This is a genomic window from Bacillus sp. CGMCC 1.16607 (assembly GCF_042683745.1).
Classification (GTDB): domain Bacteria; phylum Bacillota; class Bacilli; order Bacillales; family Cytobacillaceae; genus Pseudoneobacillus.
In genome coordinates this window covers 1-57671 of the sequence record NZ_JBHUJX010000004.1, presented here as the reverse complement: position 1 = coordinate 57671, position 57671 = coordinate 1, and the positions used below count along the sequence as shown (strand labels likewise).

The following is a 57671-nucleotide window of genomic DNA, read 5'->3' as shown; positions in this document are numbered from 1 at the left end:
GCAGCCATTAGAGGGAGTAAAATAATGAAGAAACCTTTTTTTATTTCTTTTGATGGTCCAAAGGGAGTAGGTAAATCAACCTTACTCGAGGGGGTATATCAGCATCTCTCTAAGGAATATACTGTAACTAAATTAATAGAAAAGGAGCTTGACCCCTTTCGTGACCAAGTAAAAGATATACTATTGGGAAAGAACGAATTAAATCTACAATTAGAACTTGAAGTTATTGATTTACTAGCAAAAGGAAGGGCTTGGATTACACAGGAATACATTCAAAAGGCGAATACCGATTTTATTTTAATCGATCGATGGTATCCTTCAGATGCTGCTTTTAGAAAGCTACATTCATTCGATACGTGTCTTGAAATAAACTTAAATTATGGTGTTGCAGTTCCTAATCTGATTATTGCAACTACTTGCAATCCGGAAGTGTCAATGCATAGAGCGACATCAAGAGAAGATGGTTTAAGGAGTATTGTTATTCATGATATGAAGGATCATATCGAGTCAACCACAAGATTTGAGATTGCATTAAATAAACATAACTGGTATCTAACCCCAACGGATAAAAGTAAAGAAGAAGTAGTTGAAAATGTGATAACCGGGATAATGAATAGAATATTAAAGTAAAATACACCCGATTTATATTTATATGTATCCTAAAAAATTTTTTTGTGAAATTAAATAGGTAAATAAGGTTAGTTTGAATTGGTGAACTAGTTTTTGATTATTTAAAAAGGAGATATCTTTTGAAAAATACCACTACACCATTCTATCTGTGATCCATCAAAGGAAAATGGTTATTTCTCGTTAAATTTTGTGCACAGTTCATTAAATATATTACACACTCTCATCTTAGGGGGGGCATGATATGATAGCTGCTCGACCCTTTGATATATATAAGGGTTTATAATTGTTTAGCAAAAGAAGAATGGATTGAACTTCCACCTGATCTCATCAAGGAATATTTGGATCAGAAAAGCAGAACAAACAGGGAGGGTGGACCAGAAAGGAATTTTCCTAAAAAAACAGTGATTTGTATCTAATAAAATAGTTGATACCAAAAAAGAAGATACCCACAATAAAAATGGGTATCTTCTTTTATTATACTTCCTTTTCAAGGTTTGCTTGTTTGATTATGTCCATCATCTTTTCAATTTGTTCATTACTAAATGTTTGCCCTTCTCCTAATTTGAAAAGTACTGGGCTAATAAAAGCACATAATGCCCCAATTCCTCCAACTATTAATCCTCCAAGTTGATAACCGTTCATTAAATTCCCTCCGTTTTCATTTTATACAACGTTTGTGATATAATGTTGTCATATGATGTTAGATATATATTAACATTAATTATTTTTGTTTTCAACAACACTTAATAAAATAAATTGTCAAAATTGATAACGAAAGGGGAGGTGTGGAGTAAAATGGAAACGAGTTTATATGCCTCATTGTTAAAGGAATATATTTCCAATTCAGGGCTAAGTTTAAGTGAAATAGAAGAAAAAATGAGAGAAAGAGGTTTTAATAAGAATAAAGCTTATTTAAGTCATCTCCAAAATGGAAAGAAAAAGTCACCTTCTAATGATATAAGTATTGCATTAGCTGAAATAACAGGTGGAAACCCAATAAGGCTTATTACAACTGCATTAATTGAAGAAATCCCATCTTTTGAAACCTATTCAATCATAGAAACAATAAGTACTTTTATTGCAACGGTTCTTTCTATTAATAAAGAAGCATTTAGTAAATTCTTCAGTCAATTCTTAAGGGATACAGTAGATGAGAGCGTAACAGAAGAAGACATACTTGAATTATCTACATATTCAGACCTAAAAACTATTTTTGATTTGGTTGTTAAAGAATATAAACAAACTCAGATGCGAGCTATTATGGATGTAATTAAATTAACCAGTTCAGAAAAAAGTGGCGGAACCAATATCCTACATTTACTGAACGACATAAAACAAGATGAAGAAGTGTATTTAATTGAATGCCTAAATGTTTATAGGAAGCTTAGATTAGAACCATCAAAGCTTTTAGAAAAAGAATAAACGAATTGAAATATAAATCCGTTTTTTATTTATGAAAGTGATGTCATGACCTAACAAAAGGAGTGGGATGAAGGAGGTCGATGATTGACTTTTGTTTAAACCCTTCCAGTATGTGCTACAATTAAATGTAATTAACATATTGTTTTTTAAAGGAGTAGTACTTTAATGACAAATGAAGAAAATCTGCTAGGAATAACACAAATACTAGAAAAGCAATTCTCTTATAATAATTACAATGGATTCGATAATTCAGTTCTACCATATAGCCTAAAATTAGGTAAGCATAACATACTGATTTCAGCTCCCCATGCTGTTAATCATATTAGAGAAAATAGAGTAAAGAAAGCAGATATATATACCGGTACAATAGCTTCAATAGTTCAATTACATACTAATGCATTTTGTATATATAGCAATAGAATTTCTGAGGAGGATCCAAATTATATAACTGGAGGACAATATAAAGAAGCAATTAAAGGAATCTGTAATCAATTTGGAATAGATCTTATTTTGGATATACATGGAGCTGATCTTAATCGGGAATTTGATATTGACCTTGGTACAATTTATGGAAAATCAATTAGTAATGGTAAAGTTGATTCCATAAAAAACATCTTTAATAACAATGGAATAAATAATGTGAAAGTTAATGAAGTTTTCTCAGCATCTCACCCTGGTACAATTACTTATTTTTCAAAAAACTCTTTAAATGTCAGTGCAATCCAAATAGAGATTAATCGTTTTTTTCGTGATCCCAATTCTAACTTGGGTGCTTATACATCTTTGATAAATTCATTAATAGATATAGTTAATCATTTTAAGAAGGAATGATAGGTATGGAACCTGAACTCAAATTCCGTTTACTAACTGAATGTTCATATGTAGCTAGGTTACAAATTGAATTAAATCCGGTTGACTTAGAAAAGAATAATTTAAAGGAGTATCTTTATGTAAATATCATTAGTGATACTAATGATGAATTAATTAGATGTCTAGTACTTTCAAATGATAAAGTAGAAGTTCGAAGTGCAAAGCTTTCAAAAAGGTGTCTTAATTTAATAGGTAAAAATAAGGAATTCATTTATGTTCAGCAAATTCCTTTTGAGTTTGTAAATAGGAGTATACCTAAAATAGAAAATATTAACAGGAAGGAGGTATTTGCTTCAAGGGAATTAATTGAAAAGTATACCAGCCGAGTTGAATTGGTAAACTTTACAAATGGGTATAGAATGATTGTTAAATTGAAAAGCTCTGATTCTAGTCAACACAGTAACAAAGTTTTTATAAATAGGTATCACTTATTACTACTTGGATTAGATAAAGATGTTAATGGAAAATTAGTCATAATTAGTGGACAGGCTAAAAATAATTTCAACCTCTTCAAGAGGCTTATTTTATGGATAAAGTTATTCCTCATAAGAACTATTAGAAAGGTTGGGTATTTTTTTATAGGATATCGTGAGTTAGATTTGAGAGTTGGATATATATATCCGTTTGATGAAAATCATAAGGTTGCAAGGATGCACCCTAACATAAGAAAATTTTTAGGTTTAGAAGAAAATGATAGATTGGTAGTATCTTATGATAATAAAAGATGTAGTTTGCCTGTTCTAGATTTGGATACTGATCATGTAAAGGAAGTATTTAAAATTGAAAATGAATTTATAGATAGTCATTTATATATTGGTATTCCAGCAACAACTAGAAATCAGTTAGCTGTACCTAATATAGGATCAGTAATAAAAGTAAGAAGAAGTATGAAATTTTTGTTGAAAAAACATATAAACAACCTTATCTTACCATTATTAGGACTTATTTTTGCTATTGTGAGTACTATTAAGGCAGAGAATTTAAGTCAAATAGTGACCAATATTGTTTTAGTTTTAATAATTTCACCTGTTGTAATATTTGCATCATTATCAGAAGAGAGAGCAAAAGTTAAATAGTATTGCTTGTGTTTATTTAGTGTTAAGAAAAAAATATGAATTTTTTAGGATAAGGATTTAAGTGCTATCTATCGAAAGAATAAATTAAGTAAATAAAATTAATGAACTGTAGGTGAGTAATTTGATTTTTACAATGAAGGAAGCTGAAGATATTGTTTATAAATCATACCTTAGAGCAATTACTAATATTAGTGAAACACATGATTCAAAAGTAAAAAGACCAGATCTTACAAGAAAACTACTTGATTTATTAGGTTCTCCAGATAAAGGTAAAAAGTTCATTTTAGTAACTGGAAGTAAGGGAAAGGGTTCAACTTCTAGATTTATTTCATCATTATTAGGTCATTTAGGGTTAAAAGTTGGTTTATTTACTTCTCCTCATTTGGTTAATTTTAATGAGAGAATAAGAATCAATGGCAAATCGATTTCAGATGAAGATTTCATCAGAATAAGTAACAAGGTTGTAAAGCCATTGGACACCATTGAATCAGAACTTGAACCACATGTATATCAGGGTCCTGTTGGTGTTGCATTAGCTATAGCAACACTCTATTTTAAAGAAAATAACACAGATATTAATGTAATTGAATGTGGTAGAGGTGGAAGGTATGATGATACAAATATTCTTGAAAATGATTGGGCGGTAATAACCCCAATTATGGAAGAGCATATACTTAATCTCGGCCCAACTATAGATGATATTATCATTCATAAGTTAGGGATTATTAAACCTTCTACTAAATATGTATGTATTAGCGAGCAATATGAGGACCTTCAGAAATTTAAAAAAAGTATAAACGAAAATACTCTAGAAAATTGTTCTTATTATGGAGAGGATTTTTTCTCATACAATATTTCTCTAAGTCAAGAGGGTACAAGATTTGATGTAAAGACTAAAAACAATATTTTTGACAATATTAAAATTCCACTTCTAGGAAGTTTTCAAGCAGTAAATGTAGCCACTGCAATAAAAGTTTGTGAAGATGTTGTTAACGATATAAGTTACAATACTGTAAAAAACTGTTTTGGTTCAATTCAATGGCCTGGAAGATGTGAGATAATTGATAGTAATCCAACTGTCATTGTGGATGGAGCTATAAATGAAAAGTCCGCAGAATATGTACAACAAGTTCTAGAGAACATTAAAGGTGAGAATATAGTATCTATAGTAGGAGTGCCAGTTGATAAAGATTACAAAGGTGTTTTAAGGGTAGTAAGTCAATTTTCAAAAAAAGTAATAATAACAAAACCTGATATTTCCCATTTGGTTTTTCCAACTAATGCTAAAGAATATGCCTTATCATTTAATAGCAACATTGCTGAAACAAGTTTACTTCATGAAGCTGTAGAATTAGCCAAAAATGAAAAAAATATTGATTTAATATTAATTATAGGCACACAAACTCTTATTGCAAATGCAAAGAGAATGTGGAATCAAAGTTTATTGGACATTGGTTTATAGCATAAAGGCTTTTATTTACCAGTCAGAGGATGATGATATGAAATCATTTATTAATGAAGCTGCTGAAAATTGTGGTTGGAAAGCAGAAAAAATCATTGAAAAAGGTGATTATCTTACTAAATACTCCAAAAATGGTTATTATTTTTACTCTGATGGAATATCTACTATACCTATTAACAATCAGAGTCCAAATATAGCAGTTAATAAAGTACATACATCAGTGATACTTGAAAATGAGAATATTCCATGTATAAAAACTAGAGAAATTAATTTTGAAGAAATAGAACATGTTCGAGGTTTATATTATCATTTCGCGAATGAATCAAATCCACGAATAGTATTAAAGCCGATTGATGGAAATAAAAGTGAGGGGTTATTATATTATGATTCTTTAAAGGAATTAGAGGATTTCTCGATAATAGCACCAAAAAATAAAAGATATTGTATTTCTAGCTATTTTGCCCATTTATGTGAAATTAGATTTATACTGTTTCGTAATAGCGTAGAATTCTATTATCTTAAACCAAATAATGAGTCAAATCATTTAAGACCTATAATAGATAAAACAATAAACCTACATGAAGATACAATAAGTAAGTTGCGAAATTTGGCTGAGAAAGCTTCGGTAAGCTTAGGTTTCGATTATTTATCCATTGATTTTTTAATTGGTAATAAAGATGAGAAGATTATAGAGGTAAATTTAAATCCAAATTTATACTCTTTGATTAGAAACCATCCTGAATTCTATCAGAGATGTGTGGAATTGTTTGAAAAAATGTTTAATTATAAAGAACAGTTGTTACTAGAACGGATTAAAAAAAGTTATAAACAAGAGAAATAATTTAAAAAGCTATTTTAGGTAAACATCACTACACCATTATCTATCTGCATTCAACACCCTGTCCAACTTGAGTGTGTGAACAATAGAGTCAAAAAATCTCTTTAAATTGCTAACATTTTGCTAACGCAATCCAGTGAAAAACGATTAAATCTTGTTAAAGATGTTACAGACAAAAATTAACAAAACCTTGATTTACCGCACTTTTAACACATAGAATGTAAGATATTACACCCTCTCACCATAGGGGCGGCATGATGTAATAGTTGCTCAATCCCTTGATATATAGGGTTTTGAAGATGTTTACTGACAAGAAGCTAACATAATATAAAAATTCAAAGAGGCTTTTCATTAGTTATCCCAACTTTTGAGAAGCCTCTTTATTTATTTATTTAACAACGTGTTCCACTGTAAGTTAAATAACTTCAAATGGGTGCTTTTCCAAAATAACTGGAAGGCATTTTTTTTGCGTTACAAAAAAACTAACTTGTTTTACGATTTACCGCAAGATTTGGAAAGTTTCTTTACACTTGTGATGGTATCCTTCTTATTAAAGTAACAAGTTTATTAACATATATAGGTAGTTAGACACTAATCAATGTCGTCACTGGAGAGTTTTTTGATTGGTACGAAAATATGATAGGAAGAATTAAGGTTATGAATATTTTCAAACACTTGAATAAGTTCAATATCGGATTCCTCTGTTTCTTGTTTCGAAATTTTTAAAAATCTTGCAAAGTCAGTAATAAAGACATCTCCTATATCTAGTAGGTCACCAGAATATTTAAACTTAGCACAAAAAAATTGTTGAACTTCTACTGTGAAATAATTTGGTTTATTGATTTTTAGATTTTGTGGAATCCCGATTAGAGCCTTGAATTTAGTTGAGTTTGGCTGGCAATTGGAATAGATGATATAACACGAACTACTGATTGTTTCATCAATGCTGTTTACGAGCATTCTCGAAAAGAAACGAATCTTATCTTTAAAATCACTTTTTGCTAAATCAACTTCAAATGCTATCCCACTTATTCGAGTTGTTTTAAAATTTGTTAGTGTAAAATCGGCAACGATATCCCCATTGATGTTTTTTATCGGCCTTTTAATTACTGAAGGAATGTCTTCTAGAGCTATGGTCTTTCCATTTTTTCTTAGAGAGCTTGGGGAGATACCATATTGGCTTTTAAAAGCGCGGGTGAAGGACGATGGAGTTCCAAAGTTTAGTTGATACGCAATTTCTGTTAATGATAAGTTATCGTTTTGAATGTATTGAACAGATGCATTTAATCTTCTTGATAAAGTGTATTGGTTTAATGAGCAGCCCATTATTGCAGAAAAAAGTCTATGAAAATAATATTTAGACATATTCAAGGAATTTGAAACAGACTCCAATGATAATGGTTGTTGCAAGTTGTTTTCAATATACAATAAAGATTTTTCAATTACTTCATAATGTTCCACCTTGTCACCTAATTTCAAATATTTATTCAATTCTTGCATATCTAACTTACTATAAGAAGTTTGATTCTGCAATAACTAGGGTCGTTTATAAAATTTGTATTTACTTTAAGAGTAAAAATATTATTGGAGGGAATCACATGAATAATAAAAATGAAAAAAAACTAAGAATTACGGGAAAGAGTTTAATGCGATGGGCAGGTCTTTTTGCAATACTAGCAGGGGTTTTATATATATGTATTCAGTTTATTCACCCAGAGGATCATATATCTTCTGTTAGCACAAGCTTATGGGTCGTCATTGCATGTAGTACCAGCATTATGTCTCTTTTCAGTCTGATAGGAATTACAGGAATCTATACGAGACAAGCGGAAAAGGCAGACTGGCTTGGGCTAATTGGTTTTATTTTTTTTAGTATATTTTGGTTAATTTCTATGAATTTTAGTTTTAACGAGGCTTTTGTTTTGCCGTTACTTACAACTGATGCTCCGAAGTTTGTAGAGGGAATAGTAGGGATATTTGGTGGAACCACCAGCACAGTGAATCTTGGTATTTTCCCAATATTAGCACCAATTGCGGCGATTCTGTATTCGCTTGGTGGACTCTTGTTTGGAATCGCAACTTTTCGTGCGAGAATCTTCCCACGCATGGCAGGTGCTTTGCTTTCCTTCGCAGCCGTTGCCACCTTTGCTACTGCCGTAATTCCTCATCCATTCGATAGGATATTGGCAATTCCGATGGGATTAGCTCTTATTTGGTTGGGGTATGCTCTTTGGTCAGATCGTAGAAGAATCAGTCCTGATTGATTTTTATATCTTAACCTATTTTATTATTACAAAAAATATAAATTTAGTTATAAAGACGACTATTAAAGTAACGGATTTTAGTTGAACAAGAACTTTCATTTTAAACAGGATCATTTGCTACGCAGTACAAATATATCATTCTTTAGAAAATGATATTCTATAATCGGATAGATTGCCAAAGATCAAAAGCCTAATTCCTCGGTAAAAATAAGGAGGATTAGGCTGTTACACTTCCAATCTTTGAATTTTTATCTATTTAGTAAGCAGTTAACAGCAAGTGGTAAATTACGCGGCAACTGCTGGTGAAGAAGAGAGGGTATGGTGCGTTTTTTGTGGCTGTAATTATGATCGCAAATGCAAACATTTTGCTAACACAATCTAGTGAAAAACGGTTAAATATCGTTAAAGGTGTTACAATACTGTTTTGTCAAATAACTTGATTTACCGCACTTTTTAATCTCATCGTTAACGATATTACACACTCCCACCTTAGAGGCGGCATGATGTAATCTCCCAACAACCCTTTATATTCTAGTGTTTAAATGAAACCCGAAAGATTTATTATCGAGGCTTCTCATAAGTTAAACAAACTTTTGAGAAGCCTCTTTTTTCATGTCATCGATGTATGAAGAAATGCATTTCTATTCGTATCATCATAAGAGTGAAGTATTCAAAAATGTCAATATTAATTTTAAAATCAACTATACGATTACAAGTAACCCACATTTTTCGTTGAGTACCGTTACTCGCCAGGTTTTAAGGTACCTGCATCAGCACAAAATGACCAAGCTGATTCGATCATCCTGACGTTTGGATAAGCTCATAATGACCTATAGAGATACCCTTGTTGACCCAAGCAATACCATAGATTTCATCATTAAAGTATTTCAAAGATTACCTCAAAAAATAAAATAATGTCCTCCTATTCGATTTCCATCAAGCAACAATATTTATAAGAACCTGTCCTTTTACCGATTTTATTTCTATATAACCTGTGAAGGGGCTTATACCAATCGGTGGGCTGCTCGCGTCTTACGACCGTGTCTTGGTTTCTTCTTAAAACTCATTAAAGGAGAGGTTCAGCTTGAGTAGGTTATTAATCAATGAAAGTCCGGTAATGATTATTCCTAGTTTGGCAATTAAGATTGGTTTAAATGAGGCAGTGATATTGCAGCAAATACATTATTGGCTTGGAATCAGCAAGCATAAAATTGAGGGGAGAACGTGGGTTTATAATACATATGAAGAGTGGCAGAAGCAGCTGCCATTTTGGTCAGTGAGTACGATTAAGCGGACGATTCGCTCGTTAGAGATGCTAGGATTACTACTATCTGAAAATTGGAATCGGATGAAAATGGATAAGACAAAATGGTACAGCATTGATTATGAAAAATTACAGGAGTTTGAAGATAGCTTGCCCGAGAGTCAAGCAACTCCTATCGAGGAAATAACACCTGAGAAAGATTCGGTGGAGATGGAGGAATCCGAAGTCAATTCTACCGTGAAAAAGGTGATTCCATATGGTGAAATTATTGGCTATTTGAATGAGAAGACGGGAAAGAATTTTAAACTAGTTTCTATTAAAACGAGGGAACTGATTCATGCCAGATATGGTGAAGGTTTTACAGTTGAAGATTTTAATAGAGTGATTGATTTAAAGTCAGCTGAATGGCTGTCTGACCCTGCGTGGAATAAGTTCCTGCGACCTGAGACATTGTTTGGGACAAAATTTGAATCTTATCTTAATCAACAGGAAGGGAAAAAGAGACTAACTGAGGAGGATTTCAACCTTGATGAATAAGAAAGAGCTTTATAAGTTGATGGATTTTATACAAGACTATTATGACAAGTTTCAATTTGATCAAAAGAAGCTGGATGCCTGGCATTTGGTCCTGCAAAAATATTCGTATGACAGTGTACATGAGAATCTATTGAAATTTGTAGTAGATTCGCCGCATCCTCCAAAGATTAGTGATTTGGTCCAAAATTTATCAGGGGGACGCCATATCCCTGATGATTTTGTACTCGATTTAACTGCAGGGGAAGACTGGTAGGGAGTAAGACAGTCCCTGTCACTTCTTGAATATTTCTGTTCCCTATCAATACAAGAGTTTATTCGATAAAAAATTTTTAGAAAACAGGTAGGTGCATCTGAAACTACGAGTGCCAGGAACCATCCAGAAATTTGGAAGGGCCTGGCAATTGTCCTTTTGATCAGGTATTGTGTCCGAGGTGAAAAAGAGGTTAAGCAGCTTGAAGCGGATCTGGGGCTTCCCCAAGAAAAACGACAAACCAAGGAGGAAAAAATTATATTTAATTTGTATTATTTTTCCATAAAAAAAGCATTTCTAAATGAAATGCAAATCAACAAAATAATTTTCTAATTGCTGGAATCAATTCATTAAAATTTGGCTTAATGATAAAATCTTTTGCTCCAGATTGTATGGCTTCTAATATAAATCTTTTTTGTCCCATTGCTGAACAAATAATTACTTTTGCTTCTGGATCAAATTCTATAATTCTTTTTAAGGCATCAATACCATTTAAATTAGGCATTGTTAAGTCTAATAGAACAATGTCTGGGTTTCTTTCTTTATATAAAGAGACAGCATATGCGCCATCAGAGGCTTCTATGAATAATTCGTAGCCTTCTTTAAATAAGATATTTTTTATCAAATTTCTAAGGAACCTTGAATCATCAGCAATTAGAACAGTTTTGCTCATTTACAACACCTTTCACTAAATATTAAGGCAAATTAGGAAAGGGAATATTCTAGATGTAGTTTTGAAAATTATGCAACCCGGCTACCATAACAGCAATAGTTTTAGGCCCGTGGCTTTGCGTCTTTTACTTTCGTAAAATTTGCCCTTATTAGATGTTATCATACATTTGTCGTAAAAAGGGAGTATTTGTCGAATAAATAAATTGAAAGAGCACAAGATTGAATGTGACAAATAAAAAAAACTCCTATGAGGAGTACATTTCAATTATTAAGCTAATTCAGATTTTTTCCAAACGTCACATATATATCTTGCATCAGATGTAAGCCATTGTTGTGCATCAGATTTTTCAATGAGCTCTTGATGTTCACGAAATATTCGCTTAGCAAAATTAAAATTAGAATCACGGATATATTGATTAATAAGATTAAGTACTTTTTTATCAGTATTAGTTAATGCGTTAGAAGAACCATTTTCTTTTTCTTCATGAATGATTTTAACAAACTGTTGAGCACTATCATTAAGTTGCATCAAATTCTTATATTCTGTGATTCTATCCCATTCTTTATTTATATAGCTACGAGCTTTATCAAGTTTATTGTCATTACACAGTGAATTTATAAGTCTAATTACACTCTCTACTTTCACATTCTCAATCCTTTTTCATTAAATTTGAGCAATAATACCTAAATTGTATATATGACAAAAGGATTAGTCAATGTGAGTGTGAGTTTAATGAAACAAAAGAGTAAAAATGTTTCGAGCAAGGTATTGTACATCGCTAGTTGTCTAAGGGGGATAAATACCTTGCTCGGATTAATATTATTTTCAAAAAGGATTGATGCAATACATTAAGAAAACGTCCCGTCTTACAGATTGATTTGTTTCTTACAGTAATTTGAGTTCTTGTAACCATGACATAATAAGTATAAAAAGTATTAATAAACCCGCAATAAAAAAGAATAACCTTCCTACTAGGTTAGGTGTTATATAAAGTATAAATTCTAGCAGTCCTTGTGAAGATTCACTTATGAACTTACTTTTATCATACTTAAAAGAAAAAATAATAGATAAGATGCCAAGTGGTAAAAGAATCATCGTAGCTATTAACATAAGCACCCTCACTCGTTTTAGGTTTATTATCATATACGGAAAAATTCTAATTCGCTCAATAAGCATTATTTGAAATAGAACTGTGTTGTGCAATAAAGGTCCAAATAAATTTAATTAATTATCGGAGGCTCATGAGCCCATTTCATTTCAATTATGGAGTCTCTATGAACATTCCAAATAGTTTCATGTATTTCATCGTTTTCATCTTTGGTGAAATCTTGAAAAGTAATACATTCTTTTCTGTAAGGATCTTTTTCATTACCCAACCAGTAACAATAATCAAGATAACCAAACATATAAGTATTGTCTTTCAAATATACCCATATCTCTGGGTCGAATTCTGGGAAATCATCATAAGGAAAATAAAAAAATCTTTCTATCTCTTTACGTTCCATTTTATATACCCCATTTATTAGAAATTTATTTAATTATTGTTTCCAATAAATGAAGCAAAACTTTAGGCATTTATGAAGCAATTAACTCGATGTAATTATGAAACTGGATGATAGATCAGTTGATTAGGTGTAGAAAAATAAATAAGATGAGAAGAATAACTCACCTTAAGTCTTTGTATATTTGTTCATTAAATTCGGTAATGTCACCTAGATCTATAGTGTCTAAATCAATATAAAGGCGTATTAAGATTAATGACTATGGAATAATAGCACCTGATTGTTGAATTAAGATATGGACCTTGGTACCGAATAGCTTTAATATTTGTTTATGATACGGTTCACCTTGTAATATATAAATGAGGTTTTTATTATATTAATTTACTAATATAAAATCTCTATCTCTCCAAAGTTTACACGTTGCTATCCTCATATCCTAAAATAGCTATATTCTGATTTTGCAGTACAAATCGATTATCCAACCATCTTAAAGTATTCAAAACATACCCTAGCGAATCTGCATTATACCTTCCTGCAATTTTTTGATACCCCAAAAGCTCATAAACCTTATTTGAATCAAAATCTACAGGATATAAGCCACTTAAAGGATTAACAAAACCATTAATAGGATTTTTCAGTTTACCATTTTCATCATATATTTCATTTAAATACTGAGCACCTTTTGTTGATATGTCTATGATGTACTTTTTATTATTAATGTTGCTGACAACTTCCACTTTGAAATTATCAAGGTAAGTAACCTCATATTGGTACTGCTCATTATATACATTAAAATTGAATATCAATTGTGCTGTATTATCCAAAAAGGAATAAATATAATGGTACATGATTCCGCCACTACCACCAGTATCAATACTTATTAAAATATCATCTACTCCATCCCCGGTAAAATCGCCCAAGAATATAGTAGGATTGTAGCCTGCATTATCACGAAACAGCACACTTTTCACCACTCCAGTTCTTCCATCTTGAACATGCAGGATGATATTTTGAGTAAAAGGACTAGATGGGGTCTTTACTCCGGTCAAATAGACATTATCAGGTACTCTATCCCCAGTTACATCACCACGTACAAACGATACAATACTTTGCTGATTAGTCAAAGAATAATGATTATACATAACATACTCCTTTTCATTCCGAATGTTATCATCATTTTCTAATAGCCTAATAGAATTATTGTGCTTATTTAATTGCATGGATAATGTAATATCTAATTGCCATCATCATAATATTTATAAGGCCAACTGAAATTACATTCAGACATTTTATCCTTCAAGGCTTTTGAGGATTAATTTTCATTCATTATTAATCATTAAGGAGGGGGAAAATGAAAAAATTCAGTTCTTTTCTGGTACGGTTACGATGATTCAAGATCATTTAATAAGTTCTGGAGAGGGAAAAGTTTTAAATTAATGTCCCTTTTAAGAGAGGATGGTACAATAGTAAATTTCATTATTAGTCCAACAATCTATTTTCTAGATCATGGAATGGTTTCAATTGGAGACCGAGTAACTGGTTTTTATGATGTTAATGTACCTGTACTCTTATAAAATCATTGTAATTTGTTAGTCACTTTTAGAAGAATTAAGGGGCGTAAAGCCTCTTTCTTATTGATAGTTGAAAATTATCATTACTGTTTCGTATTTACTCTAAACTATTATCAAAAACCACTTGTGCCACATGCGATCGTTTTCAAAACATTCAAGTCTGTTTGCTTCCCAGATCCTGCAGCTAGTGTTCCCCTAAATCCCCGTGGTGAATCACCAATGTTTTCCCGTCCTTACAGACTATGACGAGTTAGCTCCAAAAGAGTCTGTACGAATAATTCCTTAAAAATTGGGACATAGGTCCAATCATTATATACAATAGGGTGTACTCTAAAGGGACAAAATTGAAAACCTCCACACAAAACGGAGGTTTTATACCACTATTCAACAGCGCATAAAAATACCATCTGTTTTTCTTGAAGCTTTAAAAAGGGGTCTAAAATAAAAGATCAATCACAAGCTCAATAAATTTTATTCCAATTCACCTTGGATTTTACCCCAGTTTTTAACTCTTTAAAGTTATCAACATACTATATTGGGTAATTATCTAATAAGGGAGTGAATATATATGGCATTTTTTCCACCTCAAGGTTCAACGAGACAACAACCACAATCTCCTCCACCGCCATACGTTCCACCAAAACCGTTTCCTTCACACTATTTAGTCGATTGTTTAAATAACTACACCTATGTTTGGCTAGTAAATGGGGAGGGATTCTGGTTTTATCCTACGTACCTCCAATATGGCGAAGTTGCAGGATATAGGTGGAATGGTACATTTTGGACGTTCTATGGTTTTGATGAAAGATTAATTGAAACGGTTGCCTGTTATCCAATCCCTACTTTGTACTAAAAACAAAAACTCCTAGTGGAAATTAACCCACAAGGCTCTTTTACCCTTTTAAGTTAGCTTTAGAAATATCCGGGCAGAGGCATGATTTTAGCAGTTGTTGCCCTGGTGATAACAATTTTTACACCACTGAAAAAAAACTATGCCACTTGAAAAGCAGAAGATCTGAAATAATAATACTTGACGAATCTGACTTAAAGGGAACTATTCCTTAATGCTAACTTTGAGTTAAACGATTTGAATAATCACTAAAAATATTTCGGCCAGCCAACATTTTACATAGGTTAAAATGTTGGCTTTTTATTTATAGCAAAATCTTTTAAAAAAATCATTCAAATAAATCATTCAAATAAATGTTTGACCATAAGAAAGTTTCTACATATACTAATAATCAAATAAGTATTTGAATAAGTGATGGTGAAAGAATTGAAGCATGATGATGTTTGTGAAATAACCTGTTTTGACGAAGAGAAAGTAAATAGAGTCAAAGAAACAGTTTTCCAACTCAATACTTTGGCTGTATCGCAAATATTTAAAGCATTAGCCGATGATACTAGGGTAAAGATTGCTTTTGCTTTAAATGAGGAAGATGAATTATGTGTGTGTGATGTGGCTAATATTGTAGGCTGTACGACAGCTACCGCGTCTCATCATTTACGATTGCTCCGTAATTTAGGGTTAGCAAAATATCGAAAAGAAGGCAAATTAGTTTTTTATTCATTGGATGACGATCATGTTAAACAATTGATACAAATTGCCTTTATGCATCAACAGGAGGGGAAAGCAAATGGATAAGGCGTTAGAGCAATCACAGGCAAAAACGGTTTACCGAATTCAAGGATTCTCATGAGCTGGCTGTGCCACTAAGTTCGAAAAGAACGTAAAACACCTGGATGGTGTTTCAGATGCTAGTGTCAATTTTGGGGCTTCCAAACTTACCGTATATGGGGATACAACCATTGAAGAACTTGAAAAAGCAGGCGCTTTTGAAAAATTGAAAGTGATACCTGAAAAACAACGATTTGAAGAAGTGAAAGAACCATTTTGGAAGAAGCATTCAACTGTTATTGCATCTCTAGTTTTCTTACTAATGGGGTGGGTATCAGGAGAATTAAACGGTGAGGAGAGTATGACATCGGTTATCGCTTATACAGCTTCCATTATCATTGGTGGTTATCGTTTGTTTGGAACAGGACTTAAAAATTTAGTCCGTTTACAGTTTGATATGAGAACATTAATGACAATTGCTATTATAGGAGCTGCATTTATCGGGGAATGGGGAGAAGGCGCAACGGTTGTGATTTTGTTCGCCATCAGTGAAGCACTTGAATCCTATTCAATGGATAAGGCACGACAATCCATACGTTCCTTGATGGATATTGCACCAAAAGAAGCCTTGATTCGGAGAGGTAATCAAGAATTGATGGTTGAGGTCGATGATATCCGTATTGGAGACATCATGGTTGTTAAGCCAGGCCAAAAAATTGCGATGGATGGAACCATAGTAAAAGGCCTTTCGTCCGTCAATCAAGCCGCCATCACAGGTGAATCAGTTCCGGTTTCCAAAACAGTGGATGATGAAGTTTTTGCGGGAACTTTAAATGAGGAAGGGATTCTCGAAGTTAAGGTAACCAAACATGTGGACGATACCACAATTGCCAAGATTATTCATTTAGTTGAGGAAGCTCAAGCAGAACGAGCGCCTTCTCAAGCATTTGTTGATCGTTTTGCTAAATACTACACACCGATTATTATCTTAATTGCAATAGGAGTTGCCATTTTTCCGCCGCTGCTATTTGATGCCGATTGGAGTAAGTGGATTTATCAAGGATTAGCTGTGCTAGTGGTAGGGTGTCCATGTGCTTTGGTCATCTCCACTCCTGTATCAATTGTGACGGCAATTGGAAATGCTGCGAGAAATGGTGTTTTGATTAAGGGTGGAATTCATTTAGAAGAAATGGGAGCGCTAAAAGCGATTGCTTTTGATAAAACAGGCACCTTAACAAAAGGTGAACCAGTGGTTACAGACTATTTACCGCAACCAAATACAAACTCAAATGAGATTCTAACCATCATTGCGGCTTTAGAAAATGGATCGGGACACCCATTGGCTTCAGCGATTATGAAAAAAGCGGAGCAAGATAATTTACCTTATAAAAGCATTGCCATTGAAGACTTCTCTTCCATAACCGGAAAGGGGATTAAAGGAAACGTAAATGGTGAAACGTACTATGTAGGTAGTCCGAATTTGTTTGACGAAATCGTACCGAACGGCATTCCTAACAACTTAAAAGGCATAATTATAGAGCTTCAAAACCAAGGAAAAACGGTAATGGTTGCCGGTACTTCAAAAGAAGTCGTTGCATTACTGGCGGTGGCTGACGAGTTAAGAGAAAACAGTAAGGACGTTATTCAAAAACTCCACTCACTTGGTGTTCAAAAAACGATTATGCTAACAGGGGATAATTCCGGAACGGCAAATGCCATTGGTAAACAAGTTGGTGTTTCAGATATTCAAGCAGAATTACTGCCACAAGATAAATTAGCCTTTATCAAGGAATTAAGAAATAAATACGACCGAGTAGGAATGGTCGGTGATGGCGTGAATGATGCACCAGCCTTAGCGGCTTCTACGGTCGGAATTGCTATGGGTGGCGCTGGAACAGATACGGCATTAGAAACAGCTGATATTGCTTTAATGGCAGACGATCTAGGAAAACTGCCGTTTACCTTAAAACTAAGTAGAAGAGCATTAAACATTATTAAACAAAATATTACTTTTTCATTAGGAATTAAGCTTGTCGCCTTATTATTAGTAGTACCTGGATGGTTAACATTGTGGATTGCTATTTTTGCAGATATGGGTGCTACTCTTATTGTTACGTTAAACAGCTTACGACTTCTCCGAGTAAAAGATAAATAAGATGGGCTTCCCTTTATTGGGAAGCTTTTTTAAGGGAGAGAGTAAGTGAATAATGGCTGGAATCCAGATCATTTATAAATGCTGGTCACCGGTTTATGTTGTATCGAAAAATTACTGGTATCCAAATGGAGGGAAAGATTTGAAGCAACTATTATACATAATCATATTAATCATTACATTAACTGGACCAACAATGGTTAATGCCCATACTGAAATCAAGTCTTCCTTTCCTCAAGAGGGACAAATTATTGATAGTAATTTGGTGGAAATCAGCCTTCAGTTTGAAGGCGAAATTGAGGAACTAAGCACGATGGAATTGCTGAAAGGTGAAATTAAAATCCCACTTGATCAGGTGAAAGTACAAGAAACTCAAATGATTGGCACACTATCACAACCATTAGACAATGGCTCTTATACAGTAAAATGGAGAATAGCAGGGGAAGACGGACATGCGATAGAAGGTATTATTCCATTTATAGTACAAAAAGAATCAAACAATGTTGAAACGCAAAATCCACCTACTAATGATGAATCAGCTGAACAGCAAGATGATAAGACTACCGATTCACAAAATAATAGCGGTCAAAATAAATCAAACAACATGGTGGGAACCATTAGCATAGTAGTTTTTGTTTTGATCTTCATTGTGGGTATCCGATCGCTTTTTAGAAGGAAGAGTTAATATGAATTTCTTAATACCTATTGCAGAACTCGGTAATTACCTTATGTTTTCATTTTTAGTAGGACACGTAGCCTTACAATTCGTATCACAAGAGAATAAACCTAAAATCTATCTACCCAAACCTGCTTTACTCCTGTCCACACTTGGCGTTATTATATTTTCTCTTGGACCTGTGATACAGGTGATATTTTATTTTAAAGATAGTGTAGGGTTAAATTTAGCGACACATTCTGTTCTTACCGATTTTCAAGTAGGACGAGCTTGGATATTTATCGGTTTTATGGCAACCTTTTTGTGGATGACCCTTTATGTTGAAGGATCTAAATATTTACAAGCATTATTGTTATTTCTTATGATTTTAGCTATAGGATACTCTAGCCATGTGGCATCATTGTCCTTTTTAACTGGAACAATTACTCATACAATTCATTTTCTAGTAGTTACATTATGGACGGGGATATTAATCCATGTGGCCTGGTTTGCAAAAGAGCAGCCCCTCTGGTCTAAGTTTCTAAAATGGTTTACCCCATTAGCAAGTATATGCTTAATCGTTATCTTAGTTAGTGGACTATTCCTAATGTTTTTTGTGGTGGAACCGGAGGATTATGTTAAAGCATGGGTACTACCTTATGGGCAGATGTTACTTTTAAAACACATTTCTATTATACCTGTTTTAGTTTTTGCTTTTATAAATGGAGTTTTAGCCAAAAGGTCTTTATCAAATTTATCTTTTAATCCTCTTCCTTGGATTAAGACCGAGAGTATTTTCATATTTCTTATTTTTTATGTAACTGGTATTTTGGGGACTTTATCACCTCCACATGAGGTGGAATTTACCATTAAATCAGAAGGTGCTTCTAAATTGGTAGAGTGGTTAATAGGAAAGGATATCTCGTCTATTCTTCATTTGACAATCAACCCTTCTTTCCATTCGATCATTCTGATTACCCTTTCTATCCTATTTTTGCTTTTGATTTTGGCTAGTTTTAAAAAAGTTAAGCCAATACTAGCGGTCTTATTTGGAATTAGCTATATATTAGCTTTCTATCTGGGGTTAATGAATACTTTAAATATTTAAATTGCCTGAATAGACTAAAATGAGCTGCCATAGAAATGGCGGCTCATTTTTTCGGGGAGGGAATCCTGTTGCAGTAGCTACTTGTGATTACGACGCATGGACTCGGAATTTACAGGTTGATCATTTGGATTATTTTTGAAACCTCTGTATAGGGAGCTATGTCTAAATAATGGCAAGTGAGGGAGCGTATCATTAAAGAAACTTCTATTGTAATTAATGGAAGAGTATAATTTGAAAATGTAGTGTTTGAGCAAGTGGTAACAGGAAGATTGGATGTATTTTTACATTGGAGAGGAATAAAATTATGGAGAAAATCTTGATGAGCGACACTAGAATAAATAATATGATGGTTGATCCTAATTACAATGAACCGTTTGTAAATCTTGCTATCTTTGACCCTAGTATTAAAATAGACCCAACTCTTGAACAGAGGAGTCGTTATTTTTCTTGTGTTCGCTTATCGATTGCAACTAAGCTTTCCTTAGCAAAAAAGTTACTTCCGGAAGGTCTGTCTTTTCTCCTTAAAGAGGGATACAGGCCTTTACATGTTCAAGAAATGGCTATTGAAAATTCAATGAATCGAATTAAAGAGACTTCCAACATACAGGAAATAAACGCTATAAGGGCTGAAGCCTCAAAATATGTGGCTCCACCCGAAGTGGCACCTCACCCAACGGGGGCTGCCGTGGATATAACCCTTATAGATTCTTATGGGAGAGAACTTGATCTTGGTACACCATTTGATGCTATTCCTCATGAAACAGATTATGCGACCTATTTTGACGCTGAAAATATAAGTTTAGAAGCAAAGAAGAATAGAAAGATACTTGCAGAAGCCTTGGTAGCGGTTGGTTTTGTTAATTATTTTACGGAATGGTGGCATTGGTCATATGGTGATAAGTATTGGGCAGTAATGACTGATGCTAAAAACGCGCTTTACTTACCTGTATCAGAGAATGAACTAAAGAAATTATTAAAGAAGTAGACTATACATACTTATGATTCATTTTAAAAGGAGACTTCTGGAACAATAAGAAATGATAATCTAAAAAAATACACAAAAATAATCGAAAGGTTAAGTGAGAGGTTTATATGACATTAAATGCTTTTTATTTGGGATAGTATCTATTGTTCTAACATTAATTGTGACCGGTGAAAGTGAATTGATTATTACCAATTTTCTCCTGGGCTTAATAGCAGGAGAGCTAACGAGTAAAGGAAAAAGAAAAAAATAAAATGATCTGCATAGCGTTGAAGCTAACTAGATAGGCGGTGTAATTATTTGGAAGAGCTAGTAACGGAAATAATACAAACTATTTCAGGAATGGCTGACAAAGAAAAGCGTTTTATAGTAGGGATTGATGGATTAAGCCGATCAGGAAAAACTACATTAGTAAATCATATTAGAAAGATGGAAGAGCAAGAGGGTAAATTAACTGTATTGGTGTTTCATCTAGATGATTATATTGTTGAACAAAATAAAAGATACAATACATCCTATGAAGAATGGTATGAGTACTACTACTTACAATGGGATATTAACAGCTTAAAAGAATCCCTTTTTCAAAAATTAAAAGTTTCAGAACAGGTAACTCTCCAACTTTATGAAGCATCGCATGATACTCATAGTACCCACACTATCAGTTTACCAGAAAATTGCCTAATTATTGTTGAGGGTGTATTTCTTCAGAGAAAGGAATGGAGAGATTATTTTGATTTTGTCATTTACTTGGATTGTCCAAGGGAGATTAGATTTAAACGAGAAAGTGAAAATACCCAAAAAAATATTGAAAAGTTTCAAAATAGATACTGGAAAGCAGAAGACTTTTACCTAGATACTGTTTTTCCAAAGGCACAAGCTAATATGGTTTTAAAATCTTAATAGCTTTATCTAAAATGTGTTAGTCCTTTTGTCTGTAAATTAAGAAAATATTTCTAATTCGACAAAAAAATGTAATTAATTTATAATGCAATAGTAATATATTAGTGTGAGATTAGAACTATTTAAAAAAATTGAAAAAGGCAAACTTATCGAAAGGTAAGGACGCAAAGCTACGAGTCTAAAATCCTCTTGGATAATGATAGTCGGGTTGCCAAGTATAATAACAATCGATTATCTGGCTATCCTTATCTACATAGGGGATAGCTTTTATTTTTTAAAATTCCCAGAAAAACCGTGCAAGGTCGACAATGAAGTATAGCAGACTATAGGAAAAAAGGAGATCAGAGATGATAGTTGTAGATAAAAAGAAATATAAAATGGCCATTAATGAATCTGCGAAGGAAGTACATGTACAGGTGCATGGATTAATGAGAGCTGAGGATGCAGAAGGTTATATGATAGATTTACAGGAAACAATTAATAAAGTATCAAGAAAAGATTATACGTTTGTTGTCGATGCGACTCACCAAACACCAGTCCCGTCGAAAGTAGTACCGCAATTAGAGCAAACGATGCAATTTTATTCTAGCTTAGGTTTCAAGGATATCCTTGCAGTAAAACCTTCATCTAAAATTGCTCAAGTGCAAGTTAGAAATGCACTTGAAAGAATTGATTTCCCAGGTACATTTGTCGATCGTGTCCCTCATTCGATATAACGCTAGGTCCCAAAACATTAAAAGGGGCTTTTATTTTGAAATTTGAAAGGAAGTTCAATAAGTGCAAACAACACTAGAATTGTATACATATGAAATTATAACGAAGGAACAAACAGCTTTAATTCAGGAAGCAGCTGAGTGTCTAGCTCGTTCATTTGTTGGAATGGATGTTTCAGGAAAATGGGTTCAGGAACCGATGGTAGGTCAATTAAACATAGGTTATGAAGATTTCTATAAGTTTACCAAGGATTATTTAGAATCTACAGTAGAGCAGGGATATTGCGCAGTCGCTCAGGACTGTAATAAAAAAGTTGTTGGTGTTCTTGCTGGAGATACAAATGCACCAGAGATTATCGGAGAAGATATATTTGAAGGTTCTTTTTATGATATGAATGTCATTCTGCGTGTACTGGAGGATGTGGATAAACGTTTCATGGAAGATTATAAAAAACGAAACGGAAAAGACATCCAAGATGGAGAGTTATTACACTTATTCATGATAGGAGTAATAGCTGAACATGGCCGTCACGAAATTATTCAGCAATTAGGAAATAGATTGATAACAAAGGCATCCTCACAAGGGTTGAAGGCTGTTTTAGGTGAAGCGACAAACCCGAAGTCGATACGAGTAATGGAAAAATATCATAATATGAAAAAATATAAAGACTTAGAAGGAAATGATATTGTTCATAAATATCAGGATAATAGTAAGTTGAATGGTATTCCTGCAAATGTAGCGGATGGAACATATATCCTTTTAAAGGAACTTTAAAATATTCATAATGAAGTCATTTTCAATAATTAATAGGAGTTAGGGGATTTATTTATCATGGAAGCTATTATGCTAGGTATAATTGTTATTTTAATAGGAGTTTCGGTGTATTTTGCTTACCGATATTTTTCGCTAAAACATCATCCTCATATTAATAAAGAAATACTAAATGGAATGAAAGAAATATCAGCAGGTAATATCATAAACAAAGTTGATGAAAGAAGTTCTGATTACGCTATATTTAATCAAATGGTTGAGTTTTTCAGCAGTATAAGGGAGAAGTTTTTTTCATTTTCAAAAGATGTGCATGAAAAAGGAGAAAATCTCGCAGAAATCGGTGAATATGCTTCTGAGAAAGCGGATATTGTTAGAGCGGCAATTGATGAGGTAGGTAGAGGATTAAAGAAACAATTAGTAGCTACAGAAGAAAGCGCTGCATCTATGGAAGAAATGGCAGAGGCTATCGAAGATCTATCAGTGAGATCAAATCAAATTTCAGAACAATCGAACCTTACCTTAGAGTTAACTCAAGAAGGAAACGAGAAGCTAAAGGATTCCTTAGAAAAAATGGAACAGTTTAATCAAACAGTAAATACAACATTTGATGCAATAAATAAACTCGGAGAAAAATCTCATGAAATCGGCACTATTGTAAAAGTAATTACAGGGATTTCAGAACAAATTAATTTATTAGCTTTGAATGCGGCGATAGAAGCTGCACGTGCGGGTGAACACGGGAAAGGATTTGCGGTTGTTGCTGATGAGGTTCGAAAATTGGCCGAACAATCACGCCAATCTTCTTCTGAGGTATCAAATATTGTAAAGAATATACAAGAAGAAACTGACATAGTTGTCAAGTCAATGCAACAGGGAACGGAAGAATTTAAAGATACAAATACGACCATTGTAGAGGTTGCAACCATGTTTGAAAAGATTCTATCTACTACAAAGATCATTGCTGAAAATAATGAAAATTCTTCTGCAAGTACGGAAGAATTATCTTCTGCCACTCAGCAGATCATGACAACAATTGTTGAGATAGCTTCTATCTCTCGGGAATCTGTTGAAATGTTTGAGGAACTAATAGAAATTAGTGATGATGAACTACATACAATGCAAAAACTTGTTCAAGAAGCAAAGAATCTTATCGAGTTAAGAAATGCTGTAAACAAATTACTATTCACATGGAATCATGATGATGAAACTTCGAAAGCTAAAGAGGGGCAAGATGCTGAAAATAAGGTCAGTGTATCATTATAAATGCATTCACCTTGTTGATTTATAATGATACAAGTTTTTTTTAAAGGTCGATCCGACTGGTGGGAACTTCATTTTTATAATGTTATATACCTGAAAATATCTTAATAATGCTCAAATTAGTATTTTACAAGGGGAAAAACATTAGTATAAAAGAATTTTTCAATATTCCTACGATAATAGCAAACCCATTGAAAGTTGGGGACGCAAAGCTACGGGCCTAAAGAAATATTTCTATGGCAGCCGGGTTGCCGAAAAGGTTGGATATTTACTTAATGAGGCAATAATTGCTTTTCTATGTCCACCTGTGTGGACTTTTTTTTGTCTGATATTGTCAAAAGTAAGAATCAAGGAGGGAAAACAATGAAGGAGTTACAAAAATTATTTCCTAGTATGGATGGGAATGACTTTCAAAGAGAGGAATTATTGTCGTACTTTAGGACGATTTTAACGAAAATAGATGAATTAAAGGATCCTAACCAATTAACGCTTGGAGAAATGCCTGAGTACACAGAGGATTACTATAATCGTGTCATTCAAAAGGCTGATGTTCCGAAAACGGGTAAGGCGATGGAGGAAGTGATTCATGAGCTTCTAAAATTAGTAGAAGGACACCGATATGTCAATCGAAACTATGTAGCCAATGCAGCACCTCTTCCGAATATAGCCAGTATCATCGGGAATTTAGTCATGGTACTAGTCAATGGGAACAATCTTTGGGATGTGGAAGGGCCAGCAGCGGCCACAGCAGAAATCGAAGTAACTGCTATGCTATCCAAATTAATCGGATACGATGAAAGCATCAGTGCAGGATATACAACTTGGGGTGGACAAGGGGCTGTCTTTCATTCTTTACGACTTGCCATTGCCCGTTACGCGCCGTCCTCTAATCTAAAGGGTGTACCGCAAAATCTCTATTGCTTCTGTTCAGAGCTATCACACTACAGTCTGTATAAATCCGTTGAGGCAACTGGGATTGGCGTAGAAAACATGATGCGTGTGAAAGCTAATGCCGATCATTCTATGAATCTAGAAGATTTAAAAGAAAAAATGGAGTATGTTATTGCAAAAGGCGGCGTTCCTCTTTATGTCCTTGCCACAATGGGAACTACTGATACATTTGGGGTTGATGACATTGAAGGAATTAAGCGTATAGCGGAAGAATTGGAACGCACATATGGTATATTTCCAATCTATATCCATGCAGATTCTGCTATGGGGGGGATGTATACTTTCTTTAATCATTACGACTTTGAAAGCAATCCTCTACTATTTGATGACAACGTAAATGAGGTCTTGAAATCCTATCAGCAGAAATTTAAACATATTAAGCTTGCAGATAGTATGGTCTTTGATTTCCATAAGCTTGGACAAACGCCATATATTACGAGTTTATTTTTGATCAAAAACAGAGAGAATCTTAAATATGTTGATTTAGATGCAGTGGAAACACCTTATGTAGGGAATCGCGGTTATGGTAGCTATCATACAGGCTACACACTCGAATGCTCGCGGATGGGAAGTGCTTTGGCAATTTATGCGTCTTTATTAGCATTTGGAATGGAAGGCTATCAAGAGCTTTTAGCTAACTATATTCGTGTCAATATTGTGTTTAGAGAGACGTTGGCGAAAGAAGTTTCGAATGTGGTGATCACGAATGAGGTTTCTCCGATTACAACATTCCGTTTTTATCCTGAAAAAACAAAATGGAGCGATGAGTTGAACGGACTTTTAACCATAGAAGAATTGACGGAAATTAATCAGTTTAATGATGAGTTTGCTGAGATAATTGGTGCCGAGCGAGATACTGTTTTCTTTGGAAATACAAAAAAGCAGTGTCTCGTGGAAGCAGCAAACTCAAACAAGCGAATATCCGTTTTTGCGCATAAATTTTTTACAATCTCGCCATACTCAACAATAGAAGAGGTCGACCGCTATGTTGGATTTTTAAAAGAACACCTAGAATTTTTTCTGAAAATGAGAAGTAGTAATAATATAATTGTAGGATCCTGAAGAGGCAAAAAAGGATAAATCAGTAGGTTGGGTACTTTTTTAGATGTATTTTGTTGTTTTATAATATCCAATCTTCCCTCCTAAAGTCGTATCATTAAATTACTTAAATTTATTCAAAGAAAGCATTGGCTTTAAAATTAAGAATGCTACCGTAAGGGGTATTAATCTTTATGGTAGCATTCTTTTTCATTTTATCAGTGACATGAATAAAGATTTTCATGGTCGTTTCCATATCGTGATAAACAACATCCCAGTAACATTGTTATTTGATATAAGGATGCTGCCTTCAAAATCAACGATGATTTACAAAACGAAATTACATCGGATTATCAAAATTATCATTCTTATTGATTACCAATTAGGGAGAGAGAATATGAAAAAACAATAATCAATCAGAGTTAAAAGCCACTATTAAATAGAATTAAATTATTTTTTTAATTTCAACCAATCTTTTAGTTCCATTTTTTCAAATGAATCATTTACATCCAATCTAAGTGGTGTAATAAGTTCTAATGAATTTCCATCTGGGTCATCAAAATATATAGCTGCATGAGCATGGGGATTATTATTTAACACTAATGGTTGTCTTTCTGGTTTAAAACCAAAATCTTCTCTCACGCTGATGTTTTTTGACTTTAGCCATTCATTTGCTGCAATCATATCTTCAAGGTCCACGTGAAAAGCTATATGCCTTAATGAAGGATGATAAGGAGTATGTACTTCTTTTGATTCCCACAATCCTATCCAACTCTTGCCTTTTTCAATCCACATAAATGATACTGTTTCACCCTTATTTGCTATTGTTAAACCCAACTTTTCGTAAAACTTAATGGATGCATTCATATCACTTACTGGTAAATGTGCTTCATATAGACCTTTAATCATTTAAACCACCTCTTAGCCCTTTTATAAAAAAAGGATAGCATGTGTATTAGAATATTAATGATGGCCTAAAGAATGAAATAATCTACATATTTAGTTGTAGTTTCTGCAAGCTTTTTTACATTCTTTATGTTACGTGAAGGCACACATTCTGCACAGACGAAATTTCAAAATCTTGAAGGCAAAAAATGCATTGGAAAGAGAAGGATTGAAATAGGCTGTCTAAAATGAATAATGATTCATAGTATAAATAAAAAAAGGAGAGGTGTTCATGGTTGAAATGAAAGGCATTGACGTTTCACATTGGAATGGAGAGATCGACTGGGTAAAGGTAGCAGCTGATGGAGTGAAATTCGTTTTCATTAAAGCGACCGAGGGAACAAGCTATTCAAGACTATCGTATTTCAAAGAAAATGCGCCATTGGCTCAGGCAGCTGGTATAAAGGTTGGTGCATACCATTACGCCCAATTCTCTACCGTTGCACAGGCAAGGGTAGAAGCTGCTTATTTCCTACAATCAATTAAAGGAATTACACTAGATTATCCAGCTGTTTTAGATTTAGAGGTGAATAAAGGGCAAGCATCAAAAGCTACATTGACATCTGCTGCCATTGCATTCTTGGATATGATTAAGAATGCAGGCTATACACCGATGCTTTATACAGGTAAATCTTTTTTAGAAAATCAACTAGACGAATCGATGTTAGAAGGATATCCGCTATGGGTAGCACGGTATAATAATACTTTAGGAAGAAATGCAGATATATGGCAGCATACAGACTCTGGAAAAGTTTCTGGGATTAAAGGAAATGTCGATATGAATATAGCTTACAGAGAGTTCTCCAATACAAGAGAAGTAAGCAAGGCTAGCTCAGGTGATTCAGATCTTTACCGATTAGTAACAGGGAACTTTGGGAATAAATCTAATTTAGCAGCTGGCAAGAAACGAATTCAGCAGAAATACAAATGGATTATTTACGAGAAAATAGATACCGATTATCGTTTAGTAACAGGTACATTTAAGGGAAAAGAAGCTGCTGAAGAGCGCGCCGCTAATATAAGAAAAGCCTTTGGCTGGACGGTCTACGTTCAGGAGGCATAAGAAAAAGCCCTTTGAGGGCTTTATACTTTGTATTTTCATTCATTGAATAAACAACTAAATGAATAATTGCTCTATTCTGTCAGGATTATGGTCAATCATCCATTCTTCAGCTTCTAGGTTCAACCAATCACCAAAATCATTTAGAAAATGTAATAATTCTATTGGATTTGAAGAAGGGTTCACCGCAAATTCCAGTGCTTTTCGCATATGCTTTTCTTTTTGAGGATAATGCTTTGAGAACAGTTGGTACGCTGGATACAGGTCCCGTGTATATGTTTTTTCATCCACAATGACTAATGCCAATCCACATCTGATCATTAATTTCATAATCCACACACAACAATCTTTGATATCTTCAATATCTTGATTTCCATCTAAATCCCTTTTTGCACGTTGAATTTGGGATTTTATTTTAATAATGTGATCATTAGCTAATGGAAGATTAGCTTTATAGTTAGGGAGACTTGAGCTTAGATCCTCTCCATAAAGGCAAATGCTGTGTGTCTTTAACATAAAAGGAATAATCGAAAAGTATTTTGATTCTGTAGCTTCCAGTAGAGAATGAAAACTTAGCTCCACTCCATTTATAGAGCTGCATCTATTATTGATTTCTTTTTCAGCTTTTTCCACCCAGTTCAAATCTAGACTCTTAGGGCTAGAATGAGTAATAATTATACAATCTAAATCAGAAATACCTTCTATTCCTAGTCCTCTTGGTACAGAGCCTCTGATGTAGATACTATGAATATCGTTAGGTAAAAAGGACAAACAATATTCTTTAATGCAGTGAATCGGTTCCATAAACAAATTTTGTACTTTATGAATATCAGATTCATTAACAATATCTCCGTTATCATCTATACGACATAAATGACCTATCTCTAGTATTTGATTCATTAAACTTTCTTCCCCATTTCTTATTTGTATCACTCATGTTTAATTTCAGTTATTGAATATAAAATCCCTGCCTTAATGAAGAAAATAATTCAGTTATACAAAACTTTTAAAAATCCTTGGTTGGAGTGGAAGGTTAAATAATTCTTTTAAAATGGCCTTCTTACATAAGAGCGGTCATATTCTATATTAGGCATTTTATAATTTTTCCTCCAAGTTATTAATACACAGCACCTTAAATCATCCACAATTTACCCAAACAAAAAACCCTTCTACTAAGAAGGGCTTATATATATTCAACATCTCTCTCATGCACTAATTTTATATTAAACAAACCATCATTTGCTTTTATTTCTAAATATCCAGAAACGTATTTATAGTATACCGTATAGAGTTTGCCCTCATAAATAACTTCTTCTTTTGTGTCCATGGTCTCACCCTCTTTGGAGTTTTCGATCGTGTGATTAATTATAATACAGGATGAAAAATCGTGATTTTGTCGAATTTCCTGTTTATATGTAGAATTTCTCCTGTTTACTTTCAAAATCACCCTGATTCAGCAGAAAATATAACTAAAAGCATATTTTTTTAAAAAAACTAGATTGTCCTGATATTTCAGGATTTTTTTACGTTAAAAAAGTGCTCATTACCCTTTTTCCTCAAGCGGCTGTAATAGACTTCCTAATCTGTCATAGCAAGTCGGACAGATTGGATTGTCATTAATATAGGCAGTATCGTCAAAACTTGATAATTCTCCACAGCAATCACAGCAAATAAACTCGCTCATAATCTCACCCTTTCCATTTTACCTACTATCAATTTATTAGTGGTTGTATACATTTATGAATGGATTTTTTGCAAACAGGATTCGACAAAATGCCATATTCAGTTTGTAATCAGCTAAAAATGTAAAAAATCGTTCTTAATAACTATAAATTTCCAAAAATGGTTGTCCCACAAATATTAGGAACAATGAAAACTTTAAAACTAAATTCAAAAATGGGTAATTTCCCCTACGGTATTATCCTAGGATTGAGAGATTACTAGTCATTTAATTACAGACAAGATTTGACATTTCTTAGAGGCGAAATTGACGGGAATGTGAACACATGATAGTAAATAGATAATAGAAATTTCATGTAGAATTTCAAAATTATGGGCGTAGCATTTTGAAATAAGGTAAAAAGTAGGAGAATGTTTTCTGACTACTTTTTATACATATAAAGTCAGGTGGGGGTCTTATTAACCGTTCATTCCGGATAAAAATACCTAATTTAGGAGAGAAGATGCGCCAATGTTAGAGTCGAAAAAGAGAGCGGCGATATTTTTACTACTTGCGTTTGTATTAGCTTTAGTAGCAGGATACTTAGTCTATGAGAAGGTAAGAGATCTCAATGCTGAGCTCGGGGGAATGACAAAAATTTATATCGCAAAGGGGAATATCCCTGTAAGATCACTGATTCAGGAGAATCAGATTACGACGATGGAGATCCCAAATAAATTTAAAAATCCAGCCCATATCACAAACAAAGATGAATTAGTTAATATGGTTCTCGTTGTTCCACTTTCAAAAGATGAAATTATCACAAAAAACATGCTTAAGCCCTTCTCCAATCTTCGAGAGGAAAACAATCGTCTAGTGGCAATGTATCCTTCTGAAAAGGTCCAGTTTGATCAAGTCATTGAAGCGTTAGATCGAGTGGATATTGTCATATCGAAGGAAGAAAAAGGTGAGCCTAAGACTGAAATATTTATGCGCGATGTTCCTGTAGCCTTTGCACAGGGGAACGGGGATCAATTTGCTGGGGTGGCATTAGAAGTTAAATTAGAGGATGCTCCTAAACTTATTCATATCCAAAACTATGCAGACAAAATCAGAATCTTAAAAGCGAATGTCGGGAAAAACTCAAATAACTAGTAAGAGGGAAGCGTATGGAGCCGAATCTAAAAATTTTATTAGTCAGTGACGATGAGGTTATTCATAATCAAATATTAAACTCGTTATCTGGTAGTTATGTCGTACAACTAATTAACCCTGGGGAAGTCGTACGGGAGGTAAACAGAGATGTACAAGATATTGTTATCTTTGTTCAGCCTGGCAATGATATTGCTGTCGAGAGTATTCAATATATTAAATCAGTTAGCCCATCTACGTTAGTCATTTTTATCGCAAAAGCTTCTGATTTTACCCAGTTGCGGAATATGACGAAGGCGGGGGCATCAGAGTTTTTTGTTTACCCTGAGGAGCACAGTTTATTTATTAGCCGTGTCCCTACCATTTTTAAAAACTATGAAGTTCAAAAGTTAAAGAAGGATGATTCGTTTTCGATTTTTACGAGAGGGAGAGGACAAATCTATACGATTTTTAGTGGAAATGGGGGCAGCGGTAAATCATGCTTAGCATCGACCCTTGCTCAAACGTTAAAAATTGAGTCGACTGCTGAAGTGATCTTGATCGATTTGAATCTTCAGTTTGGTGGAATTGAAACATTATTATCGATTCAATCGAATCGTTCCATTGCCGATTTGACACCCGTGATTGATGAACTGAATGAAAGTCATATCCGAAATGTTTCTCAAAAATTAGAAAGCTCTAAGCTCGAGGTTCTGATTAGTCCTTGTGATGCCGAAACGGCTGAAACAATTACGGAAGAATTTATCGCCAAGCTTCTGCGAACATGTCGAAGGAGCTTTGACTTTGTCATTGTTGATCTGCCTTCTTATATGAGCAGTCAGGTGGTGACTGCATTGGAGGAGTCGGATCGAATCTATTATATTCTAACACCAAATACCCCTTCATTAAAGGTATTAAAGCAATTTGAAGAATTATCGGTGAGACTAGGTATTGAGCTATTATCAAGAACATCCATTATCATGAACAAAATCGGGAAAGACAGTGAGGTTCAGGAAAAGGATTTGAAAGCCGTACTAAGGTTTCCGATTGCAGCAACCATTCGATTGGATCAAAAAGGGTTACAACCATTTATTAATAAGGGAGAACCCGTTAGGAAAATGGCGAAGGAAAGAAGGCTTATTCCCTTCGCTAAAGATGTAAGGAAATGGAGTCTTTCGGTATTGAAATAGGAGGATTTAGCAAATGGCATCCATATTTGAAAAACGTAAAGAGAGAATCATTAGTTCCGCCAAACTGCAATCCTATCAATATGAAAACCATCTTGTTGATGAGCTAGTTGAACATTATAAAGCGAGACTATTAAGGGACACGAATCTTGAGGTCTTAACGAAGCTAACGCAAGGTGAAATGAGGCTTCGAATTGAACAGCTTGTGAGCCAGTTTATGGCGGAAGAAAAAGTCATTATCTCCCGTCATGATAAAGAGATTTTAATTACAAGAATTCTAGATGAATCAGTAGGATTTGGTCCGCTTGAACCATTAATAAATGACCCTGCTATTACAGAAATTTTGATCAATGGCTTTAGTGAAGTGTACGTAGAACGTTTAGGCAAGCTTGAATTAACAGACATTACGTTTCGAAATGATGATCATGTTAGACATATTGTTGACCGAATTGTCGCTCCAATTGGGAGAAGGATTGATGAAAGCTCACCTATGGTAGATGCAAGATTGCCAGATGGTAGCCGTGTCAATGCGGTTATTCCACCGATTAGTTTAAATGGCACGTTAGTATCGATTCGGAAATTTAGAAAAGAGCCATTCAAAATGGATGATTTACTCCATTTCAATGCATTGAATTCCGCAATGGCAAATTTTCTAGATGGGATTGTAAGAGCGAAAATTAATACATTAATTTCTGGTGGAACGGGGAGTGGTAAAACAACGATCTTAAATGTTTTAGCCGCATCAATTCCATATGGGGAAAGGGTCGTAACCATTGAGGACTCAGCAGAGCTTAGGCTTAATCGTCCTAATGTGGCTGGGCTAGAAGCAAGACCGGCCAATGTGGAAGGTAGTGGAGAAGTAACGATTAGACAGCTTGTAAAAAATGCCCTAAGGATGAGGCCGGATCGGATCATTGTTGGGGAGGTCCGAAGCGGAGAGGCATTTGATATGCTTCAGGCGATGAATACAGGACATGAAGGTTCGCTTACAACGGTCCATGCGAATTCACCTGATGATGCATTACGACGTGTCGAAGCGATGGTCGTCATGGCTGGGATGGAGCTGCCAAGTCATATTGTTCGAGAATATATTGTCGGAGCACTCGACATCATTATTCAAGCGACCCGTTTAACGGACGGGACGAGAAAAATTATCTCCATATCAGAAGTTATAAAAAGGGCAGATGGCTCCCATGAAGTGAAGGAAGTGTTTCATTTTAAACGATTAGGAATGCGTTCAGATGGGTCGATCGAAGGTTATTTTACTCCAACAGGCTACGTCCCTGAATGTTTAGAAAAACTGAAAGTGTTTGGTATATCCATACCTAAAGAGTCCTTTACCCCTATCCATGAGGGAGTGAAAAGATGATTACTTTTATCGTTTCCACACTTGCCGCCTTTGTCTTTATTATCGCCTTATATTTTTATTTGGATTATCGCAAGGAAAAACGGGAATGGAGGAAAAATGTTCACGATTTTTATCTTGAAGGGAAGAAAAGGAAAAGTGTCATCGTTCTACTCGGAGACCGATTTGATCAAACCGAAACGGCAAAACCAATTTATGAAAAATTAAGATCAGCCAATATTTCATTAACCCCTTCTGAATACCTAGGCGCTTTATTTGTTTCTTTCATGGGAATCATTATTTTTCTGGAAAATTTCTTTCAAATTAAATTCCTGATGAATCTCATTGCAGCCGTACTCATCTTAGAAGGTGGGAAAAGAATTTTATTTCTTATCAGAAAAAACTTCATGAAGCAACGCATCATTGAACAGTTGCCAGAGGTTTGCCGAACGTTAGCCAATGCTACGCGTACGGGTATGACATTGACACAGGGGATTAATCTTGTCGCTCAAGAAGTTAGTGAGCCTGCAAGGGGAGAATTTCAACGACTTGCACAAGAGATTGCCTTAGGAATTGATTTTAATAAAGCGTTAAAGTCGATGGAAAAGAGAATTGAAAGTAGAGAATTCCAGTTATTTGTTGCCACTCTTCTTATACAAAAAAAAGCAGGTGGGAATTTGTACTCTGTATTGGATGAGATGAGTCAAACATTAGAGGATCGGAAGATATTGAAACAGGAAATCAAAACGATGACAGCGGAACAAAGATATGTTTCCTACATTGTTCCGGTGATTCCTATTTTTCTAGTATTAATGATGAATAATGTCATAGACGGCTTTCTCGACCCGTTATTTTCAGGAATAGGCATGATCCTTCTTGGATTTTTTCTTGGAGGTACGATATTAACGTTTATTTTGGTTCGAAAAGTAACCAATATTAAGGTGTGAAAATATGGACGGTTTAATTGTCATTGTTCTTAGTCTATGTCTCCTATTTTTAGGGCTAGCCTTACGAAGCTATTATCACTATTTAGTGTTAAAGGAAAATCTAAAGGAAGAAATCAAGGAAAGAACTTTTATTTTCAATGCCTTTGAAAAAAAAGTAACGAAACGAGAGAGAATGATCTCAAAGATGTTCCAGTTTGCAGATGATTTTTCTGGAGTAGGTCAGAGAATCAATTTCTTTAGTGAAAACCATGATATCAAAAAAACGCTCATGCATGCGGGGTTCCCTTATCAGTTAACGGTCGAACGATTTCAAGGCTTAAAGATTTTCCTTTTGATCATCGGGTTAATGGTTGGCGGGGTTGCTATGTTGTTAAGACTTCCTTTTGCAGAAATTGCAGTAATCCTCTATCCCGTTGGTGGATATATCGGGGCTATCATGTGGTTAAAGAAAAAGGCGAAAAGCAGACAAGAGGAATTGTCATTTCAACTGCCTGATTTTCTCGATACGATGAGTGTTACGCTTCAAGCGGGTGTTGGGCTAGATCAAGCACTGCGCGATATCGTTCCCTACTTCGAAGGACCGATAAAGGATGAATTTGGACGATTTATCCAAGAAACAGATGTAGGAGTACCAAGAGCAGATGCCTACCGATCCCTGTTAGAACGTAACGAAAGCAAGGAATTCCAACTTTTAATTAAATCGCTTATTCAAGGGGAAAAGCTTGGTGTCCCGATTTCAAGAACATTTAAGCAACAGGCGGAGGAAATGAGGAAAATTAAGAAGGAGAAAATCAAGGAGCAGGCTGCCAAGGCATCCCCGAAGGTCACGTTAATTACGACCTTTATTGTTATGCCTTCTGCCCTCGTATTAATTGGCGGACTAATGGTCATCAATTTATTTAAAGACAATAGCAATCTATTTACTATATTTAAATAATAATAGGGGAGAGATGAACAATGAAAAACTTTATGATCAAAGCGTGGACAAAAATAATGTACCCAGTGAGAAATGAGAGAGGTGCACAATCTTTAGAGTGGTTGGGAATTGCAGCCCTATTAATTTTAGTTCTTGGAATCATTTCAAAGGCTGTAGACGGTGAGAAAGACAATGTTGGAAAAATTATCACAAACATCATTAAGAAAATTACCGATATGGTTGGATAATCTAGCCCTTTTTAAAGAGAACATTTAGTAGGTGGAAAAATGAGACGGAAATTTTATTTTTTATTCTTAGTAATGGTCCTTACCTTTTTACCTGCATGTAATAAGGAAAGCAAGTATCTAGAGAAAAAAGAGCCAAAAGTAATCGTTAATGAAGAAGAGCCTAAATTAGAAAAGCAAGAGGAGCAACAAGAGGAAACGAAGGAAGTAAGTATGGAGGTGGATCCGCTACCTACAAGTTATGGGGAGTTAGCCAATCTTCCTGTAGGGGAGCTTGTTCATTTCAATCCTTCTACATCTGAACCCGAAAAAACATTGGAAGCCTTCAAGGATTTACCAGATATATCGAAAAGCCCTTCACAACAGGAACTAGATTATTTTTACAGGGAATTGGTAAGAAAGGTCCAAGACAAATTTAATGGACCAGAGGACATTATTAGGCAATTACGTTTTCAATCAATGGGAGATCCAGAGCTGACTGACTCAAGGTATCAGCTGAAGGAAAACTTAAATGTGGAAATTTTATTAGATGCATCTGGCAGTATGGCACAATCCGCAGGCGGAAAAGTGAAGATGGAGGCGGCGAAGGATTCCATTACTGAATTTGTAAAGCAACTCCCCCAAGGTGCAAAGGTTGGTCTTAGGGTATACGGTCATAAAGGAAGTAATGCAGATTCAGATATGAAGCTATCATGTAGCAGCAGTGAAATCATGTACCCTCTTACCGTAAAGGATGAAGGGAAATTTCAAGCGGCACTTCAAAAAATTCAACCAACAGGCTGGACGCCAACCGGTTTGGCGCTAAGAGAGGCGCAAAAGGATTTAGAGGCATTTGATGGGAAAGAAAATACGAATATTGTCTACCTTGTAAGCGATGGAGTATCGACTTGTAATGATGATCCCGTTCAGGCGGCAAAGGATTTATATGATTCGAATATTTCACCTATTATCAATGTGATTGGCTTTGATGTTGATGCGAAAGGTCAAAATCAGTTAATTGAAATTGCCAATGCGACAGAAGGAATATATCAAAAGGTAAATGATGAAAGTGAATTAAAGAAAGAACTCGATAAAATCTCACAGCTAGCCGAAACATGGAAGGATTGGAAGGAGAAAAACACGCAAAATCTGGAAAGGAAGAAAACGCGAAACCATCTCGATATTTTTGCTTATATAACGGATGAAGGCTATAAAGCTACCTTTGAAAGGGTAGATATTGGGCTGATCCAATTTATTCTCAAGGAAAATGGAAAAATGGATAAGGAATCTTATTATTATTTAGATCAGAAAAATAATGAGTATCATAGCTGGATTAATTCAGAGGTTGATAAGTTTAAAGAGGAATTAAAAATTCTAAATGAAAAGGGCTATGTAGAGGCATTAAAAGCTCTAGAGGATAAATATCAGAAAAATGCTCAGTAAAAGAGGTGAGCGACTTTCATGCGAGGGAGAAAATTAGAACGAATAGCAGCGATCATAACGACTGCTATTCTACTATTCTGGAACTTTGCCCCGATCATTGCCGTAGCGGAAGGTAAATTTATCACACCTGGAAAAGCCATCACGCCAGGAAAAGTCTATAATCCTGGAAAGCCAGCGACAGGTGGACAATTTATCTTTCCAGGTAAAGTATATGATCCAGGTAAACCAGTTGAACAAGGGAAGTTAAGTTCAACTTCTGGTCAACCCATTCTCCCAAAATCACCCTATAGTATCGGGGTTTTCATTATACCAAATGCTCCACCACTGCTACCTGAAGCATTATATTGGCATTTAAAGGGGATTGATGTTGGAGGAGCGCTAAAGGCCGGTATTCCAGTTGACCTTGTAAAGGGTGTTGAAGCGGGCAAAGGCCCATCTATTGGTAATATACCAAATGGTGGCCAAGGAACGGGAATCGGAAAAATTCCGACTAGTGGGACGGTTACCGAAGGAGGAAAAGGCCCGAACGGTGGCCAAGGTCCGAACGGTGGACAAAGCACTGGTGAAGGAAAGGGTCCAAATGGTGGAAATAATCCCGAAGGAGGAAAAGGTCCAAACAGTGGTCAAGGAACAGGAAACGGAAATGGCCCGACTGGTGGGAATAATCCGGAATTAGGGAATGGTCCAAATGGTGGCCAAGGAACGGGAGAAGGAAAAGGTCCGCTGAGTGGAAATAATCCCGAAGGAGGAAAAGGTCCGAACGGTGGTCAAGGAACAGGAGACGGGAATGGCCCAACTAGCGGAAACGGACCTGGTGGAAATCACTCCGGAATCGGAAATAGCCCGACTGGAGAAAAGCTAGTAAGTGGTGAGGGATTAATTGAAGGATCAGGTCCTAATGGTGGGGAAAATGGAATAGATGGAAATGTAATTCCTAAGGAGACATACGGCGAAGAAACGAAATGGTCCTTAAATACAATTTTCTTACAGCACCAAGATACTAGTAGAGGTCTTTATGGTCATATTGTAGGCGGCATAGTCGATGGTAAAAATTTTTTAATAAGCTTTTTAAATAAAGACGTGGCTGGTCCGGTTCTTGCTGCAATGGGCGGTTTTAAAGTAGAGCCTATACCAGGTAAGAATGGCTACAAAGTAACACCTGGAAAAGGTAAATACAATAATAAGCTGCTTAATAATCTCTACCAGGAATATAAAAGCTATGTCGATGGCAAGGTCAAGTCGCTTGGAGTCCAAACAGCGAGAATAAAAGAAAAAACATTGCAAACTTTTTTAGAAAGTAAAAACTTTAGACCAAAAGGAATGAATCCGATTAAATATGCTGCTAAATCTACATTAGCGGCGATGAATGATGCCTGGAATCCTTTTACAAAGAATATTTTCACGAAGAGCGGCTGGAAAAACGGCACGATGTTTAATAAGGCCTTTACTTCAGGAAGTAATTTGGCAAAAATGAGTGGACCCCTTAACTATGCTTTATCTGCGGCTAATTCCTTGTTTGATTTTAGTTCGAAAGGTAAGTATAGGGACTATGGCTATAAATCGACTGAATTCGCAGCGGATTTATCAGTTGAATTAGCAATTGGGGTAGGTTCTACCGCACTAAGTAGTGTAGCAACTAGTATCGCGATGGGGGCTGTAGCCGGCTCGGCTGTTCCAGTAGTAGGAACAATCATAGGTGCTGCCGCTGGTTTAGTTGTTGGTTTAGGTGTAAATTATCTGATCAATGGAACAGCAACGGGAATAAGGATCAAAACGAGTGTGAAGAAAGCGGTCAATAGAGCCTTCAAGGGTGCTACGAATTTCTTTAAGAAGGGTAAGAAGTTATTTGGTGGATACTAATAAAGAGAAGTTTATGTACGGACCAGCATTTGGCTTAGTAGGGCTAGGTATCATCATTTTTCCAATAACAACGGCCATTCCAAAATGGTCGTTCAACATCTTTTTTATGAATCTTTTACTCTTAATTATTTTTACTAGTATCGCAAGGTATTGGTACAAAACCATCTCCTATGAAAAATGGTATAACGCACTGGTGAATTTTTTAATGACGATCTCCTTTGGTTTTTTTAGTGTGACGCCATTGTTAAGGCTGACACTGCATACATGGGTATTTTGGCTACTCCTCTTTCTTTATGGATTATTATTTGCCTATACCGTATTAAAAAGGGAAATGATTTTTAAGGCATTTTATAACCCGGGGAAATCAAAGATTGCGAAAGGATCTTTGATTTTCCTGCTAATCCTTCTTGCTATCGGTGGATTGACCGCCCGAAATGGTCAAGACATGGTGATCTTAAGATTATTGGATGAGCACCAAGGGGCATTTTTTATCTCCTGTATTTTTTATGCGGTTGGCATGCTAGTTACATTTGTTTCCTCCGCGTTTCTTAAGAAAACAGATAAAGTGCAATACTAAGAAATTATCTAGCGCAAGCGTCCTAGCCCCGACGTACAGGATGTACTAGTGTCGACAATGCGACAGGACGCCCGAGTTTTTGTCGACCTCGAGGTCAAATGTTCGCAACCCAAAAAGTCAAAGAACGACTTTCTGGGTTGCGAAGCATTTGCTTGGCAAACCAAAGAACAGTTTGCATAAGTGCGACTAGGTCTCTGGCTTCGCTTCACTCGTCAATCGACCAGTCTTCTTTATCGGGGCTTACAAGAGCGTTTACGCTTTTCTAGATTGGTGGCGATCAGTAATGTTTAGTTTATCTGGATTCATAAAGACATTAGGGGTGGTGCTGGTTTTTTACCTATCCATTTCCTTTATTTTTGGTTTATTTCAGATTCAGAACATGGCTATTACATTAGTCATTTTATATGTTCTATGTTACGTCCTTAATGGAATATTAGCACCGATATGGAATCCTAAGACTCCTTATATTGCTAGTTACCTTTCTAGTATTACATTAACACTAATCAATATGTTATTTGCTTATTACGTTTTAGATGTGCTGGTGTTTGCAGATCCAGAGGTTATCAATAATGGCTTTGTTAGAAATTCATTTGTTTCTCTTATGATGACGTTTTTCGCAGTGAAAATTTATAGCAGGAAACAGAGGGTAGCAAAATGATTAGGGATGCCATTGATATTTTTAATAGAAATATTGTTTTAATTGTCTGGATTGGTTTGGCATTAGTCATTCCTGTTACCTTTTTTACCTTTTGTGCGATTACTTATGTTTCGATGCTAGATACAGTAGAATCAAGCAATTTAATCGCTGCCTTTTTAATCATTTTGAATTTTACGATTCTGTTCCCACCCTTTCTTTACATGGCAAAAAATGATCTAAATGATAAGCAAACAAGATTCATAGATTTAATAAGGATATTTATCGGTAAATTTGGCTTTACAGCATTATTCACCTTTATCTTTTTTTTAATCGCCATTTTTGGATCGGTTTTGTTCTTTATTCCAAGTATCTTTGCCATCATTATGATCTTACTTTTACCTTTATTTTCTGATGAGGATCGAATAAAAGAAGCATTTAAAGGGACTTGGGGAATTGTGAGAAGTGAGCATTTATTTATTTTATTAGATCTTCTTATTATTCTTTCATTAAATTTACTCGTCTGGTCAGGCTCATTGTATTTATTAGCTAGCTTTGAAAATAATACGTTAGTTTTTATCACCATTCGAGTATTGCTGAACGCTCTATTTTTTCCACTTATTTATTTCTATTTAATTATGAAATATAGAAGAGATTTAGGTGACGAATATGGTACATGATCCTTCACTGGGTTTTAAGAAAGTAAAGGTCGCTGTTGTGGTCCTTTTAACTATTATTTCCCTCGGTATTTACTTAGGGTATTGGTTTATTAGTAAGAGAAGAATATTTGCTGAAATAGATCGAGCGAAATGGATCCCGATGAAATTATGGTGGGTGTTTACGGTCTTTCTTTGTCTTTCTTTTCTTTTCAATATGATTGGTACCGCCTTTTTAACGCCATATGGGAATGCTGTTTTTTCTTCCTTTGATGTAATAGGTACTTTTTATTTTCTAGGCTTGCTTTATTATTCTGTCTTTCGCTTAAGGGATTTAATAGAGGACTATTATGTGGATGTCACCATTAAGCCGTGGCTACTCGTCTTATTTCATGTTTGGTACCTTCAATTTAAGTTGAATCGATTGGAGGGATTGGAGCATGAAACGCCGCAAACAGCGTTGGCTAAATGAGAAAGGATCAATTAGTATTGAGTTTCTTGGAATATTGCCATTTTTCTTTCTGTTTTTTCTTATTTTGTGGCAGGTGGTGGCATCAGGATATTCAGTCTTTGTTGCGAAAACAGCTGTAAACAATGCGGCGAAAATCTATGCGGCTACGAATGATATTACGAAAGCCGTTGATGAGGCGAAGGAAAGTTTAGGGACGAACAAGATCATTGTTTATAAGGATTTACATACTAACTATTTAGGTAATGGGAAATTTGAAATGGTATTATCCACGGATCACTTTCTTTCGTTTGTCCCTGACAAGTGGAAGGACAAAGCTTCAATGGAAATAGAACAAGAAGCGATTGGTAAGGTGTTCGTACCATGAGCAACGAACAAGGAAATGCGGCTCTTTACTTACTTTGGTTACTTAGTATTGTAGCGATTATTTTTGTATTAACGATGAATATCGTAAAAGTATATATCGTGAAGGAGCACGCGAATTTAGCGGTCGAACAGGCAGCATTAGCTGGCACCTCTGTTCTTTTGAAAAAAACGAAAGAGGGAGTTGAGCAATTCGACACCCGTTCTACTTTAGATCCTTTATATATAGCAGACCGAGCCCTTCAATTAACGATCGATTTAAAAACCGTTGGCGAGTTGATTGACGAAAAAAAACACGAATACATGTCAAGAGGGATGGATGAGGCAGATGCGTATATTAAAGCGGCAAATCGGATATTGCCTGAACGTATCAATCGCCATCCGTATTTAAAGGACGAACTAAAAAGAACATTGGGAAGTTCGAGTAGTGCGGTATTTTACATAGTTTCTGCAACGGTCCTAGATATGATTGACGAAAATAATGGAGAAATCGATGATACAGAAATTGAGCTTTCCAATCATTATTGGAGACTGGAAGTGAAATCAACCGTCCGATTTAAATCGATATCAGATAAAAAATTCATTACGAACTTTATTGAAGATATCCCACAAAAAGGGTATGGACCCACTCTTTCCTATTTAGAAAATGTTTATTCATGAGATGAACTTAACGCAATACTGCCTGAGAACTGCACCTTACACTATGTCCATGGGGGGGCAGTTCTTTTTTTATATTCACAGTAGGGAAGGGAGGTATCGAAATTTGAGGAAGAGAATTGTTTATTTTAGTATGTCCATTCTGCTGTTCTTATATGGTTTGAATCCCTCCTTCGTGTCTGCTCAGACCTTTCATGTAGCAGGTTCATTTATAACTCCAGGAAAGTCCATTACCCCGGGCAAACCGATTACCCCTGGTAAACCCATTTCACCTGGAGAGCCGATCAATCCAGGTAAACCCCTAGTTCCTGGCGACCCAATTAACTCCAATGATCCCATTAAAGGGGATGGTCATAAAGATCAGAATGGAAAGAATGACTTTCAATGGAGCATTGATATTGGCCATTTCTTTGATGATGTAATCGATGGTGCTATAGATGGTGGAAAAGGTTTTTTAGACTGGATGGCTGATACAGGTCGGGATACACGCGATTTTATTTCTGGAAAGATGATTGAGGGGGTCAATCTTTCAACAAAAATAGCGGATAAGCTCTCAACGGGTTTCATCAATGGAGTGGAAAATGCACGCTTTCATTCTGTTGATTGGATGCTCCGGACGGTAGATTTTGCCCAGTCTGATAAAGGAAATGTTCTCTTTTTCGTGAATCCAATTGGAACCCTTTTATTAAAACAAGTTGATCGTGAAGGGATGGCATCTATTAATGATAGAATCCATCAAGGCACGAATGATTTTCTTAACTATAAAACGAATGTCGTAGATAAGTTTATTAATAGAAATAACCAATTGTTTGATTCTTTTAAAGACATCAATCATCAGATAACGGAAACAGTGAAAAATATAAATGGTACGATAATTGATGCTGGCTCAAGATGGGTAAAAACACCGATGGACGTTGCTGAGAGCTACTTCGATTTCGATCCAGAAGCAAGGCCATATGGTACAATCGATGACATAAAGATCAGCGATAAACATTTAATGGAATTTGCGGATTTAGCTTATGTGCAAAATGAAGGTCAAAAATATGATACGTCGAAAAGAGTATATGGAGATATTCAGGATATTCCGATGGGTTTCGAAGAGGATATTACCCTTTCCAAGTCAGAGCTTACAGGATTTAGTGGGAAGACTTTTGTAAATAGAAAAGATAAACAAATTGTTATTGCTTTTCGCGGAACAGAACCTGGAGCAGACATTAGGGATTTTCTTGCTGACATTGCCTTAGTTTTTGGGATTCCCAATACACAACTAGGGGAAGCGAAGGAATTTACAAGAAATGTGCTAGGTAAATATTCTGGCTATGATATCGTCATTGTCGGACACTCTTTAGGTGGAAATATAGCACAGGGAGTGGGAAGGCATTATAAAATTCCAACTGTCACTTTTAATGGTCCTGGGATGCAGATGCATGAAGATGCCGTAAATTCTTATCCTGGGAAGCTGAAGGATTGGTTAAGTCCTGATACAAATGCGAACTATTCTCCGTTTATTAATAAACATAATCAAAATGATAAATACAATGATTTGATTATCAATCATATTAGCTCGCAGGATGAGATTGGTAAGCTAGGCATACACCTCGGAACAACAATTATTTATGGTCGTGACGGAAATACGGGTACTCTTTCAGTCTATGAATCGGATGATTATGGACTCGTAGAGGTATTGGAGGACCAGTTTGGAAATAAAGTATACAGAACGATAAAAGATGGGGAAAGTGGACTATCACATCACGGTATAAAAACCTTCGAGCCATATCTAGAAGATGGAGAATTAAGAAGAGATGATGATGATTAAACAGGAGGTTTCTTAGATGGGAAAAATAATACTGTCTGCCGTGCTATCATTTCTATTTCCTGGGCTTGGACAGCTCTATCATAAACAGAAGGTGAAGGGAATCATCCTGATTGTTATCGGGATTATCCTCGTTTATGTCAATATTTTTGGATGGCGGCTTCCTTTAACTGTTTTTCGATTCATTGCTGCTGGGGAAGCTATTTTTTCAGCAAATAAGAGGTTTAAATCCGCTGGGACTGAAGCTTTTTTGTCGCCTAAAAAGGCTTTGCTAGAAATTGGGATTTCAGTCATTTTGATTTTTATGGTTACATTTGTTCCATATCGAATGTTCATCAAGCCTGAAGCCAACTATTTTTCACAGAATACTCCAGAACAAGGAGACAAGGAAATGAAACAGGCTGAGGAAAGAATGATTTCTTATTTAGAAGAAAAGTATCAGAAGGAATTTACGATAAAACAAACGGACTATATACGTGAACAAAGTGAATATACATTTGTGATCTCTGCTTCAGATGAGGACTTTCTTTTTACTGGCTCCTATTTTCATCATCAAGATCAATTTGAAGATGGCTATATGAATGCGAAATGGGGAAATGAATTTGATGATAAAGTAGAGCCTGCGATTTCCACACAGTTCCAAAATATTTGGAAATATAATCGAGGAGTTCGGGTGGAGGAAAATGTCCTTTCGCGAATCAACCCATTAGAAATACCATCGTATGACCAGCTACGAATACAGTTTCCAGATGATTATGAACAAAAATTTCAACTAGCTGTGTTCGAAAATGAGGATGAAAAGAAGCAGCAAGCTTTAATAAAGGTAAATCATATTGTTCAGGCCATAAAGGCACAAGGCATAAAGAATATTCAATTCCATATTTATTTTTATAACGAAAAGCTGTTTAAAGAAAAGGGAAAAGATATCATTCTAGGAGCAGAATATAATAAATACCTTTTATATGATATTGGTTTAATCGGTGAAGATTTGGAAAAGATCGTTACACCAGGGGACCTAGAAGACTATTTTATTGAAAATAAGGATTAATGTTATGAGACCATTAGATTAGATAGAATTGGAAAAGTGAGATGAAAATAGTCCTTTCCACTTATTTGAAAATATGGAAAATTGGACTAATATCAAAATTGTATGAATTTTGATAAGGAGGTAATATTGAAGATGCTCCACTTAAAGCATATAGCCAATAAACTAACTGACAAACAGTCCACTATTAAACTAAAAGTCTTTTTTAGTTTGCTGTTCATTCTTTTTCTATGTTTTAGTAGTACAGTAAAAGGGGTAATGGCAGCAGATCCGAATTTTATTAATCAAGTGAGGGTTGAATACCTTGACTTTGAACAGAAAACGACGAAAGAGTTCAATCAATATTTAGACAATACTACAAAGAATTACAAACAATATTACAACCGACAAAATGAAATTCTAGATCTATTCGTTATTCAAACAGAGGCAGATTCCAAGCGGTTGGAACAACTATTGAATGCGGATTTAGAACAATTAGAAAAACAATACGGAAATAACAAATCCTATTCTAGTAAACTGAGGGATTACAGCAGTAAAATCAATCTTAACCGTCTCAATAGTTCGATGAATCAGTATGCCACAAGTATGAATCCGCATCGATTAAATAGTTTAATGAATCGTTTTAGCAATGCAGTAAATGAAAATCGCTTGAATAGTTCGATGTATGAATATAGCTCCGCCATAAATGAGCACCGTCTAAATAGTCCGATGTATAGTTATAGCGGTGAAATAAATGAAAATCGTCTAAATAGCTCTATGTATGACTTAAGTAAAGCTAGTAATGAACATTCCTTAAACAGTATTATGTATCGATATAGTAAGGACCAAATTACGCAAGAAGAAGCAAGTAACGAGTGGGCGCAATTTAAGAAGTCAGAAATAGGTGACCTTCAAGCAAATATCAATCGATTTAAAACGAATCTTAACCAAATTGAAAAAAAATCTAGAAGTGATATTTATAAACAAAAATGCGCAACCATACATGGGATTTTAGAACAAAGAGCTAAGTCGCTCCAAACGGTTTCAACTACTCGAGCTGCTTATTTTGGAAAAGGAATTGATTTTCCTAACTTAGTCCCGAGTATAGGAGAAATCAATGTTTTGCTTGATGGAAAATGGCTCTGTTTTGAACAACCACCGATGATGAAAGGTGGTTCAACTATTGTTCCATTACGGGTTATCTTTGAAGAATTAGGTGCTAGTGTAAATTGGAATTCCAAAACCCAATCAGTGACAGCAAAGAAAGGTAGCACGACCATTGTTTTGACAATTAATAAAAAAGTAGCGACCATCAATGGTAAATCAATCTCGTTGCAAAGCCCACCTGAGCTTATTAACGGGCATACGATGGTTCCTGTTCGTTTTGTTAGTGAAGCCTTGGGGGCGAATGTAAAGTGGGATGGAGGCAGTAAAACCGTTTTCATCACAACTAAATAATCAATTCGAAAACCAAGTCAGTTATGGCTTGGTTTGTTTTTTTGAACTAGCCACCTCTTCGTTTTTGTTTGGAAAAATATACATGATAAAGTTTTAAACTTTTTTAAAGCGGGAGCCGTCTAATATTGTAAGATAAATGTGAATAGAAAGTTTTAAACAGGATTTTGTAAATAAATACCGAATATATAAAACTACTAAGATAGTGTAAATGGAGGGAAATACATTGCGAGAACAAATGAATCCACAAATAGAGAGAATTATTAATAATATTGAAAAAGTAATGATTGGAAAGAGGACAGTTACGGAACTGAGTTTAGTCGCTTTATTGGCAAATGGACATGTCCTCCTGGAAGATGTCCCTGGGGTTGGAAAAACGATGATGGTCCGCGCTTTGGCTAAGTCCGTTAGTGCCAGTTTTAAACGGATTCAGTTTACACCAGATTTATTGCCGTCGGATGTGTCGGGGGTTTCTATCTATAATCCAAAAGAAATGGAATTCCAATTCAGACCAGGACCAATTATGGGAAATATTATTTTAGCGGATGAGATTAATCGTACTTCCCCTAAAACACAATCAGCTCTTCTCGAAGGAATGGAAGAAAGTAGTGTGACAGTAGATGGTGTTACTCATGTCTTGGAGAAGCCTTTTTTTGTAATGGCTACTCAAAATCCAATTGAGTATGAAGGAACGTATCCATTACCTGAAGCGCAGCTTGATCGTTTTATGTTAAAAATGCATATGGGCTATCCTGAAATAGGCGATGAAATCGAAGTATTAAACCGGGCACAAAGAACGCCACCTATTGAAGATTTAGAATCCGTTGTTAGTTTAGAAGAATTAAGATCTCTCCAAAGAGAAATAAAAAACGTGTATGTGGATGATACACTCAAACGATATATTGTCGATCTTGCAAGAAGAACACGTGAACATCATAGCGTTTACCTAGGGGCAAGTCCGCGTGGATCGATTGCTTTAATGAAGGCTTCCCAAGCATATGCTTTCATGCATGACCGTGATTATGTGGTTCCAGACGATGTACAATTTTTAGCACCTTATATCTTCGCGCACCGTCTAATATTGAAATCAGAAGCTAAATTTGAGGGAATCTCAGCAGAAGAAGTAGTGAAGAGTGTTTTATCAAGGGTGCCAGTTCCTGTACAAAGGCTTGTGAAATAATGAAGAAAGTCATTGCCCTCATCCAATTCCCTTGGAAACTACTAATCTTACTGCTTTTATTAGTACTGACCTATTCTTATGCAATGTTTCAAGGTGGATTTGTAAGTTGGTTTTTGTTTTTCAGTTTTTTACCATTTGCTGTATTAAGTTTGGCTGTCTCTTTCTATTCGTTAAAGGATTTAAAAGTAGAAAGATTTTTTACGAAGACAGATTACTATGCTGGAGAAACTCTTAAGGTTCAAATTAAGTTAAAACGTAACTTCCGTTTTCCTCTATTTTATTTAGTGGTGGAAGATGTATTAACGGATCGACTGCAATCTGGCTTTCAATTAAATAAGTCGAAGGTTTTGTTAATACCTGGATTTCGTAAAGAATTCTCCTTTGAATATGTAGTGGAAAGTCTTCCGCGCGGGGAGCATTTTTTTCAGGAAGTCCGATTAAAAACAGGCGATCTTCTAGGATTAATCGAAAAGGAATATGTCGTTGCTGTTGACCATCAGATTATTGTTTACCCTGCCTATACGGAGATGATTTATCGACCATTTGAAAATCAATATGATCAAGGGATGACAGCTTCAAGGGAAAGGGTTCAAAGGGATACATCGATGGCAATCGGTGTTAGGGAATATCAGCCTGGTGACCGATTCTCTTGGATTAATTGGAAAGCAACAGCGAAGCGAAATGATATTATGACAAAAGAGTTTGAACAAAGACAATCGCATGATCTTTTAGTCGTGCCAGATTGTGTTCAAGATACTCATTTTGAAATGATTGTTTCCTTTACGGCTTCACTTGTTCGTGCCATTTTACGAAAAGGAGCACAAGTGGGGTTAATAAGCTACGACAAAGAAAGAGCTTCCTTTGCTATCAGAGGCGGGGAAAGTCAACAACAGCAACTATTTTACCATCTAGCTAAAATCGAAGACAGAAGTGCTATATCTTTAGATCGAGTGTTAGAGGCTGAGGGTTTATTAACTGGGCAAAATGCTTCCATACTTTTAGTAACCGCCCAATTGACAAAGAACTTACTTGAAAAGGTTAGCTTTCTTTCTCTTCGAAAGGGAACAATTGTTATTTTTCTCATGAAAGAGACGAAGGAATCTCTGTCTTCAAATGAATTATCCTTAAAATCAATGGCAAACGCACGAGGGATTCGTGTGGTGATGGTTCACGAAGGTCAATTTGCTAATGCCTTTTCGGAGGTGAGTAGATGAATAATGAAGTGTCTAAACGCAATTGGGAAACATTTTTTCTGTATGTATTCGGCTTTGTTCTTTTATGGGAATGGATTCGACCGTTAAAGGAATTAACGAATACAGGTAGTATTGGTGTGTTTGTTTTTTATATTCTTTTATCCTTTGCGTTAGTGTATTTTCAGGTTAGAGTCTGGATCGGCTTTCTAGTTAAAGTATTCATCATTTTAAGTTCAATCTATTATTTTTATTTTGAAGGTGGCTTCTTTTCTATACATTGGATGATGATCGTCCTTAAGGATACCGTACAAAATATGGTATATGTATGGAGTGGACAATGGGGCGAGTTAACGAATGTGTTTCGAACACTTCTTTTCTTCCTATTACTTTGGTTAATGACTTATTTGGTTCATTATTGGCTCATCAACCGAAAAAGGATTTTTCTCTTTTTTCTTATCACGCTTATCTATATAACGGTATTGGACACCTTTACTCCGTATTCTGCTAAAGGTGCAATCATAAGAGCGATCATCACTGGATTTGCCGCAATGGGTATATTAACGTTGAATCGAATTTTAACGAATGAAAATATTGGGCGGAATTATTCGTTCTCTCGGAAATGGATGGTTTCATTAACTATTTTAATCATCTGTAGTGTGGGTATCGGATTTACTGTTCCGAAAGCTGGTCCGATTTGGCCGGATCCTGTCCCTTATATTAAATCCCTTAATAATAAAGATGAATCTGTGAATCGAATTGGTTATGGCGTAGACGATTCAAATTTAGGTGGTCCGTTCATTGGTGATGATCGGGTAGTTTTTCAAGCTGAAGTGGCGGCTAGGCATTATTGGAGAGTTGAGTCGAAGGAGGTTTATACCGGAAAGGGCTGGGTAGATTACTCAGACCAGGAGAGAATTTCCATTCCTCCAGAAGGCGAGTTTCCTATTTATGCTTTTGAACCAGATGTATCTTATAAAGACGAAGAAGCAACGATTACCACTTATATGGAATATCCACACGCGATATATCCATTTGGAGTAAAGCATATTGAAACGCCATCCAATTCTGCGTTTGAAATGAATGCGGTGAAGGAAAAAATATACTTTAAAGACAGTCAAGTGAATAACTACTCTTTCAAGTATAGAGTTCCAAAATACAGTGTGGCAAAGCTTCAACAAGTCAAATCGATTGAACAGTCTAGGTTGGGCTCCGACTTTGCCAGTCGATATACTCAAGTACCAAATAATCTTCCGCCAGAAATAAGGGAACTCGCCATGCAAATTACGGAAGGAAAAGAGACTTGGTTTGATAAAGTAAGAGCAGTTGAGAAATACTTTGATCGAAATGAATATTCCTATGATCAGAAAAATGTAGCAATCCCTGGTTCCGGAGATGATTATGTTGCTCAATTCCTGTTTGATACGAAAAGGGGCTATTGTGATAATTTCTCTACTTCGATGGCTGTGATGCTGCGAACTTTAGGTATACCTACTCGTTGGGTTAAAGGGTATACAGACGGTGAGTATAAACGCCTTGGAGAACACAGTCGGAAAATCTTCGAAGTGACAAACAATAATGCTCATTCATGGGTTGAAGTTTTTTTCCCAGGGTCGGGTTGGCTTGCGTTTGAACCGACTCCAGGCTTCACGAACAATGTTACATTAAATTTTGATACGTACAAAGAGGATCCTAAGAAAGAGGAGACGCCTCTCCCAGAGAAAAAAGAAGAACCTAAAAAACCTGACCGAGAAAAGGAAGAAACGAATAAAAAGTCTAATTCTACTTTTTCTTTAGATAAGTTATGGCTGAATATAAAGCTGTTCTTTAAAAAGGAATGGAAATGGATTGTTTTTGGAGGCATAGCAGTTGCTTTCGTTCTTCTATATGTATATCGAAGTCGTTCAAAGTGGATGCCCTACTTTCTTATTTGGAAATTTAAATATCGTAAGAACGACGAAAGTTTAGTCACGGCTTATCTTGCTTTATTAAAGCAACTGGAGCGCTATGGCTTAAGGCGAAATGAAAACCAAACGTTAAGAGATTATGCTAAATATATTGACCGCTTTTTCTCATCCAATCAAATGAGCCGTTTAACGATTGCTTATGAACAGTATTTATACAAAGGTTCCATGAAAAATGGAACTTGGTTAGAGTCAAAGGAATTGTGGGAAAATTTAATTAAAAAGACGAGTGCTTGACCAAGAAAATTCCTATTGTTAAAATGTATAACAATATCATATTTCCTTCGTATATCCTCGATAATATGGATCGAAAGTTTCTACCGAATCACCGTAAATGATTTGACTATGAAGGCAGGAATCTATTTGGTGTTTTATAAAACTAGAATTCTGCCTTTCTATTTTATTATGGAATGGCAAAATTCTAGTTTTTTTTGTTTTTATATGGACATCAAAGGGCATAATTAGTAGGTATATTTAAGAAAGTGGTGAGCAATCATGAAAGAAATACAAAATCAAGAAATGATCGTCGTGCTCGATTTCGGAAGTCAATACAATCAATTAATTACCCGTCGTATTCGAGAATTTGGGGTTTATAGTGAGTTGCATCCACATACGATTACAGCTGAAGAAATCAAAAAAATGAATCCTACAGGAATTATTTTCTCAGGTGGTCCAAATAGTGTATATGAAGAAAATTCATTTCGCTGTGACGAAGCTATTTTTGAATTAGGCATTCCGATCTTAGGAATTTGCTACGGAATGCAATTAATGACTTTACACTTTGGTGGTAAAGTAGAAAAAGCGAAGCATCGTGAATATGGAAAAGCATCCATTGATGTGAAGAATCCATCGATCCTTTTCCGTGATCTACCTGAGCAACAAATCGTGTGGATGAGTCATGGTGATTTAGTAGTGGAAACACCTGAGGGGTTCACGATTGATGCGATTAGCCATTCCTGCCCAATAGCAGCAATGAGTGATATGGGCCGAAAGCTTTATGCAGTACAATTCCACCCGGAAGTATTGCATTCTGTATATGGTAATGATCTGCTTAAGAATTTTGTCTTTGGTGTGTGTGAATGCAGCGGTAACTGGTCAATGGAAAATTTCATTGAGGTAGAAATAGCGAAGATTCGCCAAACTGTCGGAGATAAGCAAGTTCTTTGTGCGTTAAGTGGTGGAGTAGATTCATCCGTAGTAGCGGTTCTTATTCATAAGGCAATTGGTGATCAACTAACTTGTATCTTTGTTGATCATGGTTTATTGCGTAAAGATGAAGCAGAAGGCGTTATGAAAACTTTCTCTGAAGGTTTCCATATGAATGTCATTAAAGTGGATGCGAAAGAGCGTTTCATGAGCAAATTAAAAGGCGTGTCCGATCCAGAGCAAAAACGTAAAATTATTGGAAATGAATTTATTTATGTCTTTGATGATGAAGCAACTAAGTTAAAAGGAATTGACTTCCTGGCTCAAGGTACTTTATATACAGATATTATTGAAAGTGGAACAGCTACAGCGCAAACGATTAAATCACATCATAATGTCGGCGGTCTTCCAGAGGACATGCAATTTACATTAATTGAACCGTTAAACACATTATTCAAAGATGAAGTTCGTGCTTTAGGAACGGAGTTAGGAATTCCTGATGACATTGTGTGGAGACAACCGTTCCCAGGACCTGGCTTAGGAATTCGAGTGTTAGGTGAAGTATCTGAGGACAAGCTTGAAATTGTTCGTGAATCAGATGCCATCTTACGTGAAGAAATTAAAAATGCTGGTCTAGATCGAGATATTTGGCAATACTTCACCGTTTTACCTGACATTAGAAGTGTAGGTGTAATGGGTGATGCTAGAACATATGATTACACGATCGGAATTCGCGCAGTTACATCCATTGATGGAATGACATCAGATTGGGCAAGAATCCCTTGGGATATATTAGAGAAAATCTCGACTAGAATCGTCAATGAAGTAGCGCATGTCAATCGTGTTGTCTATGATATTACGAGTAAGCCACCTGCGACGATTGAGTGGGAATAAAGAGAAAAGCGGTCGACTAAAACGCCACATCCGCATGTCTTAGTCGACATTAGGACGTCCTGTCCGTCGAAAGCAGCTTGTCGGGTCTAGCTGCTGCAGATAGACAGATGAGGTTAAATACGAACATTAAAACGGACATTTTAAAAAATGTTCGTTTTTTTATTGACTAAAATAAAATAACTATATATAATAAAATTGAAATGAGATATGTCGATTTACGTCGTATAATGTTGGGGATATGGCCCAAAAGTTTCTACCGAGCTACCGTAAATAGCTTGACTACGAGGTAAGTGTTTAAATAACTAATGGGACTATATTGCACTTATTTATTATTCTTCAACTCCCTTATTATTTACACGAACCCTGAGTCAACGCTTCGGTGAGCGAATCCGAAGTGTTTTTTTGTTTTTATCATCATTAAGGGGGAAGAATAAGTGAAAAAATATTTCCAATTTGAAGAACTTGGAACGAATTATCGCCGAGAGTTTATGGGTGGATTAACGACCTTTTTAGCGATGGCTTATATTTTAATCGTTAACCCTATCACTCTTACTCTAGCTAATATTAAAGATTTACCAGATTCATTAAGAATGGACCACGGAGCAGTGTTTGTGGCAACAGCATTGGCTGCTGCTATCGGCTCAATTATTATGGGTCTATTAGGAAAGTACCCAATTGCGCTTGCTCCAGGAATGGGGTTAAATGCTTTCTTTGCGTACACGGTTGTGTTAGGAAGTGGGATTCCATGGCAGCATGCACTTGGTGCCGTATTTATTTCAGGTATATTCTTCTTATTATTAACGATATCCGGTCTTCGTGAAAAAATAATAAATGCCATTCCGATTGATTTAAAATATGCTGTTGGTGCTGGTATTGGATTGTTCATTACCTTTGTTGGATTCCAAAACGCAGGAATTATTGTCAATAATGATGCTACCCTTGTAGGGTTAGGTGATTTAACAAACGGAAATACCTTATTAGCTATATTCGGTATCGTGGTAACTGTTATCATGATGACACGTGGTATAAAGGGTGCTGTATTCTACGGCATGGTTGTTACAGTTATTGTAGGGATGATATTTAACTTAATCGATACTCCAAATAGAGTAGTAGATTCAGTTCCAAGTATAGCGCCAACTTTCGGTGCCGTATTCTCATCATTTGGCGATCATTCTTTTTATACAACAACGATGCTGGGGATTGTATTAACATTCTTGTTCGTAGATTTCTTTGATAACGCAGGAACATTAGTGGCAGTGGCAAACCAAGCAGGATTAATGAAAGATAATAAACTACCTAGAGCTGGAAAAGCCCTTTTTGCGGATTCCATTGCGTCAATTGCAGGGTCAGTATTAGGTACATCGACAACAACTTCTTATATTGAATCAACAGCAGGGGTTGCCTCTGGAGCTAGAACAGGTTTTGCATCACTAGTTACAGCCGGATTCTTCATTTTATCCTTATTTTTCTTCCCGCTACTGGAGGTCGTTACATCTCCTGTTACTGCACCGGCTTTAATTATTGTCGGGGTACTAATGGTTTCTTCTTTAGGGAAAATTGATTGGAACCGTTTCGAAATTGCTGTGCCAGCATTTTTGACAATCATTGCAATGCCTTTGTCTTATAGTATCGCAACAGGAATTGCTGTTGGATTTATCTTTTATCCAATAACAATGGTTATGAAGGGGCGTATGAAAGAGATTCATCCAGTAATGTATTTCTTCTTCGTTATTTTTATCTGTTATTTTATCTTCTTAGTTTAATAAGTTTGCGACCTTGCTCTTTAATAGCAAGGTCGTTTTTTATTTACGAAATATTATTCTAGGCATTAGTAAAAGAAGTTTATTGAAATGGAAATTTAGGGGTATTCTAACCATAATTCCAATTCATTATTTCTTTACTTATGCCATTTTTTTATTTTGAAACGTTGGGTTTGAAATATGTTAGGAGGAAACTAAAATGTTCAAAAATGCTTTTGGAGTTTTGCAAAAGGTAGGTAAAGCGTTAATGCTACCTGTTGCTCTCTTACCAGCGGCTGGTATTTTACTTGCCTTAGGTGCGGCACTGACAAACCCTGTATTATTAGATATTGCACCATTTTTAGATAATAGTGGAGTGAAAATTGTAGCGGATATCATGAAAGGTGCAGGGGATGTAGTTTTTGGTAACCTGGCTTTACTTTTCGCTGTAGGGGTTGCTGTTGGATTAGCGGGAGGAGAAGGAGTAGCGGGTCTTGCCGCTATCATTGGTTATTTGATTATGAATGTAACGATGGGGACCGCTCTTGGACTTTCGGCTGAAGATGTTAATGGACTAAATTACGCAAATGTTTTAGGGATCCCCACACTGCAAACAGGTGTGTTTGGGGGAATCATTGTCGGGATTATTGCTGCATCCCTTTATAATCGCTTTTATGAAATTGAATTACCGTCTTATTTAGGGTTCTTTGCGGGGAAACGGTTTGTTCCAATTATCACGGCTGGAACGGCTATTCTTCTAGGTTTAATCATGCTTATCATTTGGCCGCCCATCCAAACGGGATTAAATGCTTTCTCACAAAATATGGTGCACGCAAACTTAACATTGTCAGCATTTATCTTTGGTGTGATTGAACGTTCATTAATTCCTTTTGGATTGCATCATATATTCTATTCACCTTTCTGGTATGAATTTGGTGAGTATGCAACGAAAGCAGGAGAAGTCGTTCGAGGAGATCAACGGATTTTTATGGCGCAAATTACAGATAATGTTCAAAACTTAACAGCAGGTACCTTTATGACAGGGAAATTTCCGTTTATGATGTTTGGTCTACCTGCTGCAGCATTGGCTATTTATCACGAGGCTCGCCCTGAAAGAAAAGTAGTTGTTGGTGGATTGATGGCATCTGCGGCACTAACATCATTTTTAACAGGGATTACAGAACCAATAGAATTCTCATTCCTATTTGTCGCACCTGTATTATTTGGAATACATGCCGTATTTGCTGGATTATCTTTTATGGTGATGCAACTATTAGATGTAAAAATCGGAATGACATTCTCTGGAGGCTTAATTGATTACATATTATTTGGATTAATCAATCCACAAACTCATGCATGGCTAGTTATTCCAGTAGGTTTAGTGTTTGCTGTAATCTACTATTTCGGATTCCGATATGCAATCCGTAAGTTTAATTTGAAGACGCCTGGACGCGAGGTTGTTGAAGAAGTCGATGAAGGAAAGACTGAAAAAGCGGGAGATCTTCCTTACAACATCCTTCATGCAATGGGTGGGAAAGAAAATATTGCTCATTTAGATGCATGTATTACTCGTCTTCGAGTATCCGTAAATGATGTAAAAAATGTAGACAAAGAGCAGTTGAAAAAACTAGGAGCAGCCGGTGTACTTGAGGTAGGAAATAATATTCAAGCAATATTTGGTCCGCGATCTGAAACGATAAAAGGACAGATGAAGGATATTATGAGTGGGAAAAAGCCAGTACCGGTTGTAAAAGCACCTGAAAAAGGTGTGGAGCAGCAAATTGAAGAAATAAATCCAGAAGCACTTCAAACGGAAAATAAAAGAGAAGATTATTTCATATCTCCGATAAAAGGGGAGGTAAAACCAATTACTGATGTACCTGATCAAGTTTTTTCAGGGAAAATGATGGGGGATGGTTTTGCCATTATACCGACTGATGGAATGATTGTATCTCCAGTAGACGGAAAAGTAATTAACCTATTTCCGACGAAGCATGCGCTAGGTCTTTTATCAGATTCGGGTAGAGAAATATTAATCCATGTAGGTATTGATACCGTAAAATTAAAAGGAGAAGGTTTTGAAACGCTAGTATCTGAAAATGATCGAGTAGAAGCAGGACAACCTTTACTTAAGGTAGACTTAGATTACATTAAAGCAAATGCTCCTTCGATAATAACTCCTATCGTGTTTACGAATTTAGCGCAAGGAGAAACTGTTCACATTAAGAAAACTGGAACTGTAGAAATGAAAGAAGAAAGTATTATTGAGATAATAAAATCATAGGATGAACAAGCCGCTTTTATCAGAAAGCGGTTTGTTTTATGGGTGAAATTAATCTGGAATTAATAATTATTTTATTGTTGACTTAGATGGGACACGGTGATATTATAGTTTAAGTCAGCAGCGACAAACGAAATAAAAGTTATTTGAAAATAACTTTTTGAAAAAAGATGTTGACAAAGATTGAATGGAATGATATATTGATATAGTTGCTTAACGGCAATGAAAAAAATTGCTCTTTGAAAACTAAACAACCAAACGTTAACAAATAAAAACTTCTATATAATAGAAGTAAGCCAGAGTAAACTTTATGAGCTAATCAAACACTTTATTGGAGAGTTTGATCCTGGCTCAGGACGAACGCTGGCGGCGTGCCTAATACATGCAAGTCGAGCGAATCTTT

General features: G+C 35.5%; 55 protein-coding genes, 1 rRNA gene and 5 riboswitches (1 of these 61 running past the window's edge). Of the genes, 46 read left to right on the top strand and 10 right to left on the bottom strand.

From position 1 onward, the window contains the following. Positions 1 to 25, top strand: the 3' portion of a protein-coding gene (locus ACFSO7_RS01125) for a hypothetical protein (RefSeq protein ID WP_377874580.1). The gene continues 1583 nt to the left of window position 1, outside the view; the window shows 25 of its 1608 coding nt (coding positions 1584–1608); the start codon falls outside the window, past its left edge; the stop codon is at positions 23 to 25. Next, the gene (locus ACFSO7_RS01120) at positions 25 to 630 is read left to right on the top strand and encodes a nucleoside/nucleotide kinase family protein (protein WP_377874578.1); all 606 of its coding nucleotides are present in this window, start codon (positions 25 to 27) and stop codon (positions 628 to 630) included. Before ACFSO7_RS01125 ends, ACFSO7_RS01120 begins: the two co-directional genes overlap by 1 nt. 474 nt (positions 631 to 1104) lie before the next feature. Here ACFSO7_RS01120 and ACFSO7_RS01115 read toward each other — a convergent pair whose 3' ends face one another. After that, a complete protein-coding gene (locus ACFSO7_RS01115) occupies positions 1105 to 1272 on the bottom strand; it encodes a hypothetical protein (RefSeq protein WP_377874576.1) in 168 nt (55 codons plus the stop codon). Between the two features lie 153 nt (positions 1273 to 1425). On the opposite strand from ACFSO7_RS01115, the gene ACFSO7_RS01110 reads away from it, so the two are divergent. From ACFSO7_RS01110 to ACFSO7_RS01090, 5 genes are all read left to right on the top strand, one after another. Further along, a complete protein-coding gene (locus ACFSO7_RS01110) occupies positions 1426 to 2052 on the top strand; it encodes a hypothetical protein (protein ID WP_377874574.1) in 627 nt (208 codons plus the stop codon). A gap of 165 nt (positions 2053 to 2217) precedes the next feature. Further along, entirely contained in the window at positions 2218 to 2883 is a 666-nt protein-coding gene (locus tag ACFSO7_RS01105) for a hypothetical protein (protein ID WP_377874572.1), read from the top strand. 5 nt (positions 2884 to 2888) lie between these two features. Next, on the top strand, positions 2889 to 3998 hold the full coding sequence (locus ACFSO7_RS01100) for a hypothetical protein (RefSeq protein ID WP_377874570.1): 1110 nt from the start codon (positions 2889 to 2891) through the stop codon (positions 3996 to 3998). A gap of 121 nt (positions 3999 to 4119) precedes the next feature. Then, positions 4120 to 5460, top strand: a complete 1341-nt coding sequence (locus ACFSO7_RS01095) for a bifunctional folylpolyglutamate synthase/dihydrofolate synthase (protein WP_377874569.1) — start codon at positions 4120 to 4122, stop codon at positions 5458 to 5460. A gap of 37 nt (positions 5461 to 5497) precedes the next feature. Beyond that, positions 5498 to 6301 carry an ATP-grasp domain-containing protein gene (locus ACFSO7_RS01090; protein ID WP_377874567.1) on the top strand — a complete coding sequence of 268 codons (804 nt, stop codon included), beginning with the start codon at positions 5498 to 5500 and terminating at the stop codon, positions 6299 to 6301. Positions 6302 to 6889: 588 nt separating this feature from the next. Here ACFSO7_RS01090 and ACFSO7_RS01085 read toward each other — a convergent pair. Next, positions 6890 to 7798 carry a helix-turn-helix transcriptional regulator gene (locus ACFSO7_RS01085; protein ID WP_377874565.1) on the bottom strand — a complete coding sequence of 303 codons (909 nt, stop codon included), beginning with the start codon at positions 7796 to 7798 and terminating at the stop codon, positions 6890 to 6892. A gap of 98 nt (positions 7799 to 7896) precedes the next feature. Here ACFSO7_RS01085 and ACFSO7_RS01080 point away from each other — a divergent pair, with 98 nt between their 5' ends. From ACFSO7_RS01080 to ACFSO7_RS01070, 3 genes are all read left to right on the top strand, one after another. Then, positions 7897 to 8562 carry a hypothetical protein gene (locus tag ACFSO7_RS01080; RefSeq protein ID WP_377874563.1) on the top strand — a complete coding sequence of 222 codons (666 nt, stop codon included), beginning with the start codon at positions 7897 to 7899 and terminating at the stop codon, positions 8560 to 8562. 1084 nt (positions 8563 to 9646) lie between these two features. Further along, a complete protein-coding gene (locus ACFSO7_RS01075) occupies positions 9647 to 10363 on the top strand; it encodes a conserved phage C-terminal domain-containing protein (protein ID WP_377874561.1) in 717 nt (238 codons plus the stop codon). Beyond that, complete coding sequence (locus tag ACFSO7_RS01070) at positions 10353 to 10616, top strand: hypothetical protein (protein WP_377874559.1); 264 nt, start codon at positions 10353 to 10355, stop codon at positions 10614 to 10616. The genes ACFSO7_RS01075 and ACFSO7_RS01070 overlap by 11 nt, the downstream gene beginning before the upstream one ends. A 310-nt stretch (positions 10617 to 10926) precedes the next feature. Here ACFSO7_RS01070 and ACFSO7_RS01065 read toward each other — a convergent pair whose 3' ends face one another. The 4 genes from ACFSO7_RS01065 to ACFSO7_RS01050 form a co-directional block, all read right to left on the bottom strand. Beyond that, entirely contained in the window at positions 10927 to 11286 is a 360-nt protein-coding gene (locus ACFSO7_RS01065) for a response regulator (RefSeq protein WP_377874557.1), read from the bottom strand. Between the two features lie 68 nt (positions 11287 to 11354). Continuing rightward, a riboswitch (cyclic di-GMP riboswitch) is annotated at positions 11355 to 11440 on the bottom strand. A 113-nt stretch (positions 11441 to 11553) separates the two neighbouring features. Continuing rightward, positions 11554 to 11931 (bottom strand): hypothetical protein, encoded by a 378-nt coding sequence (locus ACFSO7_RS01060; protein WP_377874555.1) that lies wholly within the window; start codon positions 11929 to 11931, stop codon positions 11554 to 11556. Positions 11932 to 12506: 575 nt separating this feature from the next. Further along, the gene (locus tag ACFSO7_RS01055) at positions 12507 to 12791 is read right to left on the bottom strand and encodes a hypothetical protein (RefSeq protein WP_377874553.1); all 285 of its coding nucleotides are present in this window, start codon (positions 12789 to 12791) and stop codon (positions 12507 to 12509) included. Between the two features lie 410 nt (positions 12792 to 13201). Further along, entirely contained in the window at positions 13202 to 13930 is a 729-nt protein-coding gene (locus ACFSO7_RS01050; protein WP_377874551.1) for a VCBS repeat-containing protein, read from the bottom strand. A 997-nt stretch (positions 13931 to 14927) separates the two neighbouring features. Between ACFSO7_RS01050 and ACFSO7_RS01045 the strand changes: the two genes are divergently transcribed. From ACFSO7_RS01045 to ACFSO7_RS00995, 11 genes are all read left to right on the top strand, one after another. Then, positions 14928 to 15212, top strand: a complete 285-nt coding sequence (locus tag ACFSO7_RS01045; protein ID WP_377874549.1) for a transporter — start codon at positions 14928 to 14930, stop codon at positions 15210 to 15212. Positions 15213 to 15635: 423 nt separating this feature from the next. Further along, a complete protein-coding gene (locus ACFSO7_RS01040) occupies positions 15636 to 16004 on the top strand; it encodes an ArsR/SmtB family transcription factor (RefSeq protein ID WP_377874547.1) in 369 nt (122 codons plus the stop codon). Next, positions 15997 to 18132 carry a heavy metal translocating P-type ATPase gene (locus tag ACFSO7_RS01035; RefSeq protein WP_377874545.1) on the top strand — a complete coding sequence of 712 codons (2136 nt, stop codon included), beginning with the start codon at positions 15997 to 15999 and terminating at the stop codon, positions 18130 to 18132. The genes ACFSO7_RS01040 and ACFSO7_RS01035 overlap by 8 nt, the downstream gene beginning before the upstream one ends. Positions 18133 to 18184: 52 nt before the next feature. Then, entirely contained in the window at positions 18185 to 18814 is a 630-nt protein-coding gene (locus ACFSO7_RS01030; RefSeq protein ID WP_377874543.1) for a copper resistance CopC family protein, read from the top strand. 1 nt (position 18815) lies between these two features. Then, positions 18816 to 19892, top strand: coding sequence for a copper resistance D family protein (locus ACFSO7_RS01025; RefSeq protein ID WP_377874541.1), 1077 nt, complete (start codon positions 18816 to 18818; stop codon positions 19890 to 19892). Between the two features lie 304 nt (positions 19893 to 20196). Then, positions 20197 to 20877, top strand: coding sequence for a M15 family metallopeptidase (locus ACFSO7_RS01020; protein ID WP_377874539.1), 681 nt, complete (start codon positions 20197 to 20199; stop codon positions 20875 to 20877). Positions 20878 to 21174: 297 nt separating this feature from the next. Continuing rightward, complete coding sequence (locus tag ACFSO7_RS01015; RefSeq protein ID WP_377874537.1) at positions 21175 to 21774, top strand: kinase; 600 nt, start codon at positions 21175 to 21177, stop codon at positions 21772 to 21774. A gap of 129 nt (positions 21775 to 21903) precedes the next feature. Beyond that, a riboswitch (cyclic di-GMP riboswitch) is annotated at positions 21904 to 21990 on the top strand. 131 nt (positions 21991 to 22121) lie between these two features. After that, positions 22122 to 22490 (top strand): hypothetical protein, encoded by a 369-nt coding sequence (locus ACFSO7_RS01010; protein WP_377874535.1) that lies wholly within the window; start codon positions 22122 to 22124, stop codon positions 22488 to 22490. Positions 22491 to 22551: 61 nt separating this feature from the next. After that, positions 22552 to 23262: a hypothetical protein gene (locus tag ACFSO7_RS01005; protein WP_377874533.1), complete on the top strand. Its 711-nt coding sequence runs from the start codon at positions 22552 to 22554 to the stop codon at positions 23260 to 23262. Positions 23263 to 23319: 57 nt separating this feature from the next. After that, positions 23320 to 24522, top strand: coding sequence for a methyl-accepting chemotaxis protein (locus ACFSO7_RS01000; protein ID WP_377874532.1), 1203 nt, complete (start codon positions 23320 to 23322; stop codon positions 24520 to 24522). A 168-nt stretch (positions 24523 to 24690) separates the two neighbouring features. After that, a riboswitch (cyclic di-GMP riboswitch) is annotated at positions 24691 to 24775 on the top strand. 107 nt (positions 24776 to 24882) lie between these two features. After that, positions 24883 to 26532, top strand: coding sequence for a pyridoxal phosphate-dependent decarboxylase family protein (locus tag ACFSO7_RS00995; RefSeq protein WP_377874530.1), 1650 nt, complete (start codon positions 24883 to 24885; stop codon positions 26530 to 26532). A 426-nt stretch (positions 26533 to 26958) separates the two neighbouring features. Here the strand turns inward: ACFSO7_RS00995 and ACFSO7_RS00990 are convergent, their stop codons facing one another. Next, the gene (locus tag ACFSO7_RS00990) at positions 26959 to 27417 is read right to left on the bottom strand and encodes a VOC family protein (RefSeq protein ID WP_377874529.1); all 459 of its coding nucleotides are present in this window, start codon (positions 27415 to 27417) and stop codon (positions 26959 to 26961) included. Positions 27418 to 27685: 268 nt separating this feature from the next. Between ACFSO7_RS00990 and ACFSO7_RS00985 the strand changes: the two genes are divergently transcribed. After that, positions 27686 to 28516, top strand: a complete 831-nt coding sequence (locus ACFSO7_RS00985) for a GH25 family lysozyme (protein ID WP_377874527.1) — start codon at positions 27686 to 27688, stop codon at positions 28514 to 28516. 54 nt (positions 28517 to 28570) lie between these two features. Here ACFSO7_RS00985 and ACFSO7_RS00980 read toward each other — a convergent pair whose 3' ends face one another. From ACFSO7_RS00980 to ACFSO7_RS00970, 3 genes are all read right to left on the bottom strand, one after another. Then, positions 28571 to 29413, bottom strand: coding sequence for a nucleotidyltransferase (locus ACFSO7_RS00980; protein ID WP_377874526.1), 843 nt, complete (start codon positions 29411 to 29413; stop codon positions 28571 to 28573). 283 nt (positions 29414 to 29696) lie between these two features. Beyond that, positions 29697 to 29840 (bottom strand): hypothetical protein, encoded by a 144-nt coding sequence (locus tag ACFSO7_RS00975; protein ID WP_377874524.1) that lies wholly within the window; start codon positions 29838 to 29840, stop codon positions 29697 to 29699. 216 nt (positions 29841 to 30056) lie between these two features. Further along, complete coding sequence (locus ACFSO7_RS00970; RefSeq protein WP_377874523.1) at positions 30057 to 30197, bottom strand: hypothetical protein; 141 nt, start codon at positions 30195 to 30197, stop codon at positions 30057 to 30059. A gap of 507 nt (positions 30198 to 30704) precedes the next feature. Here ACFSO7_RS00970 and ACFSO7_RS00965 point away from each other — a divergent pair. The 24 genes from ACFSO7_RS00965 to ACFSO7_RS00850 all read left to right on the top strand — a co-directional run. After that, the gene (locus ACFSO7_RS00965; protein WP_377874521.1) at positions 30705 to 31328 is read left to right on the top strand and encodes an SAF domain-containing protein; all 624 of its coding nucleotides are present in this window, start codon (positions 30705 to 30707) and stop codon (positions 31326 to 31328) included. Between the two features lie 14 nt (positions 31329 to 31342). Further along, positions 31343 to 32494 carry a CpaE/TadZ family protein gene (locus ACFSO7_RS00960; protein WP_377874520.1) on the top strand — a complete coding sequence of 384 codons (1152 nt, stop codon included), beginning with the start codon at positions 31343 to 31345 and terminating at the stop codon, positions 32492 to 32494. 13 nt (positions 32495 to 32507) lie between these two features. Beyond that, complete coding sequence (locus ACFSO7_RS00955) at positions 32508 to 33860, top strand: TadA family conjugal transfer-associated ATPase (protein ID WP_377874518.1); 1353 nt, start codon at positions 32508 to 32510, stop codon at positions 33858 to 33860. Next, positions 33857 to 34783, top strand: a complete 927-nt coding sequence (locus ACFSO7_RS00950; RefSeq protein WP_377874517.1) for a type II secretion system F family protein — start codon at positions 33857 to 33859, stop codon at positions 34781 to 34783. Before ACFSO7_RS00955 ends, ACFSO7_RS00950 begins: the two co-directional genes overlap by 4 nt. A gap of 4 nt (positions 34784 to 34787) precedes the next feature. Continuing rightward, positions 34788 to 35720, top strand: coding sequence for a type II secretion system F family protein (locus ACFSO7_RS00945; protein ID WP_377874515.1), 933 nt, complete (start codon positions 34788 to 34790; stop codon positions 35718 to 35720). A gap of 20 nt (positions 35721 to 35740) precedes the next feature. Then, on the top strand, positions 35741 to 35947 hold the full coding sequence (locus tag ACFSO7_RS00940; RefSeq protein WP_377874513.1) for a hypothetical protein: 207 nt from the start codon (positions 35741 to 35743) through the stop codon (positions 35945 to 35947). A 39-nt stretch (positions 35948 to 35986) separates the two neighbouring features. Beyond that, positions 35987 to 37366: a vWA domain-containing protein gene (locus tag ACFSO7_RS00935; RefSeq protein ID WP_377874511.1), complete on the top strand. Its 1380-nt coding sequence runs from the start codon at positions 35987 to 35989 to the stop codon at positions 37364 to 37366. Between the two features lie 18 nt (positions 37367 to 37384). Further along, positions 37385 to 39226 (top strand): hypothetical protein, encoded by a 1842-nt coding sequence (locus ACFSO7_RS00930; RefSeq protein ID WP_377874509.1) that lies wholly within the window; start codon positions 37385 to 37387, stop codon positions 39224 to 39226. Then, the gene (locus tag ACFSO7_RS00925; RefSeq protein ID WP_377874507.1) at positions 39216 to 39803 is read left to right on the top strand and encodes a hypothetical protein; all 588 of its coding nucleotides are present in this window, start codon (positions 39216 to 39218) and stop codon (positions 39801 to 39803) included. Before ACFSO7_RS00930 ends, ACFSO7_RS00925 begins: the two co-directional genes overlap by 11 nt. Before the next feature lie 283 nt (positions 39804 to 40086). Then, positions 40087 to 40461: a hypothetical protein gene (locus tag ACFSO7_RS00920; RefSeq protein WP_377874506.1), complete on the top strand. Its 375-nt coding sequence runs from the start codon at positions 40087 to 40089 to the stop codon at positions 40459 to 40461. Next, positions 40458 to 41117 (top strand): hypothetical protein, encoded by a 660-nt coding sequence (locus ACFSO7_RS00915; protein ID WP_377874504.1) that lies wholly within the window; start codon positions 40458 to 40460, stop codon positions 41115 to 41117. The genes ACFSO7_RS00920 and ACFSO7_RS00915 overlap by 4 nt, the downstream gene beginning before the upstream one ends. After that, positions 41107 to 41565 carry a hypothetical protein gene (locus tag ACFSO7_RS00910; protein WP_377874502.1) on the top strand — a complete coding sequence of 153 codons (459 nt, stop codon included), beginning with the start codon at positions 41107 to 41109 and terminating at the stop codon, positions 41563 to 41565. Before ACFSO7_RS00915 ends, ACFSO7_RS00910 begins: the two co-directional genes overlap by 11 nt. Next, positions 41534 to 41929 carry a pilus assembly protein gene (locus ACFSO7_RS00905; protein WP_377874501.1) on the top strand — a complete coding sequence of 132 codons (396 nt, stop codon included), beginning with the start codon at positions 41534 to 41536 and terminating at the stop codon, positions 41927 to 41929. Before ACFSO7_RS00910 ends, ACFSO7_RS00905 begins: the two co-directional genes overlap by 32 nt. Beyond that, positions 41926 to 42585 (top strand): hypothetical protein, encoded by a 660-nt coding sequence (locus ACFSO7_RS00900; RefSeq protein WP_377874499.1) that lies wholly within the window; start codon positions 41926 to 41928, stop codon positions 42583 to 42585. Before ACFSO7_RS00905 ends, ACFSO7_RS00900 begins: the two co-directional genes overlap by 4 nt. A gap of 103 nt (positions 42586 to 42688) precedes the next feature. Beyond that, entirely contained in the window at positions 42689 to 44398 is a 1710-nt protein-coding gene (locus tag ACFSO7_RS00895) for a Tle-like phospholipase domain-containing protein (protein WP_377874497.1), read from the top strand. 16 nt (positions 44399 to 44414) lie between these two features. Beyond that, positions 44415 to 45443: a hypothetical protein gene (locus ACFSO7_RS00890; protein WP_377874495.1), complete on the top strand. Its 1029-nt coding sequence runs from the start codon at positions 44415 to 44417 to the stop codon at positions 45441 to 45443. A 132-nt stretch (positions 45444 to 45575) separates the two neighbouring features. Further along, the gene (locus ACFSO7_RS00885) at positions 45576 to 46877 is read left to right on the top strand and encodes a copper amine oxidase N-terminal domain-containing protein (RefSeq protein WP_377874595.1); all 1302 of its coding nucleotides are present in this window, start codon (positions 45576 to 45578) and stop codon (positions 46875 to 46877) included. A gap of 235 nt (positions 46878 to 47112) precedes the next feature. Continuing rightward, positions 47113 to 48054 (top strand): AAA family ATPase, encoded by a 942-nt coding sequence (locus tag ACFSO7_RS00880; protein ID WP_377874593.1) that lies wholly within the window; start codon positions 47113 to 47115, stop codon positions 48052 to 48054. Next, entirely contained in the window at positions 48054 to 49268 is a 1215-nt protein-coding gene (locus ACFSO7_RS00875; protein ID WP_377874493.1) for a DUF58 domain-containing protein, read from the top strand. Before ACFSO7_RS00880 ends, ACFSO7_RS00875 begins: the two co-directional genes overlap by 1 nt. Then, positions 49265 to 51445, top strand: a complete 2181-nt coding sequence (locus ACFSO7_RS00870; protein ID WP_377874491.1) for a DUF4129 domain-containing transglutaminase family protein — start codon at positions 49265 to 49267, stop codon at positions 51443 to 51445. Before ACFSO7_RS00875 ends, ACFSO7_RS00870 begins: the two co-directional genes overlap by 4 nt. A 27-nt stretch (positions 51446 to 51472) precedes the next feature. Beyond that, a riboswitch (purine riboswitch) is annotated at positions 51473 to 51574 on the top strand. 129 nt (positions 51575 to 51703) lie between these two features. Next, a complete protein-coding gene (gene guaA / locus ACFSO7_RS00865; RefSeq protein ID WP_377874490.1) occupies positions 51704 to 53248 on the top strand; it encodes a glutamine-hydrolyzing GMP synthase in 1545 nt (514 codons plus the stop codon). A gap of 200 nt (positions 53249 to 53448) precedes the next feature. Next, positions 53449 to 53550, top strand: a riboswitch (purine riboswitch). 132 nt (positions 53551 to 53682) lie between these two features. Beyond that, complete coding sequence (locus tag ACFSO7_RS00860; protein WP_377874489.1) at positions 53683 to 55011, top strand: NCS2 family permease; 1329 nt, start codon at positions 53683 to 53685, stop codon at positions 55009 to 55011. A 196-nt stretch (positions 55012 to 55207) separates the two neighbouring features. Beyond that, entirely contained in the window at positions 55208 to 57271 is a 2064-nt protein-coding gene (gene ptsG, locus ACFSO7_RS00855) for a glucose-specific PTS transporter subunit IIBC (protein WP_377874488.1), read from the top strand. 325 nt (positions 57272 to 57596) lie between these two features. Next, a 16S ribosomal RNA gene (locus ACFSO7_RS00850) occupies positions 57597 to 57671 on the top strand; the annotation flags it as partial.

Coding starts and splice junctions, on each gene's coding strand:
- ACFSO7_RS01120 (WP_377874578.1), top strand. CDS start 25: ATGAAGAAACCTTTTTTTATTTCTTTTGATGGTCCAAAGGGAGTAGGT.
- ACFSO7_RS01115 (WP_377874576.1), bottom strand. CDS start 1,272: ATGAACGGTTATCAACTTGGAGGATTAATAGTTGGAGGAATTGGGGCA.
- ACFSO7_RS01110 (WP_377874574.1), top strand. CDS start 1,426: ATGGAAACGAGTTTATATGCCTCATTGTTAAAGGAATATATTTCCAAT.
- ACFSO7_RS01105 (WP_377874572.1), top strand. CDS start 2,218: ATGACAAATGAAGAAAATCTGCTAGGAATAACACAAATACTAGAAAAG.
- ACFSO7_RS01100 (WP_377874570.1), top strand. CDS start 2,889: ATGGAACCTGAACTCAAATTCCGTTTACTAACTGAATGTTCATATGTA.
- ACFSO7_RS01090 (WP_377874567.1), top strand. CDS start 5,498: ATGAAATCATTTATTAATGAAGCTGCTGAAAATTGTGGTTGGAAAGCA.
- ACFSO7_RS01085 (WP_377874565.1), bottom strand. CDS start 7,798: ATGCAAGAATTGAATAAATATTTGAAATTAGGTGACAAGGTGGAACAT.
- ACFSO7_RS01080 (WP_377874563.1), top strand. CDS start 7,897: ATGAATAATAAAAATGAAAAAAAACTAAGAATTACGGGAAAGAGTTTA.
- ACFSO7_RS01065 (WP_377874557.1), bottom strand. CDS start 11,286: ATGAGCAAAACTGTTCTAATTGCTGATGATTCAAGGTTCCTTAGAAAT.
- ACFSO7_RS01055 (WP_377874553.1), bottom strand. CDS start 12,791: ATGGAACGTAAAGAGATAGAAAGATTTTTTTATTTTCCTTATGATGAT.
- ACFSO7_RS01050 (WP_377874551.1), bottom strand. CDS start 13,930: ATGTATAATCATTATTCTTTGACTAATCAGCAAAGTATTGTATCGTTT.
- ACFSO7_RS01045 (WP_377874549.1), top strand. CDS start 14,928: ATGGCATTTTTTCCACCTCAAGGTTCAACGAGACAACAACCACAATCT.
- ACFSO7_RS01030 (WP_377874543.1), top strand. CDS start 18,185: ATGGCTGGAATCCAGATCATTTATAAATGCTGGTCACCGGTTTATGTT.
- ACFSO7_RS01025 (WP_377874541.1), top strand. CDS start 18,816: ATGAATTTCTTAATACCTATTGCAGAACTCGGTAATTACCTTATGTTT.
- ACFSO7_RS01020 (WP_377874539.1), top strand. CDS start 20,197: ATGGAGAAAATCTTGATGAGCGACACTAGAATAAATAATATGATGGTT.
- ACFSO7_RS01010 (WP_377874535.1), top strand. CDS start 22,122: ATGATAGTTGTAGATAAAAAGAAATATAAAATGGCCATTAATGAATCT.
- ACFSO7_RS01000 (WP_377874532.1), top strand. CDS start 23,320: ATGGAAGCTATTATGCTAGGTATAATTGTTATTTTAATAGGAGTTTCG.
- ACFSO7_RS00995 (WP_377874530.1), top strand. CDS start 24,883: ATGAAGGAGTTACAAAAATTATTTCCTAGTATGGATGGGAATGACTTT.
- ACFSO7_RS00990 (WP_377874529.1), bottom strand. CDS start 27,417: ATGATTAAAGGTCTATATGAAGCACATTTACCAGTAAGTGATATGAAT.
- ACFSO7_RS00985 (WP_377874527.1), top strand. CDS start 27,686: ATGGTTGAAATGAAAGGCATTGACGTTTCACATTGGAATGGAGAGATC.
- ACFSO7_RS00980 (WP_377874526.1), bottom strand. CDS start 29,413: ATGAATCAAATACTAGAGATAGGTCATTTATGTCGTATAGATGATAAC.
- ACFSO7_RS00975 (WP_377874524.1), bottom strand. CDS start 29,840: ATGGACACAAAAGAAGAAGTTATTTATGAGGGCAAACTCTATACGGTA.
- ACFSO7_RS00970 (WP_377874523.1), bottom strand. CDS start 30,197: ATGAGCGAGTTTATTTGCTGTGATTGCTGTGGAGAATTATCAAGTTTT.
- ACFSO7_RS00965 (WP_377874521.1), top strand. CDS start 30,705: ATGTTAGAGTCGAAAAAGAGAGCGGCGATATTTTTACTACTTGCGTTT.
- ACFSO7_RS00960 (WP_377874520.1), top strand. CDS start 31,343: ATGGAGCCGAATCTAAAAATTTTATTAGTCAGTGACGATGAGGTTATT.
- ACFSO7_RS00955 (WP_377874518.1), top strand. CDS start 32,508: ATGGCATCCATATTTGAAAAACGTAAAGAGAGAATCATTAGTTCCGCC.
- ACFSO7_RS00950 (WP_377874517.1), top strand. CDS start 33,857: ATGATTACTTTTATCGTTTCCACACTTGCCGCCTTTGTCTTTATTATC.
- ACFSO7_RS00945 (WP_377874515.1), top strand. CDS start 34,788: ATGGACGGTTTAATTGTCATTGTTCTTAGTCTATGTCTCCTATTTTTA.
- ACFSO7_RS00940 (WP_377874513.1), top strand. CDS start 35,741: ATGAAAAACTTTATGATCAAAGCGTGGACAAAAATAATGTACCCAGTG.
- ACFSO7_RS00935 (WP_377874511.1), top strand. CDS start 35,987: ATGAGACGGAAATTTTATTTTTTATTCTTAGTAATGGTCCTTACCTTT.
- ACFSO7_RS00930 (WP_377874509.1), top strand. CDS start 37,385: ATGCGAGGGAGAAAATTAGAACGAATAGCAGCGATCATAACGACTGCT.
- ACFSO7_RS00920 (WP_377874506.1), top strand. CDS start 40,087: ATGTTTAGTTTATCTGGATTCATAAAGACATTAGGGGTGGTGCTGGTT.
- ACFSO7_RS00915 (WP_377874504.1), top strand. CDS start 40,458: ATGATTAGGGATGCCATTGATATTTTTAATAGAAATATTGTTTTAATT.
- ACFSO7_RS00910 (WP_377874502.1), top strand. CDS start 41,107: ATGGTACATGATCCTTCACTGGGTTTTAAGAAAGTAAAGGTCGCTGTT.
- ACFSO7_RS00905 (WP_377874501.1), top strand. CDS start 41,534: ATGAAACGCCGCAAACAGCGTTGGCTAAATGAGAAAGGATCAATTAGT.
- ACFSO7_RS00900 (WP_377874499.1), top strand. CDS start 41,926: ATGAGCAACGAACAAGGAAATGCGGCTCTTTACTTACTTTGGTTACTT.
- ACFSO7_RS00890 (WP_377874495.1), top strand. CDS start 44,415: ATGGGAAAAATAATACTGTCTGCCGTGCTATCATTTCTATTTCCTGGG.
- ACFSO7_RS00885 (WP_377874595.1), top strand. CDS start 45,576: ATGCTCCACTTAAAGCATATAGCCAATAAACTAACTGACAAACAGTCC.
- ACFSO7_RS00880 (WP_377874593.1), top strand. CDS start 47,113: ATGAATCCACAAATAGAGAGAATTATTAATAATATTGAAAAAGTAATG.
- ACFSO7_RS00875 (WP_377874493.1), top strand. CDS start 48,054: ATGAAGAAAGTCATTGCCCTCATCCAATTCCCTTGGAAACTACTAATC.
- ACFSO7_RS00870 (WP_377874491.1), top strand. CDS start 49,265: ATGAATAATGAAGTGTCTAAACGCAATTGGGAAACATTTTTTCTGTAT.
- guaA (WP_377874490.1), top strand. CDS start 51,704: ATGAAAGAAATACAAAATCAAGAAATGATCGTCGTGCTCGATTTCGGA.
- ptsG (WP_377874488.1), top strand. CDS start 55,208: ATGTTCAAAAATGCTTTTGGAGTTTTGCAAAAGGTAGGTAAAGCGTTA.